Below are 57,453 nucleotides of genomic sequence, written 5' to 3' on the forward strand. Positions count from 1 at the left end.
ACCTCGTCATCCGCGCGAATCCCGTTGCAGCACAAGCGAATTCGGCTTCCCTGGCGGTCGAGCTGGACGCCCTCCTGGCGCGGGTGTCCGCGCGGCTGGGGGCGGGTCGAGCGTGACCACCCTCAAGCGAGTCACCGCGGCGCCCCTGATCGGGCTGCTCCTGTTCTACCAGCGCTTCATCTCCCCGATGACGCCCCCGACCTGCCGCTACTACCCGTCCTGCTCGTCGTACGCCCTCACCGCGATCCGCCGCTTCGGACCCGTCAAGGGAACCTGGCTGGCGCTGCGGCGGTTGGGTAGGTGCCACCCGTGGGCTGCCGGAGGGGTCGACCACGTCCCCGCCCGCCACCCGCAGGCACCGGACGGGACGACGCAGGCACCACCGGCCGACCAGCCGGCAGCACCACCCGCCCACGCCGCCTAGCGGCCGGGCACCAGACCTGCCGGCCACGCGGCCTACCCACTGCGTGACCGGAACCACCGGTGGACCGGCACCTAGACGGGACACCACCAGATTGAGGACGACATGAGCTTCAGTGACCTGATCTACCCGTTCGAGTGGATCGTGGCGTGGATCCTGTACGGCTGGCACACCCTCTTCACGACCCTCGGCATCCCGTCGGCCTCCGGAGTGGCGTGGACCCTGTCCATCGTCGGGCTCGTGGTCGTCATGCGCGCCGCGATGATCCCGCTCTTCGTCAGGCAGATCCACGCCTCGCGCCGGATGCAGCTGATCCAGCCCGAGATGCAGAAGATCCAGGCCAAGTACAAGGACAAGAAGGATCCCGACTCCCGTCAGGCGATGACGCAGGAGACGATGGACCTCTACAAGCGGACCGGGACCAACCCGTTCAGCTCGTGCCTGCCGATCCTGCTCCAGTCGCCGTTCTTCTTCGGCCTGTTCCGGGTGCTCAACGGCCTCAAGAAGATCTCGGACGGCACGACCGACCCGATCGGGCCGATCACCCGCAAGCTCGCCGGTGAGGCGGAGGCGTCGACGTTCTTCGGCGCCCAGCTGTCCGACCGGTTCATCGGCGCCAACAGCCTCACCGTCCAGATCGTCACGGTCGTCCTCATCATCCTCATGTCGGCCAGCACGTTCACCACCCAGCGCCAGCTGATGATGAAGAACATGCCGGCCTCGGCACTGGACAACCCGTTCGCGAAGCAGCAGAAGATGCTGCTCTACCTGATGCCGATCTTCTTCGCCATCTCCGGCGTGAACTTCCCCATCGGCGTGCTGCTCTACTGGCTCACGACGAACGTCTGGTCGATGTGCCAGCAGTTCTACGTGATCCGCAAGATGCCTGCGCCCGGCTCCCTCGCCGAGAAGGCGATGCAGGAGCGGCGGCTCAAGAAGGGCAAGCCGATCGAGGAGTTCACCGTCAAGGGCCTCGACAAGCCCGCGGAGACCGAGGCCCCCAAGCCCAGCGGCCAGCGCGTGCAGCCCACCCGGAACAAGAAGAAGAAGGGTGGCCCGGCCAAGCCGGCAGCCAAGCCCGCGAAGACCCCCGCCTCCACCACCGACTCCACGCCCCAGACCGACAACTGAGAGTGATCACCATGACCGAGCACAACGACACCGTCGTGGACGACACCCCCGCCAGCGACCAGGCTGCCAGGCCGGCCGCCGAGGCGACGAGCGAGACCACCGCCCCGACCGGCGACGAGCAGACCGACGAGGCGACCGTGGACGCCTCGACCGACCCCGACGCTGACGCTGACGCTGACGCCGACGCTGACGCTGACGCCGACGACGAGGGTGCCGAAGAGGGTGCCGAAGAGGGTGCCGACTCGTCCGCGGCCCCGCGCCGCCGCCCGGCCAAGGTGGCCGACCTCGAGCGCGAGGGCGAGGTCGCCGCTGACTTCCTCGAGACGCTGCTCGACATCGCCGACCTCGACGGAGACATCGACGTCGACGTGGATGGCGACCGCGCGGCGGTGTCCATCGTCGACTCCGACGAGGGCCGGGTCCCCCGTAGCCTCGTCGGCCAGGACGGCAAGGTGCTCGAAGCCCTCCAGGAGCTGACCCGGCTCGCCGTCCAGTCGGCGACCGGTGAGCGCAGCCGGCTCATGCTCGACGTGGCCGGCCACCGCGCCGAGCGTCGTTCCACCCTCGTCGAGCTCGCCCAGACGGTGATCGAGCAGGTCAAGGCCTCCGGTGAGAAGGCCGCCCTCGACCCCATGACGGCGTTCGAGCGCAAGGTGGTCCACGACGAGGTGCTGGCCGCCGGGCTGTCCTCCGAGTCAGACGGCGTCGAGCCGCGACGCTTCGTCGTCATCCTCCCGGCCTGACGCGAGCGACGACGACTGTGTTTCACGTGAAACAGCGCGCATGACATCGCACGAGCGCACCGACGACGGGCGCGGGACCGGGGAGACCGGGACCGCGCCCGTCGCGGCATCAGCGACCGACGGCCCTGCGGCTGCTGCCCCGATGACAGTGCCCGTGGCCCCTCCCGCTGCTGCCGTGGTGTTCGGGGACCGGCTGGCCCTGGCTGAGCAGTTCGCGGCGATCCTGGCCGACACCGGCGTCTCGCACGGGCTGATCGGCCCCAGGGAGGTGCCGATCCTCTGGGACCGGCACATCCTCAACTGCGCCGTCGCCCACGAGGCGTTCCCCGAGGGGGTCGCCGTGGTGGACGTCGGGTCGGGGGCCGGCCTCCCCGGGCTGGCCCTCGCGATCGTCCGGCCGGACCTGCACCTCCACCTGGTCGAGCCCATGCTGCGCCGCACGACCTGGCTGTCGACGACGATCGAGGAGCTCGGGCTCCACAACTGCACGGTGCACCGGGGTCGGGCCGAGGAGTTCGCCGGCGTGCTCTCGGCTCCCTATGCCACCGCCCGGGCGGTCGCCCGCATCGACAAGCTGGCACGCTGGACCTTCCCCCTCCTGCAGGACGGCGGGACCCTGGTGGCGCTCAAGGGCGGCTCGGCCGCTGAGGAGCTCGACGCGGAGCGGAAGACGCTGCGCAAGCTCGGCATGACCTCAGCCCGGATCGAGACCCATGGCGCCGAGCTGCTTCCGGTGCCGACCACCACGCTCCAGGTGACGATCGGCTCCCGACCGGCGCCGAAGGGTCGCTCCAAGGGTGCGGCGCGCCGGGCGGCCAAGGGCAAGGGCGCGACCCGACCCTCGCGCTGACGCACCCGACCCGCGTCTGGTCGACGGATCGGGTGGTGTGCGCTGTGCCGGTTTCACTCGGTCGGCGTAGGCGCCGCCTCCCGCGTTGTGACTCGGCCACGACGTAGGGTTGGATGATGTCCATGGCCAACGAGGAGACTGTGTGAGCACAGCAACGGTGCAACTGACCCAGGGACTCGGATGGCCTCAGCGGCTCGGCCGCGCCAGCACGGCGCTCGGCTGGCCAGCGCGCGACCAGCGCGCCGACGGCGCCGCTGTTTCACGTGAAACCGCCGTCGAAGCGGGCCTCCCACGGACCGTCGACCTCCACGACTCGGCCGACGTTTCACGTGGAACGGAGCCGTCGGACGCGCCGGTCGACCCCGACGGGGTAGCAGCCGGCGAGCCCATCGGCACGCCAGTCAGCGAGCCGCCCACGGAGTCGGAGCCGGAGCCGGATGTGGAGCTGGTAGCTGCCTCTGAGGCCGCGCCGCACACCGGCGACTCGGTCGCTGCCACGGAAGCCCTCGAGGCGCTGGCCGCCGTGGTTTCACGTGAAACGGACGACCGCGAGGAGCTGGCCTCCTCCCTGCCGCAGGGGGACCACGACACCCCCCTGGCCCGGGCGGTGGCCGCCGACGCCCGCAAGCGGATCGCCCTGACCGGCCGGGTCTTCCCGAAGCCGCCGACCACCCGCGTGCTGACCGTCGCCAACCAGAAGGGTGGGGTGGGCAAGACCACCACCACCGTCAACGTCGCCGCGGGTCTCGCGCAGGCCGGACTGACCGTGCTCGTCATCGACATCGACCCCCAGGGCAATGCCAGCACCGCGCTGGGGATCGACCACCACGCAGAGGTGCCGAGCATCTACGACGTCCTGGTCGAGGGGACGCCGCTCGCGGACGTGGTGCAGGAGTGCCCTGACATCGCGGGCCTGTGGTGCGCCCCGGCCACGATCGACCTCGCCGGGGCCGAGATCGAGCTGGTCTCGCTCGTCGCGCGGGAGACCCGGTTGCAGAAGGCGATCGCCGCCTACCTCGAGCAGGGGTCGACCGCCGGGCGCCCGTCGCCCGACTACGTGCTGATCGACTGCCCGCCGAGCCTGGGCCTGCTGACGGTGAACGCCTTCGTCGCCGCGCAGGAGGTCTTCATCCCGATCCAGTGCGAGTACTACGCCCTCGAAGGCCTCTCGCAGCTGCTCAAGAACATCGAGCTGATCCGCAACCACCTCAACCCGACGTTGCACGTGTCGACCATCCTGCTCACCATGTACGACGGTCGCACCCGCCTCTCGGCCCAGGTCGCCGACGAGGTGCGCACCCACTTCCCCGAGCAGGTGCTCCGCAACACGGTGCCCCGCTCGGTGCGGATCTCCGAGGCACCGAGCCACGGCCAGACCGTGATGACCTACGACCCGAACTCGAGCGGGGCGCTGTCCTACCTCGGCGCCGCCGCAGAGCTCGCCGACCGCGGCGCCGCCACCACCGCCGACCACCAGACCGCATCCGCGCAGAACTGAGAGAAGAGACCATGAGCGAGAAGCGCCGCGCCCTCGGCCGGGGCCTGGGAGCCCTCATCCCCAACGCCCCGACCTCCCCGAACGGCCGTCCCGTGGACGTCTTCTTCCCCGACTCGCGCCCCGGCGCGGCCACGGCGTATGCCGGTGGGTCACCGGCCGGCGAGGGCGACCAGGGTGGGGGAGTCGCCGTGGCCGACGTCGACGGCGCCGACACCGCAGCTCCCACCTCGGAGACAGACACCACCCAGGGGGGCGACCAGGACGGCGCCGGGGCCACGGCCACCGACGGCTCGGAGCTCGCGCCGGTGCCCGGGGTGTCCTACGGTGAGATCCCGGTCGAGCAGATCCGGCCCAACCCGCGCCAGCCCCGGTCGGTCTTCGACGAGGACGACATGGCCGAGCTGGTGCACTCGATCCGCGAGATCGGAGTGCTCCAGCCGATCGTGATCCGGCCCATTCCCGCAGGTCAGGGGCCTGACGAGCTCGACAACGCGGCCGACGGCGTGCGCTACGAGCTGATCATGGGCGAGCGCCGCTGGCGGGCGTCGCAGGCAGCCGGCAAGGCCACCGTGCCGGCCATCGTCAAGGAGACCGACGACGACGACCTGCTGCGCGACGCCCTCCTGGAGAACCTCCACCGCAGCCAGCTGAACGCGCTGGAGGAGGCCGCGGCATACCAGCAGCTGCTCGAGGACTTCGGCTGCACGCACGACGAGCTGGCCGCCCGCATCGGTCGCTCGCGACCGCAGATCTCCAACACGCTCCGGCTGCTCAAGCTCCCGCCACTGGTCGCCCGCAGGGTCGCCGCGGGCGTCCTGTCCGCCGGCCACGCACGGGCCCTGCTGGGGCTCTCCGACGGCGCCGCGATGGAGCGGGTCGCGCAGCGGATCGTGGCCGAGGGCCTCAGCGTCCGCAACGTCGAGGAGATCGTGGCCGTGGGTGGGCCCGACGAGGTGGCCAAGCCGCGTCGTCCCCGGGCCGGCAACCGGCACCCGCAGCTCGACGACCTGGCGGCCCGGCTCTCCGACCGCTTCGACACCCGCGTGAACATCGCCCTGGGGCAGCGCAAGGGCAAGCTCACCGTCGAGTTCGCGTCAGTGGACGACCTCAACCGGATCGTCGACATGCTGGGCCTCGACCGCAGCGCCTGAGCTGGGGTAGGGAAGGCTCGGCGGGAAAACCGTTGCGGCAGTAGTGGATTCGTGCTGCGCGGTCAGCTGTGCGAGGCGAGGTAGGCGCGCAGGTCGCCGAGTCGCAGGACACCGGTGGTGGCGGTGTCATCGTCGCCCATGTAGAGCCGCTGGAGACTGACCAGGACGGCCTCGGCGAGGGTATCGCGGAAGAGCGGGTCGGCGAGCCGAGCCGCGTCGGTGGGGTGCGAGAGGTAGCCGGCCTCGATCCGCACCGCCGGCATCCGGGTCTGCTGGAGCAGGGCCCACGAGCGGCCGTGCGAGCGGCAGTTCTCGAGCCCGGTGCGGGCCACCACCTCGCGCAGCACGAGGTCGGCCAGGTGCTCACCAACGGCTGACCACGACGTCTTGCGGTCGCGACCGAAGAAGAAGGTGGCCACGCCGCTGGCCTCGGCCGCGTCGTGGGAGTCGCAGTGCAGCGAGAGCACGAGGTCGGCCCCGGCCTCGTTGGCCAGCGCGGCCCGCTCGTCCTCGGTGGGGCTGGTGTGCTCGGTGCGGGTGTAGACGACGGAGACGCCGATCGCGGTCAGGCGGCCCTCGATCCGTCGTGCCAGGTCCATCACGACCTCGGACTCGACCAGCCCGTGGGCGGCGGCCCCGGTGTTGCTGCCGCCGTGGCCGGGGTCGAGCACGACCGTGCGCCCCGACAGGCTGTGTCCCGAGCGCCGGACCAGCTCACGCTCGCGCAGCACGTTGGCCGAGCCGCCGGACACCGACCGGCGCAGGTCCTCGAAGGCCCGGAGGGTGTGGGGACCGACCGAACCGTCACCGGACAGGCCGTAGGCCCGCTGGAAGCTGCGGACGGCCCGCTCGGTCTCGGGGCCGAAGCGGCCGTCGACCCGGCCCGCGGCGAAGCCCAGGGTGTTGAGCCGCTCCTGGAGGGTCACGACGTCCTCACCGCGCTGCAGGTGACCCGGCGTGTGCAGGAGGATCCGGTCACCGAGGGCCCAGCGGGCGCCGTCGATGGCGGTGAAGGTCTCCACCCCCACCACGCCGTCGACGATCAGGCCCTTGTGCTGCTGGAAGGCGCGCACGGCCCGCTCCATCGAGGCGTCGAACACGCTGGGGTCGTCGGCCTGCAGGTCGGGCCGGTCGGGCAGCTGGTCGGGGGGCAGCGCGGCCAGCCGGGCTCGCACGTCCGCGACCTCGGGCCCGTGGCTCCCGAGGCCGAGCAGGCCGTACTTGCTGTCTGACACGCGGCCTCCTCGGCATGGCGGGCGACGCCCGGTGAACGGATCATCGCAGATGGATGTTTGTGCAGGTCAGCGGTGGTGCGCCGGCCCCGTGGGCACGCTCGCGGCACACCGTGTCCGACTCCCGAGCCTAAGTCAGAACAGCCTCGCGGACCAACCGGACCGGCCCGGGAACGACGATGCCGGTCGCGCCCACCATCGGGCGCGACCGGCAGGCGGTCACGGGGTCACTCAGCCGAGGTAGTCGGCGAGCTCACGCACCAGCTTGGGCTTGGGCATGGCACCCACGAGGGTCTTCACGACCTCGCCCCCGACGTAGACGTTGAGGGTCGGGATGCCGGTGATGCCGTAACGGCTGCTGACGGCGAGGTTCTCGTCGGTGTTGAGCTTGACGATCTCGATCTTGTCGGCGTGGGCGACGGCCAGCTCCTCGAGGATCGGGGCGACGGCGCGGCACGGGCCGCACCAGGGTGCCCAGAAGTCCACCAGGACCGGCTTGTCTTTCTGGAGGACGTCGGCCTCGAAGGTGGCGTCCGTGGTGTCCTTGATGGCTCCCACTCGGGGGCTCCTTTCGGTGGTGCTGCGGTTGATGGCTCTGCGGTCTAGCTGGTGGAGCGGTGTGGCTGCGTCTGCCTCTCATGATCCCCGCGGGGTCTGACAGGCGGACCGGTGGGTCAGTGCGTCAGTGCCGGCTCGCCGGTGAGGGCGGCGTCGGCCGCGGGGGCGCCGGCATGCTCGCGGTCGGCGAGGTAGCGCTCGGCGTCGAGGGCCGCGGCACAGCCGGACCCCGCCGCCGTGATGGCCTGCCGGTAGGTGTGGTCGACCAGGTCACCCGAGGCGAACACGCCCGGGAGGTTGGTCAGCGTGGTGCGGCCCTGGACGAGGACGTAGCCCTCGTCGTCGAGGTCGACGACACCCTTGACCAGCTCGTTGCGCGGGTCGTGGCCGATCGCGACGAACAGGCCGGTGACGGGCAGCTCGCGGGTCACACCGGTCTCGGTGTCGCGCAGCGTGATGCCGGTCAGCTTCGCGTCGCCGTGGATCGCCTCGACGGCGGAGTTCCAGGCGAACCTGATCTTGTCGTTGGACAGCGCGCGCTCGGCCATGATCTTGGAGGCCCGCAGCTCGCCGCGACGGTGGACGATCGTCACCGAGCGGGCGAACTTGGTGAGGAAGGTCGCCTCCTCGACGGCGGAGTCGCCGCCACCGACGACGGCGATGTCCTGGTCACGGAAGAAGAACCCGTCGCAGGTCGCACACCACGAGACGCCGTGGCCGGACAGCCGCTTCTCGTCGGGCAGACCCAGCTCGCGGTAGGCAGACCCCATGGCGAGGATGACGGCGTGGGCGCGGTAGGTGTTGCCCTCCGCGTCGACCACGGTCTTGACCGCACCCTCGAGGTCGACGGACTCGACGTCGTCGGTGATGATCTCGGCCCCGAACCGCTCGGCCTGGGCCCGCATGTTCTCCATCAGGTCGGGACCCATGATCCCGTCGCGGAACCCCGGGAAGTTCTCCACCTCGGTGGTGTTCATCAGCGCCCCACCTGCGGTGACGGCGCCTTCGAAGAGCAGCGGCTGGAGGTTGGCCCGGGCCGCGTAGACAGCGGCGGTGTAGCCCGCCGGGCCCGAGCCGATGATGATCAGACTGCGGATGTCGGCGGGTGCGGTGGTGGTCACGCGGTTACAGCCCCTTGTGGTCGAGAAGGCGGTGCACCGCAACATACGGTGCCGGACTCTTCAACTGATCGTAGGGCCTCGATGTTCCCTACCGCCGCCTGACCGGCCCGACGCGCGGGCGAGCGCAGAAGGCGGAGTGGTCGAGGCGCCCTCAGGGGAGGGTGAGCGGCCCGGCGAGCAGCCTGGGGTGCTGCGCGTCGCAGTCGGGAGCCACGGCATACACCGACTCGGTGCCGCCCCGGTCGACCAGCGCGATCACCGCCGGGACGCCGTCGAGGGTCGCGACGTCGCCGCGCACCGGGAGCCCGTCCTTGACCCCCAGGGCGGTGAGGCAGCCACGCAGCCCGGCCTCGCCGTAGGGCACGGCGTAGTCCTTGGCTGCCGAGGAGGCCTCGAACGTGGAGCCCAGCGTCGCCGCCTGGGTGGCGAGCCCGGCGGTCGTGTATGCCGTGCCGGTCGCCGCGAGGGCCACGTCGCCGACCGGGCCACGCACCCTCTGGTCGCCGAGGGTGGACGGTTGGGGGGACGACGTCGAGCCCGGAGCGGCGGGGGCGCCACCGGAGTCGGCGAGGGCGCCGCTGTTGCCCTCTGCGCTGCTGGCGCTGTCGGCCGAGGAGGTGCCCTTCAGCGAGGCCATCACGTCGCCGGGACCGGTGCCGGTGAGCAGGGCGGGGAGGCCCACGGCGAGGATCACGGCGGCAGCGGCGGCTGCGCCCAGGTGCTGCCAGCCCCAGCTGCGCCGGCGCAGCGGCACGACGGTGCCACCCTGGCGGGCGGACTGCTCCTGCGCGATCGAGGCGGTGATGCGGGCGACGAGGTCGGCCGGCATGGGACCGGGGTCGGGCAGGGCCGACAGCAGCGCCCGGATGCCGGTGGGGTCGTGCTCTGTGTCGTCGTGCCTGCCGGCGCTCGCGCCGCGCGGGTCCGGCGGGGTGCTGCCGTGCGGGGGGACGCCATGGTCCGCCGGGGGCACGCGGGGTGTGCTCACCACGACTTCCTCCAGACGATGGGTGTCGGTCTCGTGGTCGCGCGGCTGCCGGTGCGGGCACGGCGGTGGCGACATGTGTACGACGTCACGGCTGCCCCGATGGTTCCCGCAGGAGCTCGGCCATGGCGTCGCGGCCCCGGCTGCACCGCGACTTCACGGTGCCCTCCGCGACCTCGAGCACGGCGGCCGCCTCGGCGACCGACATCCCGTGCATGTCGACGAGGATCAGCGCCATCCGCTGGCCCTCGGGGAGGCGCTCCAGGGCCTCCCGGACGTCGAGCCGCGTGTCGACCGACGACTCCGCGTCGTGGCGGTCGGCCAGCTCGTGCTCGGGCAGCTCGCTGGTGGGTTTGTCGCGCCGCAACCGGTCGAGGCAGGCGTTGACCACGATGCGGTGCAGCCAGGTGGTGACCGCCGCGTCACCCCGGTAGGACCCGGCCCGCCGAAAGGCGGAGATGAACGCGTCCTGCACGCAGTCGGAGGCGAGCTCACGGTTGCGGGTGGTGCGCAGGGCCACCGCCCACATGCGGTCGCGGTGGCGGAGGAACAGCTCACCGAACGCCTCCGGGTCGCCCTCGACGTGCGCGCGCAGCAACGCGCGGTCGTCCTGCTCGTGCAACGGGAGGCTGCTCATCGATGTCCGGTCGGCTGCCGCGCCGGCTCAGCCGACCGTGACCTCGGCGACGGTGGCGCGGAACCGGCCGTCGGACACCTGGGTCACCGCGGTGAACCAGACGAAGACGTACTGGCCCTTCACGACCGACGGGGCCTTGAGGGTCACGGCTCCGGACTTGCCCTTCGAGGAGCCGATCGCGGTGGCGCTGCCCAGGGAGTCACGGTCCTCGCCGACGTACACGGTCACGTCGGCCGCGTTGGGCAGCACGAGCCCGACCGTCGAGACGCTGCGGTTCTGCCCGAGGTCGAGTCGCAGGCCGACGCCCTTCTTGAGGCCACCGAGGTTGGGGCTGGCGTAGCCCTCGGAGCTCCAGTAGGTGTTGGTCTTGCCGTCGAAGACGCGCGGGGCCTCGCCGTTGCGCTCCGCGCCGTCGCCCTCGGGGTCGAAGCCGGTGGCGCTGAGGATGGCGAACGAGTCGCCGCCGCCGCCTGCGTCCGGGGCGGTGGGCGTCACGGTGACGGCGGGGGCAGTCACCTTGACGGTGGTCTTGGGGGCGGGGGCGCCACCCAGCCCGAGGTCGCTGTTGGAGCCGATCCTCGAGGCACCCCAGAAACCCAGGAGGGTGGCGACGACCAGGAACGCCGCCATGATCGCCAGGACCACCTTGGTCTGGTCACGGGTCGGTGCCGTGCCGGTCTCGGCGGAGAGCATCGGCAGGGGTGGCCCGAGCGGCTCCTGCCCCTCGACCAGGGCCTGGTTGAGCGAGATCCGGCGCTCCTCGGCCCGTTCCTCGGTCGCCTGGCGCTGCGCGCGACGCTCGGCCGCCTTGTCGGCCGCAGCGCGGGCGAAGCTGCCGACCCGGTGGGCCGCGGCACCCGCGGCCTGTCCGGCGGCGTGACCCGCGGTGCCGAGGGCCGTGCCCACCGCGCTCGCGGCGGCCGCGGCCTGGGCGGCCGCGGCGGCGCCGGTGCCCGCCTGCTCAGGACCCTGGTCGTCGTCGGTGTCGTCGTCAGCGGCGCCCTCGGTGGTGGGACCGCCGGTGCTCGCCGGTATGCCGTGGGCGCCGGTGACAGGCGTGAGCGGCTGGGTGGGGGTCGGCTCGGCCGGGGTGGCGGCGCCGGACACCGCGCCCGCGGGAGTGGGCCACGGTGCCTCGTGCTGGCCGTGCACGGCTGCGTCTTCAGGACCCTGCTCGTCGGGGTGGACCGGCGGCGGGGGGACGGACGGAGCGGGCACTGGCGGCGCGGACTCGGCGGCCAGGGCGGCGTCGAGCTCGTCGCGCGGCATCGCGATCGTGCGGGTGCTGCCGTCGTCGACCGGCCGCGTCCCGCCGAGGCCCTGCACCTGCGACATCGCCCAGGGGGCGATCTGGGTCGCGAAGTCGCCGGGCGTGAGCGGGCCCTGGTCCTCGTTGAGGGTGAGGCGGCACAACGCGTCGAGGTCACCGGGGACGCCGGCTGCGATCTCGGACGGCGCCGGCACGCCGCCGACGACGTGCGGGGCCGACTCGAGCCCGGCGACGTGGCCGGGCAGCGGCCACCGGCTGGTCAACGCGGCATACGTGATGGCGACGACGCCCACGGCGTCGGTGCGGGCCGCGCGGGTGGCGTCGACGTCGTCGTCGGTGGCCATCGCCGCGGTGGTGGCCACGCCACGCACCTTGATCGTGCCGTCGTGGGCGCGCAGGACCGAGTGGGGGGTCAGCCGCAGGTGGTGCAGCCCGCGACCGCGGGCCGCCTCGAGTCCGGTCGCGGCCTCGCCGGCGATGCGCCGCACCTCCTCGGCGGGCAGGCCGCCCTGCTCCAGGAGGTGGGTGAGGGTGTGGGAGTCGCTGATCGCCTCCTCGACGAAGAACGCGATGCCCTCGGACCGCCCGACGTCGAGCACGCGCACGAGCCGGTGGTTGTCGAGGCCCGCGACCCGGCGGGCAGCGTCGAGGGTGGTGTCGGCGTGGGCCTCGTGCTCGGAGAAGCAGACGATGACCACATCGCGCTCGAGGGTCGTGTCGTGGGCCGACCACCGTTCGGCCTTCGGCAGCTGCTCGAGCCGGCGTTGGACGGCGTAGCGACCGCCCAGCACCGTCGAAGGGCCTACCCCGTGCACGCTGCCTCCTACGGTCTCGTCCACCACGTCCACCACGTCCGAATGTGCCACCCCGGCTGCACCAGCCAGCCGCGGCCTCATCCTAGGGCGTGCCGATCAGGAGCGGCCTCGTCGCAGGCGGCGCAGCAGGGGGTCGAGCAGCAAGGCGACCTCGTGGACCCGCATCACGTGGGCGAGCCCGAGCGCGATGAGGACGAAGACCCCTCCACCGGCCACGACCTCGACCAACGCGCCGGTCCACGACGTGCTGTCGAGGCCGGCGGCCTCCAGCGCACGCACGCCCAGCCAGGTGAGGATCCCGGCGACCGCGGAGGCCAGCCCCAGTCGCACGTAGCCGCGGATGCTCGGCTGCAGGTGCAGCGACCCGAGCCGGCGGCGCAGGAGGACGAACCCGAGCAGCGCGGCGGCGAGGTTGCTCAGCGTCTGGCCGAGACCCACGACGATCCCGGTGTGCGTGGGGTCGACCGTGGCGGCGACGAGGTTCGCGGCCGTCGCCACCACGGTCACGACGACCTGCAGGCGGAACGGCGTCCTGGCGTCCTCGTAGGCGTAGAACACGCGCTGGATCAGGTAGAGCCACCCGAACGGCACCAGGCCCAGCATCATCGCCACCATCACGCGCCCGATCGCGGCGGACTCCTGCGGGGTGTTGTCGAAGAAGGCCACCCGGGCGACCTGGGTCCCCAGGACGACCATGGCGATGGTGCCCGGCACGAGCAGCACGGCCGGCATCCGCAGCCCGCTGCCGAGGTCGGCCACCACCGCCCCGCTGTCGCCGCGATGGGCAGCCTGGGAGAGCCGCGTGAACAGCGCGGTCACGAGCGAGACCGTGATCAGCGAGTGGGGGAGCATGAAGAGCAGGAAGGCGTAGCCGTAGGCCGCGAGACCGGCTCCTTCCCCGGCCTGACCGCGGACGTCGAGCAGGTGGGTGGCACGGGTCATCACCTGCGAGGTCACGATGTAGCCGGCCTGGCTCAGCGCGACGGCCGCGAAGGTCCACCCCGCGACCTTCGAGGCGCTGCCGAGCCCGACGCCGCGAAAGCCCCACACCGGCCGGTAGCGGAAGCCACTGGCCCGCAGGGGCAGCCACAGCGCCGCCGCCTGCACCGCGACGCCCAGCGTGGCCGTGCCCGCGAGGATCCAGACCATGCCCGGGGTCCACTCGCCGACCTTGCCCGGGTGGGGATAGGCGACCTTGAACCAGACCAGGCCGCCGATGGCGACGAGGTTCGCCAGCCCCGGTGCCCACATGTACGCCGCGAACTGGCCGCGAGCGTTGAGCACCTGGCCGAAGAGCGTGTAGAGGCCGTAGAAGAACACCTGCGGGAGGCAGATGAACGCGAACGCCACGGCGAGGCCGACGGCGTCGGAGTCCCACTCGTGGGTCGCGAAGACCCGGACGAGCAGGGGCGCCGCGAGGGTGACGAGGACGGTGGCGCCGACGAGCAGGGCCAGCGAGAGCGTCAGCAGGCGGTTGACGAAGGCGTGCCCGCCGTCGTCGTGGCTCGCCGCCTTGGTGATCTGGGGGACGAGGACGGCGTTGAGGACGCCCCCGGCGAGCAGGAGGTAGAACTGGTTGGGCAGCGTGTTGGCCACCTGGAACGTGTCGGCGGCGAGGCCGATGCCGACGGCGCCGCTGAGCAGCGCCGCACGCCCGAAGCCGAGGACCCGCGAGACGACGGTGCCCGCGGCCATGAGGGCGCTGGACCGGGCGAGGCTGCGCTCGCCGGACGGTGCGTCAGTCATCGATGCAGGGTCATGCGGTGGTGGCCTCTCGGGGCAGCGGGTCGGGAGCGGTCGGCGGCGGGGGCCCGGTGGAGCCCGGTCCGGATCCGGGCCGACGTCGGAAGGTCCGCACGATACCCAGCAGGAGGATCGCGCCGGCCACGCCACCCAGGCCCCAGTAGATCCAGTGGCCGGTGGGGGTCACCCGCACCTGCACGTCGGCGCCCTGCCCGATGACCGTGCCGTCGGGGGTGGTGAGCGTGGTGCGCAGGGGGACCGGTCCGGCGGCGAGCGCGGTCACGCGCACCGTCACGGTCGCGCGACTGCGTGGCCCGATCCGCAGCACCCCGGGTTGGCTGTCGATCCGCAGCCGTGGGTTCGACGCCTCGACGGTGAGCTTCACGTCGTCGACCGGGACGGCCAGGTCGTTGGTCACGGTGATCTGGAGGCGGCCGGAGTCGGCGAGGAAGTTGATCGTGCTGGCCGAGACCTTGACCGCCGTCGTGGTCTGCCGGGCGGCCTCGGAGACCCGCCCACTGAGGGTGTTCCAGGCCGTGGGGGCGGCCCGCYAGCGGGTGGAGGCGAGCTGCTCGGCGGCACGGGTCCAGGTGCGCAGGAACGCGTCACCGTCGTCACGGATCTGGGCCACGCCGCGGACCGTGCGGACGGTCTGCTCGAGCTGCCCGACCTTGGCGGTGGTCAGCACGGCTCGTCCGCCGGTCGCCGGCAGGATGGGACGGGTCACCGGAGCCGAGCTCGTCGGGACCGCCCGCCGAGCCTGCGCCAGCAGCGCGTCCGTGGTGGTCGGCGCCAGCCACGGGATCGTGGCAGTGGCGGCGAAGAAGCTCCGGGCGGTCGCCGGGTCAGGGTTGAACGAGCGGGGGGCGGCCACGAGGACGCTGCGCCCCTCCGTGCCCGGGAGCTCGTTGAGCAGGGCCACCGAGTCGGCGACGAACTGCTGGGTGCTGAGCACCCCGTCCGACGGGGACGTGGTGCGGGTGAGCAGCCCGCTGAGGGAGTCGTCGTAGGCGAGCAGCGGCAGCCCGGTCGTGCTGCGCTGGGCGGCGCTGGGCGTGGTGGCCGACCCGGCGGGTGCGAGCGCCGAGGCGGACGTCACCTGTCCGGCCAGGGCCGGCACGCGGAAGACCCGGCGCAGGGCGCTCTCCCGCGTCGCGGTGTAGCCGCCGTCGACGGGCCAGGCCACGTCGGCGCGTCCGTCGAGCTTCCTGGCCACCCCGTCGGCGCGGTCGACGAAGCTGCGCATCAGCGGTTCACCGGCCCGGATGCCCGCGACGGCGGCCAGGTCGGCGTCGGTGTCGGGCAGCACCCAGGGGCTGTGCCGTGGTGCGAGGTCGGTGATCCGCTCCTCGGTGGCGACCCGGATGGCGCGCTCCTGCCGGCCCTGGGCGGAGCCGGCCTCGATGTCGACGTCGTCGGGGAGCAGGGTGGGCGTCAGGGTCGGGTCGATCGCCCAGGTGACCGGCGCGTCCTCGGTGGCCAGGATGACCCGCGAGACCCGGGAACCGTCGCCCAGCGCCTCGCTCCAGGCGGTCTCGCGGGCCGCGCCGCTGCCGCCGAAGAGGTTCGGGTCGGGGTCGAGGGTGAGTGGGGCGGCCCAGCTGATCGACATCGGCTGGTACTGCTTGGTCTGCTGGTAGCCCGCGAAGGTCCGGATGCTCGCCGGGCCCGACTGGATGCTGAGCGGGATGGCGCMGTAGGCGGCCGGGCCCAGCGCGGCCAGCTTCGGGACCTTCACCGAGAACGCCTGGCTGCCCCCCGCGGGCACCGAACCGGTGAGCCGGACCTGCCCCACGACCTTCCCGCCGGCCGGACCGGTCTGCGCGGCCCAGTCGCGGACCGCCTTGCGCGTCGGCTCCATCGACCCCATGACCACCGAGACGGTCGGGCGCGACAGCGCTGCACCGGAGCCGTTGTGCAGCGTGCCGGTCACGACCAGGTCGTCACCGGCCCTGGCCACCGCCGGGGTCACCGAGCTGAGGTCGAGGGTGAGGTCGGCCGCGGAGGCCGGGGTGGCGACGGCGAACCACGCGGGCACGGCCAGCGCCGCCGCGGCGAGCACGCGGCATACGGAAGCGCGGGGCATCACCCGTCTCCGGCCAGTCGCTGCCAGGCCTGCCTCGCGATGCGGCGCTCGTTGGGGAAGGTGAGGTGCTCGTGTGCCTCCCGCAGCGGCAGCCAGGCGACGTCGATCGCCTCGTGGTCGGGGTCGTTCTCGATGGTGAGGTGACCGCCGGTGGCCTCGAGGAGGTAGTGGTGCACGAACTTGTGGATGCGGCGCTCGCCGGTGGCGAACCAGTAGTCGATGGTGCCGAGCTCGGTGAGGACGCGGCCCTCGATGCCGGTCTCCTCCTCGACCTCGCGGGCCGCGGCCTGCTGCAGCGTCTCGCCCTGCTCCATGTGGCCCTTGGGCAGGCACCACTCGATCCGGCCGGCCCGGTTGCGCCGCGCGATGACCGCGATCCGGGCGACGCCGTCGTGCACGTCGACGACGATCCCCCCGGCCGAACGCTCCTCGACCGAGGGAAGCCGAGGCCGGCTGGGCGCCAGTCTCTCGGGGTCGCGAGCGGGGGAGGTCACCGTGCCACTCTAACGAGCGCCTACCCTTGACCTCCGTGTCCACCGCCGATCCCCGCGAGCCGCTGTCCGAGCTCATGCGCCGGGCCACCGCCCACCTCGCGCCGGTCGTGCCGCTGCTCACCGAGCTCGGTGAGCTGTTCGCCGCAAAGGGCCACGAGCTCGCCCTGGTGGGCGGCCCGGTGCGCGACGCGTTCCTCGGGCGCGTGTCGCCCGACCTCGACTTCACGACCAGCGCCTCGACGGACGAGACCTTGGCCATCCTGCGCCCGTGGGGAGACGCGCACTGGGACATCGGCCGCGAGTTCGGCACCATCGGCGCCCGTCGCGGCGACCACGTGGTCGAGGTCACCAGCTACCGCGCCGACGCCTACGACGGCCAGACCCGCAAGCCGGTCGTCGCCTTCGGCGACAACCTCGAGGACGACCTGGTCCGGCGTGACTTCACGGTCAACGCGATGGCCCTGCGCCTGCCGTCGATGGAGTTCGTCGACCCGTATGCCGGGTTGGCCGACCTCGCCGCGCGTCGCCTGCGCACCCCCGGACCGCCGGAGGTGTCGTTCGGCGACGACCCGCTGCGGATGATGCGGGCCTGCCGCTTCGTGTCCCAGCTCGAGGTCGACGTGGCCCCCGAGGTGCGCGAGGCCATGACGGCGATGGCCGCCTCGATCGAGATCGTGTCGGCCGAGCGGGTCCGCGACGAGCTGACCAAGCTGGTGCTCGCGGCGTCGCCGCACGCGGGGCTGCGCCTGCTGGTGGAGACCGGACTGGCCGACCACGTGCTGCCCGAGCTGCCGGCCCTCAAGCTGGAGATCGACGAGCACCACCGGCACAAGGACGTCTATGAGCACTCGTTGCGGGTGCTCGACCAGGCGATCGCGCTCGAGGGCCCGCCCGACGGCCCCGAGTCGTCGGTGCCCGGCCCCGACCTCGTGCTGCGCCTCGCGGCGCTGCTCCACGACATCGGCAAGCCGGCGACCCGCCGGTTCGAGGAGGGCGGCGGGGTCTCCTTCCACCACCACGAGGTGGTCGGCGCCAAGCTCACCGCCAAGCGGCTCAAGGCGCTGCGCTACGACAAGGACACCGTCAAGGCGGTGACCCGGTTGGTCGAGCTGCACCTGCGGTTCCACGGGTACGGCGACGGGGCGTGGACCGACTCGGCCGTGCGCCGCTACGTCACCGACGCGGGCCCGCTGCTCCAGCGCCTGCACCGGCTCACCCGGTCGGACTCGACCACCCGCAACGCCCGCAAGGCGGCCCGGCTGTCCCAGACCTACGACGCGCTCGAGACGCGGATCGAGGCGCTGATGGAGGCCGAGGAGCTGGCCAAGGTCCGACCCGAGCTCAACGGCAACGAGATCGCCGAGGTGCTCGGCATCCCACCCGGCCCCGTGCTCGGGCGCGCCTACTCGTTCCTGCTCGAGCTGCGCCTCGACCAGGGCATGGTCGGCCGTGACGCGGCCGTCACTGCCCTGCAGGAGTGGTGGGCCCAGCAGCCGGAGAGCCAGCCTCACTAGAGTCAGCAAGAGTTTGCAGACCGGTCATCGGCCTGGCCTTCGTCGGTCCACCCCCGGTTTTCGCGAGGTTCCCCGAAAGGTTGCGATGCCCACCCTGAAGCATCCGAGCGAGCAGTTCCCCGGACTGACCGTCCGGGCCGGTGCGGCCACGGACGTCGGACGGGTGCGACAGCACAACGAGGACAGCGTGCTGGCCGACCGCACGATTTTCGTGGTGGCGGACGGCATGGGCGGCCACGCCGCCGGCGAGGTGGCCAGTGGCATCGTGACCGCGACCCTGGGGGAGCTCGCCTCGGCGCCGAAGCGCAGCCGTGAGGACCTCGTCGAAGCCCTTGCCCTGGCCAACCGCCGCATCCTCGAGTCGGTCGCCATGAACCCCGAGCAGACCGGCATGGGCACCACCGCAGCAGGCCTCGCCGTGGTGAAGGCGGGTGGCTCCGACCACTGGGCCGTGTTCAACGTCGGCGACTCCCGCGTCTACCGCTTCGTTGACGGCCAGCTCCGGCTCCTCACCGTGGACCACTCCGAGGTGCGCGAGATGATCGACGCCGGGCTGATCACCGAAGAGGAGTCGGCGCGGCACCCGCTGCGCAACGTCATTACTCGCTCGTTGGGGTCCGAGGCGCCGCCGACGCCCGACATCTGGCTCTTGCCCCCGCAGGCGGGCGAGCGCTTCGTCATCTGCTCCGACGGCCTGTCCAACGAGCTGAGCCACGACCGCCTCTGCGAGATCCTTGCCGCGCACGACGATCCGCAGGCCTGCGCCGAGGCCCTCGTCGCCGCGGGCGTCGACTCCGGTGGCCGCGACAACGTGTCGGTGGTCGTGGTTGCGGTCGACTCCGGTGACGGTGGCTTCGACGAGTGACAAGTCCTGGGACAGGCGGGCGCTCGCGGACGCAGGCGGCGGGCGGCGGGCGGCGAGATGGCCACGCGGCATACCGGCCGGGATCCATCCTCCCGAGAGCTCCACTCTCGGGTCGTGGCGCCGCAGTGAGGCCCGAGAGCTGGGATCTCGGGCGGGCAAGGCGGCATGACGAAAGGGGCACCTTCCGCGTGGTGCGGAAGGTGCCCCTCTCGTGTGCCGTCTGGCTGAGTCGCTGGGTCAGCGCTCTTCGGTGCCGGCGATGAAGGCCTCGAGCTTGGTGCGTCCCTCGGTGTCCTCGCGCTGCACCGGCGGGGACTTCATGAGGTAGGACGAGGCGCTGATGAGCGCGCCACCGATGCCGCGGTCCTTGGCGATCTTCGCCGCACGGATCGCGTCGATGATGATGCCGGCCGAGTTGGGGGAGTCCCAGACCTCGAGCTTGTACTCGAGGTTCAGCGGCACGTCACCGAACGCGCGACCCTCGAGGCGCACGTAGGCCCACTTGCGGTCGTCGAGCCACGCGACGTAGTCGGACGGGCCGATGTGGACGTTGCGGCTGTCGGTCAGACCCGCGAGGGCGCCGGTCAGGTTGGACGTGACGGCCTGGGTCTTGGAGACCTTCTTGGACTCGAGGCGCTCGCGCTCGAGCATGTTCTTGAAGTCCATGTTGCCGCCGACGTTCAGCTGGTAGGTGCGGTCCAGCGTGACACCGCGGTCCTCGAACAGCTTGGCCATCACGCGGTGCGTGATGGTCGCGCCGACCTGCGACTTGATGTCGTCACCGATGACCGGCACGCCGGCCGCCTCGAACTTCGCGGCCCACTCGGGGTCGGAGGCGATGAAGACGGGGAGGGCGTTGACGAAGGCCACGCCGGCGTCGATCGCGCACTGGGCGTAGAACTTGTCGGCCACCTCGGAGCCCACCGGGAGGTAGGAGACGAGCACGTCGGCCTTGGTGTCCTTGAGGACCTGGACGATGTCCACGGGCTCGGCGTCGGACTGCTCGATGGTCTGGGCGTAGTACTTGCCGATGCCGTCGTAGGTGTGGCCGCGCTGGACGGTGACCCCGGTCGGGGGCACGTCGGCGATCTTGATGGTGTTGTTCTCCGAGTTGCCGATCGCCTCGGCCAGGTCGAAGCCGACCTTCTTGGCGTCCACGTCGAAGGCGGCGACGAACTCGACGTCCTTGACGTGGTACTCACCGAACTGCACGTGCATGAGCCCGGGGACGTTGCCGGCCGGGTCGGCGTCCTTGTAGTACTCGACACCCTGGACCAGCGAGCTGGCGCAGTTGCCGACGCCAACGATGGCGACGCGAACGGATCCCATGGGAAGACTCCTCAGTTGTTGGGGGTAATGGGGGTGGAGGTGGTGCTGGAGGCGGTGCTGGAGGTGGTGCTCGAGGTGGTGCTCGGGGCTGCCGAGAAGGGGATGTTCCGCTCGGCGGTGATCAGCTCGTTGAGCCAGCGGACCTCGCGCTCGGCGGAGTCCAGGCCGTGCCGCTCGAGGGCGGCGGTGTAGGTGTCGAAGCGCTCGCGGTTCTTGGCCGAGCTGGTGCGGATGGTGTCCAGCCGCTCCTCGAGCCGGCTGCGGCGTCCCTCGAGGATGCGCAGTCGGACCTCGGCCTCGGTGCGGGCGAAGAAGGCGAAGTGGACGTCGAAGGTGTCGTCCTCCCACGCCGTCGGACCGGCTTCCTTGAGCAGCTCCTGGAAGTGCTCCTTGCCGTCCGCGGTGAGCTCGTAGACGATCCGGGCGCGCTTGGAGCCCGCCGTCGCCGCAGCGTGCTGGGTGCCGCTCGCCTCGGCGATGAGGCCCTGGTCGAGCAGGCCGCGCAGGCAGGGGTAGAGCGTGCCGTAGGACAGCGCACGGAAGGCGCCGAGCGCGGCGTTGAGCCGCTTGCGCAGCTCGTAGCCGTGCATGGGGCTCTCGTGCAGCAGTCCGAGGACCGCGAACTCGAGCAGATCCGAGCGACGACTCATGACTGGCTGCACCTCCCTCACGCGCTGGATACGGATCGCCACGGACCGCGTCCGTGCAGGCCCGCCGGACGTCCGACGACAGGGGAAGCGTACACCAGATATATCGAGCCGATATATCTTGGGATTCGTGACCTTTCATCCCGGGGGTTCGTTGACGCGGGGTCGGGCGAATGCACGATTCTCAAGGTCGCCAGTCATACTGAGCGTCAGTTGACGGTGCGGAACCGTGGCCGAAAGGCCTGGACCGTGCCTGTTTGTATGCCGATCGGGAAGGTCCCATGAGCACCTCACGTCCGAAGACGCGCGCCCAGGCGAAGGCGGCGCAGCGCGCCGCCAAGGGCGGTGCCGGCAACGGCTCCGGCGCCCGGCGCGGCTCGACCAGCGGCGCAGGCCGGGGTGGCGGCCGGGGTGGCGGCACGGGTGGCGGCGCCACGACGAGCCGGAAGAAGCGCTGGGCCAAGGGGCTCGGCATCACGGCGCTGGCGGGCTTCCTGCTGGCGGTCATCGCGTTCTTCGTCGCCTACTCCCTCGTCGACACCCCGAAGCCGAACGACCTGGCCAACGCGCAGGCGTCGATCATCTACTACGCGGACGGCAAGACCGAGATGGACCGGATCAGCGAGGTCAACCGCGAGTCGGTGAAGCTGGCGCAGATCCCCAAGCCGGTGCAGGAGGCGCACCTCGCCGCCGAGGACCGCAACTTCTACCAGAACTCCGGGATCAGCCCGACCGGCATCGCGCGCGCCGTGTGGGTGGGTCTCAAGGGCGGTGCGACCCAGGGTGGGTCGACGATCACCCAGCAGTACGTGAAGAACTACTTCCTCACCCAGGACCAGACGCTGACGCGCAAGGGTCGGGAGATCATCATCTCGATCAAGATCGCCAAGCAGGAGTCCAAGGACCAGATCCTCGAGAACTACCTCAACACGATCTACTACGGCCGCGGCGCCTACGGCATCCAGACCGCCTCCAAGGCGTACTTCAACAAGGACGTCTCCAGGCTCACGCCATCCGAGGGCGCGTTCCTCGCCTCGGTGATCCGTGGCCCGTCGTTCTACGACCCGGCCCTGGGGGCGGAGCAGAAGGCCAACGCGGAGTCACGGTGGACCTATGTCATGGACGGCATGGTGACCGAGGGCTGGCTGACGCCGCAGCAGCGCGCCGCCGCAAAGTTCCCGACCCTGCAGAAGCCCCGCAAGACCACCGGGGCCTCGGGCCCGACCGGCTACCTGGTCGACCTGGTCAAGAAGGAGCTCAAGAGCAAGCTCAAGATGACCGACGCGGACATCGACAAGGGCGGCTACAAGGTGGTCACCACGATCGACCGGAATGCCCAGGCCGCGGCCGTCAGGGCCGTCAAGGACCGGATGCCCACCGGCAAGGGCACCGACTCGCTGCACGTCGGCCTGACGAGCATCAAGCCCGGCGACGGTGCGATCGTCGCGCTCTACGGCGGCGAGGACTACCTCAAGGAGCAGTTCAACACCGCGACGGACGCCAAGATGCAGGCCGGCTCGACGTTCAAGGTGTTCGCGCTGCTGGCCGGGCTGTCGCAGGACAAGCCGATCAGCACCAAGACGATGTTCAACGGCGCGACCCCGCAGTACTTCAAGGAGTTCGAGGACAGCGCGGGCGACGAGAACGCCCGACGGGGCCGCGTCACGAACTTCAGCGGCGAGAACTTCGGTCGGATCGACCTGCGCACCGCGACGGCCCACTCGGTCAACACGGTGTACGCCCAGCTCAACATCAAGGTCGGCCCCAAGAACACCAAGGCGGCCGCGGTCGCGGCAGGGCTGCCCGAGAAGGGTCTCGGCACCAACTACGCCAACGTGCTCGGTACGGACAGCGTGACCGTCCGTGACATGGCCAACGCCTACGCGACCATCGCCTCGAACGGCGTGCGTGTGACGCCCTACCTGATCAAGACGGTCAAGGGCGGTCCCGGCGACCTCGACTACAAGGTCAAGGTGACCAGGAAGGCGGCGTTCGACAAGGCGGTCACCGCCGACACCATCGACGCCATGCAGCAGGTCGTCAAGCAGGGCACCGGGCAGTACGCCCAGGCGCTGGGGCGGCCGGTGGCCGGCAAGACCGGCACGACGACCAACAACAAGGCCGCTTGGTTCAACGGCTTCACCCCGCAGCTGGCCACGACCGTCGGGATGTACCGCACCGGCAAGGGCGGCACCGAGCTGTCGATGACCGACATCGGCGGCTACTCCGAGATCACCGGTGGCACGGTGCCGGTCCGCATCTGGACCGACTACATGCAGTCCGCCCTGAAGGGTGCCAAGGTGCTGGACTTCCCGAAGCGCGATGGCCTTGGCGACGACCAGGTCTACACGCCGCCGCCCACGACGACGAGCACGACCACGACGACGACCACCACGACCACGACCACGACGACGCCCCCCACGACGACGCCGACCACCACCAAGACGAAGCCGACCAAGACCCCCGGCCCGCCGCCTCCGACGACGATCACGTTGGGTGGGGCGCCACCGACGACCGCCACACCACAGTGACCCGTCGAGGGGACCTGCTGCCGGGGGGCTCGCTGGCTGTCGCCGGCGGGCCGCTCGGCCGTCACGTCTCGGCCCGGGCGGTGTCCTGGGCCGCGACCGTCGTGCCGTTGCTGGTCGCCACGGCGGCCACGATGGCGCTGTCGGTCGCAGAGCGGACGCACTGCATCCAGAAGGGCTGGGTCGGCTCCGACCAGTTCTGGCACGCCTGCTTCTCCGACCTCCCTGCGCTCTACCAGCTCGGCAACCTCGACCACGGCCTGGCCGCCTACGTCGGCGGCGAGGGCGCCCGCGCCGACCACCCGGTGCTCACCGGTGCGGTGATGGCCTGGGTCGGTGGGCTGGTGCCGAACGGCGCGTTCCTCGACCAGACCCGCTGGTACTTCGCCCTCTGGGCCCTACTCGGTACCGCGCTCGCGATCGCCGTCGTCTACCTCACCGCGGCGTCGCGTCCGCTGCACGTCACCGACGCCGCCCAGGTGGCGTTCAGCCCGGTGCTCCTCCTCACCGCGATGCTGTCGCCCGATCTCTTCGGGGTGGCCCTGGCCAGCGCCGGCATCTGGGCCTGGAGCCGTCGTCGGCCGGTCGCGGCCGGGGTGCTACTGGGTCTCGGCGTCACGGCGCGCACCTACCCGCTCCTGATCCTGCTCGCGCTGGTGCTGCTCGGGCTGCGCAGCGGCCGGCTCGAGGCGGTGCGCCGCACGCTCGGCGCCGCAGCAGGTGCGGTCGCCGTCGTGCTGCTGCCGTTCCTCGTCGGATCCAATCCGACGGCGATCCTGCGCTCCACCCAGGTCTGGTGGGACAGCGCCGCGGGCCTGGGCTCGCCGTGGATGATCCCGCAGCTGGTGAGCCACCCGCTCCCGACCGGGGCGACCACCCTGCTCGCGGTCGTCGGCCTGCTGGTCGCCTGCGCGGTCGGCGCGGTGTTCGCGCTCAGCACCCCGCGACGGCCCAGCGTGGCCGAGGTCGCCTTCGTGCTGGTGGCGTTGGCGCTGCTGACCGGCAAGGCGTTCCCGGTGCAGGCCTCGCTGTGGCTGCTCCCCCTCCTCGCGTTGTGCGGGGTGCGGTGGCGCGACCACCTGCTCTGGGCTGCCGCCGAGTCGCTGCACTTCGTCACCGTGTGGCTCTACGTGGGCGGGCTCTCCAAGCCCGACCGTGGCCTCCCGCCCGGCTGGTATGCCGTGTTCCTCGTGATCCGCGTCGCCGCCGTCGGCTACCTCGTGTGGCGGGTGTGGCACACCGCCGCAGCCCGCGAGCCCCTCCCCGACCCCGTTTCTTCGGAAGATGAGCCGGACCAGGACCCGGCGGATCTTCCGAACTACGCAGACTCGGACGGCGACCCGGACGAGCTGGCCGGCGACTTCACCGACGCCGAGGATCGGCTGCTGGTCCGCCTCGCATAGGGCCATCCCCGACGCGACGCCAGGCTCTGTCGATAGAACATGTGCGAGCTCCCTTGATTTCTGGTCACTAGCCCCCTATGTTCAAACAAACATGGGGTATATGGGGAGAACTAAGGCTTTGTTTCTAGCCATACTGCCATTCCATCCAGAGTTGGGAGTAGAAATATGCGCACGAACGGCCTCACCAAGGTGTCGATCGCCACGGTAGTTGCCGCAGCAGTCGTCTGCGGGGGTGCCTCGGCGGCATCCGCGAACAGCGATAGTGAGTCGACCCGCTTCGACAACGGCCAGACCCTGACCGCGAACATCTGGATCCAGTCCTTCACCTGGACGAGCTGTGGGTCCTTCCAGTCCTCAGCTGTCATGACTGCGTCACCGAACTGGATCAAGAACCACACCGCCTTCTACCAGATCGGTCTCGGGTCGATGTCGATCAAGGGGGCCAGCCTCGATTCCGACCGCTCCTCGTCTTCGGTGACGTGGACGAACAGCAACGGGTCGAGGGGTTCGTACATCAGCGGGAAGGTCTGTGGCGGGTGGGGTGCCCTCTACGTCGGTGCCGACACCACAGCGCAAGCCTTCTATTACGGCAACCTGCGGAGCACCACGGCACACGTCTAGTGCTGCCCTCGTGCCAACGGTTCATCGCCGCCGCTGTGCTGTTCGCGGCGGCGGTCACCGGTTGCTCCGCAAACCACGCCTCCTTGAAGTCCTCGGGTGTGCCTGACGCCCTGGTCGCTGATGCCCGCGCGTTCCTCATGCCGGACGGCTTGTTCCGGCTGCCCGAAGCACCCACCAGCGAGGGGTCGGCCTTCGCCACGGCTCAGCTTGCTGCGTTCCTCCCGAGGCGGTTCGACTGGACTCGGGCGGCTCGCAGTGCCGAGCCGAGCGAGGGGGATCTCGCGGGGCTCTGGGCGTACGTCACCATCTTGGGACGCTCGGGAACTCGGCCCGATCGCGCCGCACTCACGAGGTTGTGGACCGCTGTCACCTTGCCTCCACGGGCCGATGTGGGCGCTGAGGTGGGCGTGGTCGCGACGTATGCCGCCACGTACGCGTCGCTGCGCGCTTGGGGCATCGGGCCCCCTCCCGCTGCTTCCGCGCTGGAGCGTCTCGACCGGCTCACGCGGGCGGACCTTACGCGCACGCCCTACCTCGCCTGGCGGCTGCAACAGGCGCGCGAGCGCCTGGGTCTCGCCGACGGGGAGGACTCGCGCGACCTCCGCGACCAGTTCCGGGATGTCGCGCTTGGAGTGCCGCACGACGACCGCAGCTGGCTGGACACCGAAGCCGTGGTGTCCCTCGACGCAGCGCGCGGCACCCGGCATCGGCGGGCCGAGGTGCTCGAGGCCGCACTGCGGGTCGCCGTGTCGCAGGGCGTGGACGCCGCGGTCCGCGGCAGCGCGTTGACCACGGCGAAAGCTCTCGGTGGAACCATTCCCCGGGCCGTCACCGACGCCTTGACCGGCCAGGCGGACCCTCGCAGCGGGCTGCTGCTCGAGCGGGTCCCGGCGCACGGTCAGGTGAACGCAACGTACCTGTTCGCGAAGCTGCTCGACTCGCGATTCGCCGAGGTGGCCGGCGACAGGACCAAGAACGCCCTGTATGCCGTCGCCACGGACGTCCGTGCGCCGGTGTCCACGAGACTCACCGCTGCCGTCGCTCTTCGGAAATCTGGAGACGTCCGGTGGCGAGAGCTCATCCCCCTGGCGCGCTCCACTGCGACGCAGCAACCCCGGGAGGTTGGCCGCGAGCAGCTCGCCGACTATCTCGCAGTCATGACGCCAGCGGTGGACATTGAGGCGGGTGTCACCAAGGCCGGCTTCCGCCGGTTCGCGGTGCCGGAGGGGGACGAACTCGCCGAGCGGGATGCCCTGGCGGCCATCAACAGCGACTATCTCTTCATCGACCCGAGCGCCCCGGCGAGATCGTTCAATGACATCGTCGCGCAGCTCCCGACGTGGGCCAGTAGGCACGACCTCCCACCGATGCAGCGTGTCGCGTCCGCAGCGGCGCTGTCCCACGTGGGTGTCGACGTCCCGCCGGGACTGCTCGACGGGGTTGGTGCCGAACTCCGGTCAGAACGCGGTTGTCGGGATGCGCGCACGCTCCTGTCCACCGACCTGTCCGGGAGTGGCTCCTGCAGCCTGGCGCTCACCCTTCAGGCGATCGCCATCCCAGGATTCCTACCGTGACGGCGCCCATCCGCCTCAGCCAACCCGTCCAGGTATCACTTGCCCTCGTGGGCGTGACCAAGTCGTACCTGTCGCGTGGGCGCCGCACGAAGGTGCTGGACGCGGTGAGCCTTGAGGTCGCTCCCGGTGAGGTCGTCTGGCTGCGGGGTCCGTCCGGCTCCGGCAAGTCCTCGCTGCTGCGCATCGCGGGTCTGTTGTCGTCGCCCGACTCCGGCATGGTCGTTGTCGGCGGTCTGCCGACCACGACCATGCAGGGGGCGAGCGCTCGCCGCGACGGGGTCGGGATGGTGTTCCAGAACGGCAACCTCCTGCCCGACCTGTCCGTCCGCGACAACGTCGCGATCGCGGCGCGGCGACCCGTCTGGGAGGCGGTGGATCGGCTGTTGGCCGACTTCGGGCTGGCCGAGGTCGCTGCCCGACTCGCGAAGGAGGTGTCCGGCGGTCAGGCCCAGCGAGCGGCGCTGTGCCGAGCCATGCTGAACGACCCGCGGCTGGTGTTGGCGGACGAGCCCACCGCAGGTCTGGACCCCGCCAATCGCACGATGGTCCTCGACGAGCTCAGCCGGGCCCGGCGGGCGGACCGCGCGATCGTCATCGCCAGCCACGACGACGAGGTGGCCCGGGTCGCCGACCGTGTCCTCACCATCGACGGAGGCCGTCTTGTCTGACGTCGCCCTGCTCGCGCGTGCGACGCTGCGACCCGGGCTCCGGTCCCATCGACAGCTGCTGGTCACGATCGCCGTGTGCGTTGCGGCGATGCTGACCCTGAACGGAGTGGTGGGCGCCGGGGTGTCCCGGTACGCCAGGTCCGTCCAGTACCGGTCGGCCCTCAACCTCATCGAGTTGTCGTCGCAGGGCCCGGGCGCTACCCGGGAACTCGACGGCGCGGCGCTGCGACGGTTGGCCGGATTGAGCGGGGTGACGGGGGCCTACCCTTGGTTCCAGGTCGACCTAGCGCTGAGCCACGACGCCGACTGGCCGGACCCCGACGTCAATCCCGGTGCGCTGTGGGGCACGCCGCTCATCCCCGGACTAAGTCCCCAGCTCCTCGCCGGGACCCTCCCGGCCGCGGGCTTGGCGGCCGACGAGGTCGTGCTGCCGTCGTCGGTCCCGGGTGGCCGGCTCGACCGTCTACTCGGGAAGTCCGTCACGTTGGAGTTCACCAAGGTCGTCCGACCCGGGGTGGGCGAGCCCGCGAAGCGGGTCTTCCGAGTGGTCGGGATCGCCGACAACACCATTCCGGGACAGGCCGGGCCGACTCCGTCCTACCTGTCCGAGCAGGCTCTCGAGGACCTCTATGCCAGCTCCGGGGCGGCGACTGGTGCGCCGATGTTTACGACGGCCTACGTTCGAGTGGCGGACCCCGAGCGGGTGCCGCGGGTCCAGCGCGAGCTGTCCGAGCAAGGGTTCGCCGTCCGCAGCGTCGCGGAACAGCTCCGCTCACTCGGGGGGCTGTTCGCCGCGCTGCGGTGGGCGTCCCTCGCCCTCGTGGTGGTCCTGGTGGTGTTCAGCCTGCTCGTGGGTGGCTCCGTGGGTGCCTCGTGGGTCCAGCAGCGACGACGCGAAATCGGCCTGCTCAGCGCCATCGGCTGGTCGCGGCGCAGGATCGCGGCCGCGGTCTTCGCCCAAGTGGCCGTCCTCGGTGCCGGGACGGCCGTGGTCGGGGTGCTGGCCGGGCTGGCCGGCTCGACGCTCGTCACCACCCTGATTGCCGGCCGTCGCCTGACCTTGCTCCCAGTCGACCCATGGGGGCTCCCGAGCCCGGCCGCGGTCCTTGTGGGGGCCTTCCTGACCCCGCTGTGCATCGTGCTCGGAGCGGTGCGGGCGGGCTGGCGCGCGAGCCGGATCGATCCGGACGACGCCCTGCGGGACCTCATCTGAGCCAAGCGCACCCAGGCTGGGCCCGGGTGCGAAAGAGTCGGGGACGGCGCAACCTGGGCGCCCCAGGGAGTGCTCAGGCTGCGCGGAAGGATTGTGGATGACGATTCGGCGAAGTCCTCACGGGCCGGTACTCTTTGTCAGGTTCTCCCGCAGCACGCCTCGACGGTGTGTCCAGGGGGATCGCACTGCAACCCTCCTGTCACGGAGAGACCGTGACCGCCATAGACCAAAGGAGGCGGGTTATCAGCATGCGTCAGTACGAACTCATGGTCATCCTCGACCCCGAGCTCGACGACCGGACCGTCGCGCCCTCGCTCGACAAGTTCCTCACCGTCGTCACCAAGGACAAGGGCACCGTCGACAACATCGACATCTGGGGCCGCCGTCGCTTGGCGTTCGAGATCAAGAAGAAGGCCGAGGGCATCTACGCCGTCGTCAACTTCACCGCAGAGCCGGCCACGGCCAAGGAGCTGGACCGCCAGCTCGGCCTGAACGAGTCGGTCATGCGCACCAAGCTCCTGCGCCCCGGCGCCTGAGCTGCACCTGATCTGACCTGATCTGCACCACCGGCACCACCACCTGACCCAAACGAACAGGGGACACGCTTCATGGCTGGCGACACCGTCATCACCGTCATCGGCAACATCACCGGCGACCCCGAGCTGCGCTTCACCCCCTCGGGTGCTGCCGTCGCGAACTTCACCGTGGCCTCCACGCCGCGCCAGTTCGACCGGCAGTCCAACGAGTGGAAGGACGGGGAGACCCTGTTCATGCGCTGCTCGGTGTGGCGGGACGCGGCGGAGAACGTCGCCGAGTCGCTCCAGCGGGGCACTCGCGTCATCGTCTCGGGCCGGCTGAAGTCTCGCTCGTACGACACCAAAGAGGGCGAGAAGCGCACCGTCATGGAGATGGAGGTCGACGAGGTCGGCCCCTCGCTCCGCTACGCCACCGCGAAGGTCAACAAGACCCAGCGGGGTACCGGCGGCGGCGGAGGCTTCTCCGGTGGCGGCGGTCAGCAGGGCGGCGGTCAGGGTGGCCAGCAGGAGGACCCCTGGGCCACCGGCCCGTCGTCCGCTCCTGCCGCGGCTCCCCAGTCCGGCGGCCAGCAGGCTGGCGGGTGGGGCGGCGGCGCGCCGTCCTACGACGAGCCCCCGTTCTGACCGAGCCGGGTCAAGGGTCCAGATCACTCGGTATGCCGCATGGCTGGCTTCCCCGGGAAGCCAGCCACCCGGCATACATCCACTGAAGAACACCATCCCTGGGAGACCAGGGCTCATCCGCTGAGCAGCTCAGCAGAAGGAGAGCACCACGATGGCCAAGCCCGTTGTGCGCAAGCCCAAGAAGAAGGCCAACCCGCTGAAGGCGGCGAAGGTCGAGAACATCGACTACAAGGACACTGCGCTGCTGCGCAAGTTCATCTCCGACCGCGGCAAGATCCGCGCGCGTCGGGTGACCGGTGTGTCCGTCCAGGAGCAGCGACTCATCGCCACCGCGGTCAAGAACGCCCGCGAGATGGCGCTGCTGCCCTACTCGAGCTCGTCTCGCTGAGTCAGGAAGGACTGAGAAGATGAAGGTCATTCTGACCCACGAGGTCTCCACCCTCGGCACCGCCGGTGACGTCGTCGACGTCAAGGACGGCTACGCCCGCAACTTCCTGTTCCGCCGTGGCCTGGCCACCGCGTGGACCAAGGGCGGGCAGAAGCAGGTCGACTCGATCAACAAGGGCCGTGAGGTCCGCGCGATCAACTCCCTCGAGGAGGCCAAGTCGATCAAGGGCAACCTCGAGAACAAAGCCGTCAAGGTCGCGGCCCACGCAGGCGCCTCCGGCCGCCTGTTCGGTGCCGTCTCCACCGCCGACATCGCTGCCGCGGTGAAGGCGGCCGGTGGCCCTGAGCTCGACAAGCGCAAGATCGAGATCACCACCCCGATCAAGTCGGTCGGCAGCCACGAGGCGCTCATCCGCCTGCACCCCGAGGTGCAGGCCAAGGTGACGCTCGACGTCGTCGCCGGCTGAGACGTTGGTCTGAGACCGACGTAACAATTCGGTCCGGATTGGCCCGGTTCGCCCCTCGGGGTGGACCGGGCCTGTTCTATTCTGCGGCGCAGCCGCCGAGGGACCGCTGGCGGCGACAGTCCGCACTGGGGGATCCACGACATGAGCAGCAACCCGTTCGAGCACGTACCGAAGCCGGGCCAGCCGGCTGACCCGTTCCAGCAGACCGACCCGTTCGGGCAGACCAGCCAGTTCGGCCAGACCAACCCGTTCGATGCGGGCGAGGCCACCTACCCGCCCGGCGCCGAGCCGGTGGCGGCGGGCAAGCCGGGCCGTGGCCGCACCGTCGCCCTCGTCGGCGGGATCCTTGCCATCGTCGCGGTGGGTGCCGGGGGCGCGCTCGCGTTCCAGCAGGTCGGCGGCGGAGGAGCCCAGCCCGAGTCGGCGCTGCCCGCGACCACGATCGCCTTCGCGAAGATCGACCTCGACCCCTCGGCGGACCAGAAGCTCGACGGCATCCGCTTCATCCGCAAGTTCCCCGCCACCCGTGACGAGGTGAAGGAGGACTCCGACCTGCGCAAGGTCGTCATCACCCGCCTCCAGGCCGAGGGCCAGCTGAAGGGCGTCGACTACGCCAAGGACGTCGAGCCATGGCTGGGCCAGCGGATCGGGGTCGGGCTCGTGCCGGGCGCCACTGCTGACGCCGAGCCGACCGTCGTGGTGGCGCTGGCGGTGACCGACGCCGACCGGGCGAAGGCGAGCCTGCCGAGGATCGCCAAGGCCAACGAGGCCGAGTGCCAGCTGGTCGAGGAGTTCGCCCTCTGCACCGACGGCACCGGCAAGGCCGCCGGGGTCGCCGCCGCCGCGGCCAAGGGCACCCTCGCCGACTCCGCCAACTTCAGCAAGGACATGGCCGACCTCGGCGAGGACGGCGTCGTGGCCGCATGGTTCGACGCCGAGCAGGTGGGCCAGGCCACGAAGTCACTGAGCGTCGGCGGCAGGATCCCCGGGTTCACCGGTGGCCCGGCCACCTCGCAGACCGGTCGGGTCGCGCTGGCCCTGCGGTTCGACGGACCGCACCTCGAGCTCGCGGGTCACACCAACGGCGCCAGCGTGAAGTTCGCCGGGTCGAGGGAGGGCACCGGTCTCGGGGACCTGCCCGACACCACCCTCGCGGCGGTCAGCGTCGCCAACGCCGGTGACCAGCTGAAGGCCGGCTGGCCGGCGCTGGAGAAGGCCATCACCGACACCATGGGCAAGCAGGAGTTCGCCGACGGTGTCGACGAGCTCGAGAGCGAGCTGGGCATCTCCGTGCCCGACGACCTGTATGCCGCGTTGGGCAGCCAGTTCTCGCTGGTGTTCGGTGGCATGGGTGAGGGCCAGAGCGACGTGCGCATCGCGGCCCTCACCGACGGCGACCCGTCTGTGCTCCAGAAGATCTCCGACGCGGGCCAGGGCATGGGCTCCGATGCCCTCACGCTCAGGACCACGGGTGGCACCACCGTGGTGTCACTGTCCGAGGGCTACGCCGACGAGCTCGGCACGGAGCACGGCCTGGGTGACACCGACCGATTCAAGGACGCGGTCAAGGGAGCCGACTCGGCCCGGGTCGCCGGCTTCGTCGACATCGCCGGCCTGCTGACCGAGTTCAAGGACGAGCTGGGCGCCGACGAGGCCAAGAACCTCACCGGGCTCTCCGCGCTGGGCTTCACGATCACCGGCGAGGGCAACAGCGCCGACTTCAGCCTGCGCCTCACGACTCAGTAGCCTGCGCCTCACGCCTCAGTTGCGTGCGCCTGACCACTCAGTAGCCCGTTCGCTCGGTCAGCGCTCGTCGACCATGACCTCGATCGTGTAGGTCGACGCGCGGTAGCAGTGGTCGCCGTACTCGACCGGGTGTCCCACCTCGTCGAAGGCGCTGCGGGTCATCGTGAGCACGGGCTCGTTGCCTCGCATCCGCAGGTGGCGGCGCTCGCTCGGGCTGGGTGGCCTGGCCCCGATCCGCTGCCGCGCCACGACCGGACGCACGCCGCGGCGGCGCAGCACGGCATACAGGCCCTCGGCCTCGAGCTCCTCCTTGGTGACGTCGAGGTGGGCCGGTGGCAACCAGTTGCGCAGCACCGCCAGCGGTTCGGTGTCGGACAGCCGCAGCCGCACGATGGCGAGCAGTTCGCTGTCGGGGGCGAGGTCGAGGGCGCCCGCGACCCGCTCGTCCTGGACGATGTCGAGCGAGAGCACCGTGGTCGTGGGGTGGGCGCCAGCGCGGGTGAGGTCGTCGTAGAGGCTGGTGAGCTCGGCCCGGCGGTGCACGGTGCGGTTGGCGACGGTCGTGCCCACGCCACGGCGGCGGACCAGGAGCCCGCGTGCGGCGACCTCGGCGATGGCCCGGCGCACCGTGGGGCGGGACAGGCCGAGGCGCAGCCCCATGGCGACCTCGTTCTCGAACGCGTCGCCCGGGTGCAGGGCCCCGTCGTCGATGGCGGCGGCGAGCTGTTCGGCGAGCTGGTGGTAGAGCGGCACGGGGGAGGACCGGTCGATCCGGATGTCGAGCTGGGTGGCCACGGAGGCACTCTAGCCGGTCACCAGTGCGGAGGTGAGAATCTCATGACGTCAGAATGTCCTTACAAATGGTTGACACGACTCACACCCCGACGGCACGCTTGGCGTCGGGCCTGACGCCCTCCTTCCCGCTGGTGTCGCCGCCCTGCGTCCGACTCCCGCCCCTCACCCGTGAACGGAACCTGCACATGCGCATCGGACTCGCCGGCGTCGGCCGGATCGGCGCCTTCCATGCCGACACCCTTCGCGGCCTCGACGCCGTCGACCAGCTCGTCGTGGCCGACGTCGACGCGGCGCGCGCCCAGCAGGTCGCCGCCGAGCGTGGGCTGGAGTGGACGGCCACGACCGAGGAGCTGCTCGACTCCGGCCTCGACGCGCTGGTCATCGCCACCGCGACGCCCGGACACGCCCCGCTGCTGCGGGCCGGGGTCGCCAGGGGCATCGCGACGTTCTGCGAGAAGCCGGTCGCCTCGACGCTCGACGAGACGATCGAGCTGACCCGACTGGTGGCCGAGGCCGACGTGCCCGTCCACGTCGGGTTCCAGCGGCGCTTCGACGAGGGCTACCGCCGGGCGCGTGCCGTGGTGGCCTCGGGCGAGCTCGGGTTCGTGCACACCGTCGTGGCCAACACCCGCGACAGCGCGCCACCCCATGCCGCGTACGTGCCGACCAGTGGCGGGATCTTCCGCGACTGCAACGTGCACGACTTCGACATCCTCCGGTTCGTCACCGGCCGGGAGGTCGTCTCGGTCTACGCGACCGGCTCCAACCAGGGGGCGAGCTTCTTCTCCGACGCGGGCGACGTCGACACCGGCGCGGCCCTGCTCACCCTCGACAACGGCACCCTGGCCCAGGTCTCCTCCACCCGCTACAACGGGGCCGGCCACGACGTCCGGATGGAGGTCCTGGGGGAGCACGGGGCGGTCGCCGTCGGTCTGGACGACTCGCTGGCCCTGCGCTCGCTGGAGGACGGGGTCGACTTCCCGCGCGGGCCCGTCAAGATGTCCTTCATGGAGCGCTTCCTGCCCGCCTACCGTGCCGAGCTGACCGCCTTCTTCGACGTCGCCGCGCGCCGCATCCCCAGCCCTTGCACGCTCGAGGACGCGCTCCAGGCGTTCCGGGTCGCGGAGGCCTGCGAGATCTCGCGCGCGGAGCGCCGCGTCGTCGACCTCACCGAGATCAAGGGAGCCTGACCATGGCCGGCGTTCCGTCCGAGGCCCTGGCCGACCGCATCGCCGGGGCGCCGATCTCCTGGGGGGTCTGCGAGGTGCCCGGGTGGGGTCACCAGCTGTCCCCGGAGGTGGTGCTCGCCCAGATGTCAGACCTGGGCCTGGCCGCCACCGAGTTCGGTCCCGACGGCTTCCTGCCCGACTCGGCGCAGGACAAGGTCGCGACGCTGCGCGAGCACGGGCTCGCCGCCGTGGGCCAGTTCGTGCCGCTCGTCCTGCACGACCCCGGCCACGACCCGCTGCCCGAGCTCGAGACCGCCATGGTCGACCTCGTGGCAGCCGCTGCGTCCACGGTGGTCATCGCCGCCGCGACGGGCGCGGAGGGCTATGACGACCGCCCGCAGCTCGACGACCAGGGCTGGTCGACCTTGCTGGCGAACCTCGACCGGTTGGCGGCTGCAGCGGCCGCCCGGGGTCTCACCGCCACCCTGCACCCCCACGTCGGCACGATGGTGGAGACCGGCGAGGAGACCGACCGCGTGCTCGCCGGCAGCCGGATCGGGCTCTGCCTCGACACCGGTCACCTGCTCATCGGCGGCGGCGACCCCGTGCGCGTCGCCCGCGAGCACCCCGACCGGATCGCGCACACCCACCTCAAGGACGTTCGGCTCGACCTCGCCCGCCAGGTGCAGGCCGGCGAGACGACCTACACCGCCGCCGTCGCCGCCGGCATGTACGTGCCCCTCGGCCAGGGTGACGTGGACATCGCCGCCATCGTGCTGGCCCTGGAGGACAGCGGGTATGCCGGGTGGTACGTCCTCGAGCAGGACACCATCCTCCCGGGCGTTCCCGAGGGCGACGGACCCGCGGCCGACGTCGAGGCGAGCTACTACTACCTGCTGGGCCTCGCGGCCCAGCACTCCGGTGTGGGGATCTGACGTGACCGACCCGATCACCGACGAGGCGCACGACGGCGGCTACGACCTGGTCGCCATGGGGCGCACCGGGGTCGACATCTACCCGCTCCAGTTCGGCGTCGGGCTCGAGGAGGTCGAGACCTTCCAGAAGTTCCTCGGCGGCACCGCGACCAACGTCTCCGTGGCCGCGGCCCGCCACGGTCGGGACGTCGCCCTGGTCACCCGCACCGGCGCCGACGCCTTCGGTCGCTACATCCACCTGGCCCTGCGCGGGTTCGGGGTCGACGACCGGTTCGTCGCCCCGGTCGACGGGCCGCCCACGCCGGTCACGTTCTGCGAGGTCTTCCCGCCGGACGACTTCCCGCTCTACTTCTACCGCTACCCCACGGCCCCCGACCTGCTGATCGAGCCGCAGGACCTGCCGCTCGAGGCGATCCGGGACGCCCGGGTCTACTGGTCCACGGTCACCGGCCTCTCGCAGGAGCCGAGCCGCTCGGCCCACTTCGCCGCCTGGGAGGCCCGCGCCCGGCGGCAGCACACCGTGCTCGACCTCGACTACCGGCCGATGTTCTGGCCGGACCCCGCCGAGGCCAGTGCCCAGGTGGACCGCGCCCTCGGGCACGTCACGGTGGCGGTGGGCAACCGCGAGGAGTGCGAGGTGGCGGTGGGCGAGACCGACCCGCAGCGCGCGGCTGACGCCCTCCTCGAGCGAGGGGTCGAGCTGGCTGTCGTGAAGCAGGGCCCCAAGGGCGTGCTCGCAGCCACCCGCGAGGAGCGGGTCGAGGTGGCGCCGTTCCCGGTGGCGGTCGTCAACGGCCTCGGGGCCGGCGACGCGTTCGGCGGCGCGCTCGTGCACGGGCTGCTCGAGGGCTGGGACCTGCGTCGCACCATCGAGTTCGCCAACGTGGCGGGTGCGATCGTCGCCTCCCACCTCGAGTGCTCCAGCGCGATGCCGACGACCGCCGAGGTGCTGGCCCGGCTCGCCGGAGCCGGGCGACAGGACGCGCTCCGATGACCGGGCAGGTGACCGGCCCGGAGACCGGGTCGGTAACCGGCTCCGCGACGGGTGCGGTCGACGTGGCCCAGCTGACCGAGCTGCGGGCCACCGACCCGGAGGGCATCGCCCGGGCCTGGGCCGGCCGGACCCGCCGCGACCTGCTGCGCGCTGACGGCCGGCTGCTCCTCGTGGCCGCCGACCACCCGGCGCGGGGTGCCCTGGGGGTGCGCGCCGACCCGTGGGCGATGGCCAGCCGTCACGACCTGCTCGAACGCCTGGTCACGGCCGTCTCGCGACCCGGGGTCGACGGTGTCCTGGGCACCCCCGACATCCTCGACGACCTGCTCCTGCTCGGGGCCCTCGAGGACAAGGTGGTCATCGGCTCGATGAACCGCGGCGGCCTGCAGGGCGCGAGCTTCGAGCTCGACGACCGGTTCACCGCCTACCGGGCGGAGGACATCGCCGCCTGCGGCCTCGACGGGGGCAAGACGCTGACCCGCATCTGCTACGACGACCCGGGCACCGTCGCCACGCTGGAGGCCACGGCGCACGCCGTCAACGAGCTCGCCGCGCGCGGGCTGATGGCGATGGTCGAGCCGTTCCTCTGCGAGCGCCGTGACGGACGGGTGGTCAACCTGCTCGACCCCGACTCGACGATCCGCTCGATCCACATCGCCTCGGGCCTGGGTGGCTCGAGCGCGCACACCTGGCTCAAGCTGCCGGTCGTCGACGAGCTCGAGCGGGTCATGGACGCCACCACCCTCCCGACACTCCTCCTGGGCGGCGACCCGCAGGGCGACCCCGAGGACACCTACGCCTCCTGGGGTCACGCCCTCACCCTGCCGCCGGTCCGCGGCCTGGTGGTTGGCCGGGCTCTGCTCTATCCGCCGGACGGTGACGTCGCGGCCGCCGTCGACATCGCCGGGGAGCTCGTCCACGGCGCGCGCCGGTGAAGGAGACGCAGAGCGGCGTCGACAACGCCCGCTGGGTGCTGCCCCTGGGGTCCGCGTCAGCCGACGGCTGGCAGGTCGCCGTGGACGACACCGTCGAGGGGTGGCAGCACACCAGCCTGGCCGTCACCTCGCTCGGCGCCGGCGAGGAACGCCGCCTCACGGCCGACGAGTGGGAGCACGTGGTGGTCCCGTTGAACGGGTCGGTCCGGGTGCGCCCCGACGGGCACGACGACATCGTCCTCGCCGGGCGGGCGCACGTCTTCGCCGGCCCCACCGACATCGTCCACCTGTCCCGCGACGTCGCCTTCACGGTGGTCGCCGAGGGTGGCCCGGCGCGGGTGGCGGTGTGCGGCGCGAAGGCGCGCACGCGGCATACCCCGGCCGTCACGGTGGTGCCTGCTGCGCAGGTGCCGGTCGAGCTGAGGGGTGCCGGGGCGGCGAGCCGCGAGGTGCGCAACTTCGGCGTGCCCGGGGTGCTCGACGCCGACTCCATCATCGCGTGCGAGGTGGTGACCCCCGCCGGCAACTGGAGCTCCTACCCGCCCCACAAGCACGACGAACGACGAGCGGGAGTCGAGACCGAGCTCGAGGAGATCTACTACTTCGAGGTGCGGCCCGTCGGCGGCGCGCCGGAGGTCGCGGATCCCGTTGGCTACCAACGGGTCTACGGCACGGACGAGCGGCCGATCGACGTCCTGGCCGAGGTGCGCACCGGCGACGTGGTCCTCGTGCCGCACGGCTGGCACGGTCCGTCGATGGCTCCGCCGGCGGCGCACCTCTACTACCTCAACGTCATGGCTGGCCCCGGGCCGGAGCGGGCGTGGATGATCTGTGACGACCCGGCCCACACCTGGGTGCGCGACACCTGGGCGACCCAGGCCGTGGACCCTCGCTTGCCGTTCGGAGACAACAGACGTTCGGAGACGACACATGAGTGACACGGTGCGGCTGACCGTCGGCCAGGCGGTGGTGCGGTTCCTCGGGCAGCAGTGGAGCGAGCGCGACGGCGAACGGCAGCGGCTGTTCGCCGGGTGCCTCGGCATCTTCGGCCACGGCAACGTCGCCGGGGTGGGGCAGGCCCTGCTGCAGGAGGAGCTCGCGTACGAGGGGCGTGAGCGCGACAACCCGCTGCCCTACGTGCTGGCCCGCAACGAGCAGGCCATGGTGCACACCGCGGTCGGCTACGCGCGCCAGCGCGACCGGCTGCAGACCTGGGTCTGCACGGCCTCGGTCGGCCCCGGCTCGACGAACATGCTCACCGGTGCCGCGCTGGCGACGATCAACCGGATCCCGGTGCTGCTGTTGCCCTCGGGCACCTTCGCGACCCGCGTCTCCGCACCGGTGCTCCAGGAGCTCGAGCAGCCGTATGCGGCGGACGTCACCGTCAACGACGCGTTCCGACCGCTCTCGAAGTTCTTCGACCGGGTGAACCGACCCGAGCAGCTGCCGTCCGCCCTGTTCGGCGCGATGCGCACGCTCACCGACCCGGTGGAGACCGGCGCCGTGACCATCGCGCTGCCCCAGGACGTGCAGGCGGAGGCCTTCGACTGGCCGGTCGAGCTGTTCGCCGAGCGCACCTGGCACATCGCCCGCCCCCCGGCGGAGGCGTCGCGGATCGCCGCTGCCGCCGACGTGGTCCGGACGGCCCGCCGCCCGTTGCTCGTCGCCGGTGGCGGTGTCCACTACTCCGGCGCCGAGGAGGCGCTCGCGGCGCTGTGTGCCGCCACGGGGATCCCGGTGGCCGAGACGCAGGCGGGCAAGGGTTCGCTGCTGCACGGCCACCCCCAGCTCGTGGGAGCCATCGGCTCGACCGGCACGACCGCTGCCAACGCCCTGGCCGCCGAGGCGGACGTCGTCATCGGGGTGGGCACCCGGTGGTCGGACTTCACCACGGCATCGCGGAGCGCTTTCCGGGACAACGGAGTTCGCTTCATCAACCTCAACGCCGCGCCCGTCGACGCCGTCAAGCAGGGCGGGCTCTCGGTGGTCGCGGACGCCCGCGAGGGCCTGACGGCGCTCGCTGCGGCCCTGGTCGGGTACACCGTCGACGAGGCGCACCGCACCCGTCAGGCGGAGCTGTGGTCGGCCTGGGACGAGCAGGTCGAGGCGACCTACCACCCTGCTCCCGCCGTCACGGACGCGCTCGCCGACGGCCTGCTGACCCAGGGCGAGGTGCTCGGGGTGGTCAACGAGCTCGCCGATCCCCGAGACGTCGTCCTGTGCGCTGCCGGCTCGATGCCCGGCGACCTGCACAAGCTGTGGCGGGTCCGGGACCGCAAGGGCTACCACGTCGAGTACGGCTACTCCTGCATGGGCTACGAGATCCCGGCGGCGATCGGCGCCCGGCTCGCCGACCAGAGCCGGGACGTCTTCGCGATGGTGGGCGACGGCGGCTACCTGATGATGCCGACCGAGCTCGTCACCGCCGTGCAGGAGCGGGTCAAGGTGATCGTGGTGCTGGTGCAGAACCACGGGTTCCACTCGATCGGGTCGCTCTCGGAGAGCCTCGGCTCCCAGCGGTTCGGCACCCGGTACCGGTACCGCGACGACTCCTCCGGCCGCTTGGACGGCGACCCGTTGCCGGTCGACCTGGCCGCCAACGCGCGCAGCCTCGGAGCCCACGTCATCGAGGTGCGCTCCCGAGCCGAGCTCGAGGACGCGGTGCGGCAGGCGAAGGCGTCGAGCCACCCCGGGCCGGTCGTCATCCACGTGCAGACCGACCCGACGGTGCACTCGCCGGACAGCGGCTCGTGGTGGGACGTGCCCGTCGCCGAGGTGAGCGAGCTCGACAGCACGCAGGCGGCCCACGAGGCCTACCTGGCGCACAAGGCCGACCAGCGTGCCCTCGTGACGCCGACCGAGGCACCGCCCGCCAGCTAGACGCGCAGCGGCAGCCGTGGCACCGGCAGGGGCCATGGGACAGAATCGAGCGCATGGACAGACGCGTGTCGATCGCGGCCACCGGTCCCGCGTCTGCGGACGCCGGCCTGGCCGCCGCGGCTGCCGGGGGCAACGCCGTCGACGTCGCCATCGCGGCGATGGTCTCGGCGATGACCACCGAGCCCGGCATCGTCTCGGCCGCCGGTGGCGCGTTCGTCAGCATCTGGCCGGCTGGCGGGGACCCCGAGCTGGTCGACGGCAACGTCGAGATGCCCGGGCGCGGCCAGGACCCCGCCCGCTTCGGGGCCGGGTTGCACGAGGTGCGCACCTCCTACGGCGGTGGCCTCACCCTGTATGCCGGGCACGGCTCGGTCGCGACGCCGGGCGCCTTCGCGGCCCTGGGGGTCGCCCACGACCGGCACGGATCTGCGCCGTGGCGCGAGGTGCTGGCCCCGAGCATCGACGCCGCGCGCACCGGGTACGCCATCGGCGGCGCGGCCGCCACCTACCTGGCGATCACCGGTGACCTGGTCTTCGGCTGGGACGAGAACACCCGACCCCTGGTCAGGGGCGCCGACGGGGCCATCGTGACCGCAGGGCAGCTGGCGACCAACCCCGACCTCGCCGACACCCTCGAGCAGATCGCGGTCGAGGGGGCCCGGTCGCTCTACACCGGTGACCTCGCGGCCCGGATCGCGGCGGACAGCGACGCCCGCGGTGGGCTGGTCACGGCAGCCGACCTCGCGGCATACCGGGCAGTGGTCCGCACACCACTGCGGCTGGGACTCGGCGAGTGGGACCTCGCGCTCAACCCGCCACCCTCGGTCGGTGGCCCGATGCTCGCGGTGATGCTCCGCGAGCTGGCGGCGGTGGGCTGGGACTGGTCACGGATCATCGACATCCAGGGCCGGGTGCTGTCGTTCCGCCACCAGGTGCACGACCTGTCGACGGACCTGGAGGAGGACGGCTACGCCCTCCTCGAGTCGATCGACCGCAACGGGCTGGCCGGACTGCCCACCTCGTCCTCGACCGCGCACGTCTCGGCGGTCGACAGCGACGGCACCATCTGCGCGATCACCGCTTCGAGCGGATATGGTTCCGGCGCAACGGTGCCCGGCACGGGGTTGATGCTCAACAACTGCCTCGGCGAGCCCGAGCTCAACCGGTTGGGGCTGCACGCGCTGGCGCCCGGCACGCGGCTGGCCTCCAACATGGCCCCCTCGGTGGCGCGGTCCTCGTCGGGGTCGGCGCTCGCGATCGGGAGCCCCGGGGCCGACCGCATCACCACGGCCCTCATGCAGGTGCTGGGTCGGCACTGCCTCACCGGCACCCCGATGCAGGAGGCGATCGAGGCGCCCCGGGTGCACGTGCGGATCCTCGACGATGGCACGCCGCGGGTCGACCACGAGGACGACCCCGAGATCTCGACCGCGATCGAACGCCTTGGGCTGCAGTCGTTCTCGCACGGGGCGACGTCGATGTTCTTCGGCGGGGTGGGCGCCGCCCGACGACTGGCCGACGGGTCGCTCGACGCCGCAGGGGACCCCCGCCGGGAGGCGGCCACCCGGGTCTCCTGAGGCCAGCCGGCTCGACCCTCGCTTCACCGGCGACAGGCAGCGGGGACGGGCAGCAGCGCGCACTCCGCGTGCTATGCCGTGCCCCCCAGGGTGGGGCACGGCATAGCGACCGAAAGCACCGCGGTGCCCTCGGCGGGCCCGAAGCCGAAGGTCGCTAGCGGGCCGCGCCGGTGACCGCCCAGTCGTCGCCACGGATGCGCCACCAGAAGAACGTCGCCCGGATCGCCATGAACGCCGTGAACACGAGCCACAGCACGGTCACCGCCCGAGGGGCGCCAGCAGCCACGAGGTCGTCGCCGCTCGCGTGCACCCAGAGGGCCAGGGGGGCGTAGAGCAGCAGGGTCGCGGCCATCGCCTTGGCCAGCCAGCGGCCGTCGCCGGCGCCGATCAGCACACCGTCGACGACGAAGACGTAGCCGGCGAGCGGCTGGCCCAGCGCCACCACCACCAACGCCGCCGAGAGCGCGGCCCGCACGGCGGGGTCGGTCGTGAAGAGTGCGGGCAGGAGCGAGTGGACGACAAGGACGAGCAGCCCGAGGACGGCTCCGCCCCAGACCCCCCAGCGGAGCATCGTGGTCGTGGCGGCGCGAGCCGCGGCGACGTCACCGGCCCCGAGCGCGCGGCCGGTGAGCGCTTGCGCGGCGATGGCCAGGGCATCGAGGGCGAACGCCAGGAAGGTCCACACCGTCGCCGCCACCTGGTGCGAGGCCAGCGGCACGTCGCCGAGTCCTGCGGCGACCCAGGTGGTGAGCAGGATGATGGCGCGCAGCGCGAGCGTGCGCACGAGCAGCGGTATGCCGGTGAGGCCAGCCCGCAGCACGCGTCCCGGGTGTGCGTGCAGGCCGGCGCCCGCCTGGCGCGCGTGCCTGATCATGACCGTCACGAGTCCGGCGGCCATCCCGGTCTGGGCGATGACCGTGCCCCACGCCGAGCCCGCGATGCCCCAGCCGAACCCGTAGACGAAGACCAGGTTGAGGACCACGTTGGCGGAGAACCCGGCGACGGAGGCGACCAGCGGGGTCCTGGTGTCCTGCAACCCGCGCAGCACGCCGGTGGCGGCGAGCGCCACGAGCATGGCCGGGATGCCGAGGGCCGAGATGCGCAGGTACGTCGCGGCATACCCGATCGCGTCCGGAGAGGCGCCGAAGACGCGACACAGCGGCTCGGCCGCTACGGCGACACCGACGGACGTCAGCGCGCCCAGCCCGACGGCGAGCCAGGTGCCGTCGATGCCGGCCTCGAGCGCTCCCCGCTCGCTGCCCGCACCGATCTGCCGGGCCACGATCGAGGTGGTGCCGTAGGCGAGGAACACGAAGATGTTGGCCGCGGTGATGAGGGTCGCGCTGGCGACACCGAGCCCGGCCAGCTGGGCGGTCCCCAGGTGGCCGATGATCGCGGAGTCGGCCAGCAGGAAGAGCGGCTCGGCGACGAGGGCGAGGAAGGCGGGGACGGCCAGCCGGAGGATCTCGCGGCGCTGGGTCATCTCACTGCTCTGCGGGGTTGCCGGGGCCGGTGCTCACCGCGCCACGGTAGCCGCGACCCGTGACGAGGTCGTCAGGGCGTCCAGCGGGTGCGCACGCCGTCGACGAACGAGGCGAAGTCGCCGGCCATGTCGACCTCGTCGGGCCGCATCAACCACTGCACCTGCAGACCGTCCATGAGGGCGACCGCCTGACGGGCCAGGCTCTCCGCCGGGACGGCCGGGTCGGCCGAGCCGTCCGCCACGGCGTCGTGCAAGGCACGGGTCAGGGCCTGGACGGCGCTGCGGTGGTGCTCGCGGAGCCACCCGTGCCCCGGGTGGTCGGGGTCGACGGCCTCGCCCGCGAGGCTGGTGAAGAGCCGGACGATGGCCTCGCGGTCGCTGTTCAGCCGGACCAGCCGGGTCATGTCGTCCCACACCTCCCAGCCGCGGGGGGCGCGGTCGCGACCGGTCGCGAGGGTCGCCAGGTCGCGCACGTCGCGCGCTCGCAGCACCTCGGCGAGCAGCCCCTCCTTGCTGGGGAAGTGGTGGAGCAGCCCGCTCTGCGACAGCCCCGAGGCCTCGGCGACCGCGGTCATCGGGGTCGCGTGGAACCCGCGTTCGGCGAACAGCTCAGCAGCCGCCGAGACGATCCGCTCCCGGGTGGCGGCGGTCGCCTCGCCGCCCGGACCACGGGGTCGACCGCGACCCCGCCGAGCGGGCTCTCCGGTATGCCGCGTGGTCACGCGAGCGGCAGGCGGAAGCGGATGTCGCCGAGCCCACGGGCGACGAGCAGCTCGCCGCCGTCGGCCAGGCTCGCCCACGCGCCGGCCGCGGTGTCCCAGCGACGCCACAGCCTGGCGTCGGTGGTGACCTCGACCGTGGCCGACTCCCCGGCCGCCACGTCGACGGTGGACCAGCCGACCAGTCGCACGGGCTGGTCGGTCTCACTGGGCTGGAGGTAGACCTGCACGAGCTCGCGCGAGTCGCGACCGGCCGTGTTGCGCACCGTCACCGACACGGTGGGGGACGGCTCGGTCCCGGCCAGCGCCGCCGCCGGGTAGTCCCAGGCGCCGTAGCCCTCGCCCTCGCCCAGCCAGTGGGCGGGAGCAGCGGCGCGGCCGGCGTGGAACCCGCGGTAGCCGACGAAGGACCCGTCCGTGTAGTCGAGCTGCAGGTCGGTCGGCTCGACGGTCCACGCGGGCGCGGCCCCGTCGGCGGCCGGCCAGGTCGTGACCAAGCGGCCCGCGGGCTCGCGGACGCCGAGCAGGGCATCGGCGACGGCGTGGCCGCCCTCCTGTCCGGGCAGGCCCACGACGAGGATGGCGTCGACCTCGTCGGCCCACGGCATCAGCACCGGGGTCGCGGCGTTCACCACGACGACCGTCCGGGTGGCGGCCGCCGCGACGGCGCGGACCATGGCGTCCTGTTGACCGGGCAGCGAGAGCGTGGTCTTGTCGCTGCCCTCCGTCTCCTGCTCGGGCGTGAGGCCGACGACCACGACGGCGACGTCGGCGCCGTGCGCCGCCGCGGCGGCCGCTGCGAGCGTCTCGTCGACCGGGGCCGGCACCGGTGCGACGACGAGGGTCTTGGTGCCCATGCCCGAGGCGAGGATGTGCGACAGGGTGCTCATTGTGCCGTCGGGGCCGGGCTGGGGCTCCGAACGGATCACGGTGAGCTCGGCCTCGATGAGCGCACCGGCGCCCGCCTCGAGGTCGGCGGTCCAGACCGGCGGCTTGAACATCGCCTCGCCCGGGTCCGCCCCGGTCGACACCAGGTCGGCCCGGCCGATCTCGGTGCCATTGACGCTGACCCGCCACGAACCGGCGCCCTTGGCTCCCACCCGCACCCGCCCGCCCGTGGCGAGGCGGGCACTGAGCCGCACCTGCTCGGTCTGGCGGGGCAGGGTGTCGTCCCATCCAGTGGTGACCTCGGCCCCGTCGACGTGCTCCTCGAGCATCACGACCCCCTCGGCGTCCACGTGCTCGACCCGCATCCCCGGCTCCCCCGTCGAGGGGTCGCGGATGGCGTCGAGCGCGGCCGGCAGCGGGCTCTCGCGCACGTCCACGCCGTCGACGACGACGAGCCGGTCACCGAGCTGGGCGCGGAGCCCCTCGGCGAGGGAGACCTGGTGGGGAGGGTTGACCTGGGCCGAGCCGCCACCCATGCAGACGGTCTCGATGCCGTGCCGACCGATCAGGGCGACCGACCCGCCGGTCGGGCCCGCCGCCAGCGGCAGGACGCCGTCGGTGTTGCGCAGCACGACCATGCCGTCCGTCGCCAGTCGCCGCAGCTGGGCCCGACGCTCCGGCGCGTCAGCCGCGAGCGAGTCGGTCGGCCAGCTGCGGTGGGCGTCCGTGGAGCCGGGGACGTCGAGGGCACCGACGCGCTGCGCGAGCAGGAGCAGGCGGCACACGTGCTCGTCGATGACCGACTCGTCGACCGCACCCGAGCGGACGTCGGCCACCAGGGCCTCGCCCCACGGGCCGTCCGGACCGGGCATGACCAGGTCGAGACCGCCGAGTGCGGCCGGGGCCGACGTCTTGGTCGCGAACCAGTCGCTCATGAGCAGGCCGTCCCAGCCCCACTCGTCCTTCACGATCTCGGTGTTGACGTGGACCTGCTCGGTGGCCGGCACCCCGTTGACATCGTTGTAGGCCGCCATGATCGACCACGGCTGCGACTCCTCCACCGCGATCTCGAACGGCAGCAGGTAGACCTCGCGCAGCACGTCCTCCGTCACGACCGAGTTCATGTAGTTGCGCAGTGTCTCGGACTCGTTCGCCACCAAGTGCTTCAGGCAGGCGCCGATTCCCTTGCCCTGCAAGCCCTGCACGTATGCCGCGGCGAGCCGGCCGGTGAGCAGCGGGTCCTCGGAGTACGCCTCGAAGAGCCGGCCACCGAGGGGTGAGCGGTGCAGGTTGATGGTGGGGCCGAGCACGACGTGGATCTGCTGGCGCTCGGCCTCCTCGGCCAGCATCTCGCCGACCTCGTGGGCGGTCTCCTCGCTCCAGGCACTGGCGAGCAGGGTCGCGTTCGGGAAGAGCGCCACGTGGTCGCCCCCGACGAACTTCAGCCCACGGACGCCCGTGGGGCCGTCGGAGAAGGCCATCGGCGCGAGGCCGATCTCGTCCTCCCCGTGGAGGGTGAACGAGGTGGCGCCGGTCAGCAGCCGCACCTTGGTCTCGAGGTCGAGCCGGGCAACGAGGGCAGGGAAGTCGGTGGTGGTCACCGATTCAGTGTCGGGACCCGGGCCAGTGGCGTAAATAGGTAGAGGTAACTATTTCGCAGGGTGAGACAGCCGAGGACCGGGCGTCGGGGGGCGTTGGCATGATGGCGTCGTGTCCACGATCGTCTTCCTCCACGCCCACCCCGACGACGAGGCCTCGCAGACGGCGGGCGCGATGGCTCGCGCCGTCGCCGAGGGCCACCGCGTCGTCACCGTGTTCGCCACGAACGGCGACCACGGTGAGCTCCCCGCAGCCGGGCTGCCCGACGGTGAGACGCTCGTCCACTGGCGGCGCCGCGAGGCCCAGGCCAGTGCCGACGCCCTCGGGGTGCAGCGGATCGAGTGGCTGGGCTACGCCGACTCCGGCATGACCGGGTGGGAGCAGAACACCCACGCGAACGCGTTCCACGGCGCCGACGTCGACGAGGCGGCCCGGCGGCTCGTCGCGATCCTCGACGAGGAGGACGCCGACGTCCTCGTGGGCTACGACTGGCACGGCGGCTACGGCCACCCCGACCACGTGAAGGTCCACCCCGTCGTGCACCGCGCGGCCGAGCTGGCCGCCCGTCGACCGCGGCTGCTCGAGTCGACGATGAACCGCGACATCGTCCGAGGGGTGTTCCAGGCAGCGGTGGCCGCCGGCGCCGGCGACCAGGCCTTCGACCCGGACAGCCCGATGGACGACGGCAACCCGCTCGGCACTCCCGAGGCCGAGATCACCTGGCAGGTCGACACCAGCGACTACCTGGTCCAGCGACGGGCCTCGCTGGAGGCGCACCGCAGCCAGGCCACCGACATCGAGGGCATGCTCTCGATGCCTGACGACTTCTTCGCGATGTTCTTCGGCCGTGAGCACTACCTCGAGCCCGGCATCGACGGGGAGGAGCACCCCACCATGCAGGTCGGCTGGCCGTTCGGTGGCTGAGCCCGCACCGTCTGCGGAGTCCCTCGGCCCCGGTGCCCTGCTGCGACGTCCCCAGGTCGCGCGCCTGCTCTTCTCGGCGCTGGCGGGACGACTGCCCAACGGCATGGTGCCGCTGGCCCTGGTCCTGTTCGCCCGCGACACCGGCAGCGGCTACGGGCGCGCGGGGCTGCTCACCGCGGCATACTCGCTCGGCTGCTGCCTGGGCGGGCCGGCGCTGTCGCGGGTGATGGACCTGCGCGGGCAGCGCCCGGCCCTCGTGCTCGGCGGGGTGGTGTCGTCCCTGGCGCTCGCGGTGCTGCCGTGGGTGCCGTCCGGTGGCGCGCTCGTCGTGGCCCTCGTGGCCGGGCTGTCGACTCCGCCGCTCGAGCCGGCGCTGCGGACCCTCTGGCCGTCGGTGCTGTCCCCGCGCCAGGTGCCCTCGGCCTTTGCGCTCGACGCGGCGGCTCAAGAGCTGATCTTCGTCCTCGGGCCGCTTGCAGTGCTGCTCGCCCAGGTCGGCGGTGACGGCGGCGGCCTCGTGGCCGCGGGCGTGGTCGGGCTGATCGGCACCGTCTCGTTCGTGGCGTCGCGGGCATCCGGCGCGTGGGTCCCCCCGGTGCACGAGGACCGCCACTGGCTGGGTCCGCTGCGCTCGCCCCGGCTGTGTGTCCTCTACTCGGCAATCGCGTTGGTAGGACTCACGATCGGCGTGCCGGCCGTGGCCCTCGTCGCCTACGCCGAGTCGATCGGCGACCGGGGGCTCGCACCCTGGCTGGTGGCTGCGAACGCCCTGGGTGCCCTGATCGGTGGCGTCGCCTACAGCCCGCTCGCCCCACACCGCGATCCGCGGCGTGACCTCCTGCTCGGGCTCGGTGTCCTCGTCGTCACGTATGCCGCGCTGGCCGTGGTCCCCTCGAACCCCTGGGTGATGGGGGTGCTCACCGTCGGCAGCGGCGTGGGCCTGCCCGCGGTGCTGACCTGTGTCTTCCAGCTGGTCGACCGGCTCGCCCCGTCCGGGACGACGACGGAGGCCTTCGCGTGGCTGATCTCCGCGTTCCTCGTCGGCTCGTCGGTCGGCGCTGCCGCGGCAGGTTCGCTGTCGGACGCCGGGCGGATCGGTGGCGCCTTCCTCGTGGCGGCGGTTGCCTCGCTGGCTGCGCTCGCGATCGCGCGCAGCGTCGTGCGGGGCGGCGTCGAGGACGCTGCCCTCACAGGTGCTTGAGCGCCTCGCGTCGGCTCAGCCCGCTCAGCCGGCCGTCGTACTCCGCGACCGTCGAACGCACCCAGTCCGGGTCGGTGCGGGCGTACTGACGCAGCGCCCATCCGATCGCCTTGCGGATCCAGAAGCTGGGGTCCTCGAGGTTGGGCTCGATGGCGGCTCGCAGCAGGCCGACGTCGGTGCGCTCCTTGAGGGTGAGCTGGCAGATGATCGACGTCCGCCGCAGCCACAGGTCCTCGTCCTCGATCCACTGCTCGACCGGCGGGGTGACCTCTGCCTTGTGGGACAACAGGATCGGTCCGATCCGGTTGCTCGCCACCTCGTCGACGTGGTCCCACCACGCGCCGGTGACGACCAGGTGTCGGTACAGCGGGAGGGTGTCCGGGTCCTGCCACGCGCGGTAGGCGCGCTGCCCGGTGAGGGCCGTCGCGGCATACCTCTCCTCGCGGTGGGTGGCGCCGTCCCAGAGGTCGCGCACCGCCCGCTCCCACTCCCCGCGCTCGGCGATCCGATGCGCCGGGTCGGCCAGGATCGGCCGCAGCAGCGCCTTCAGCTCGGGTGAGGTGATGCCGCAGTAGGGCATCTGCGACTTCATGTACGCCTGCTGGGTAGCGGCGCGATCCGGGTCGCCGGCCGCGGCGAGCGCTGTCCGGATCGCGGGGACGACGGGGTGTGTCACGGAGCCAGCATGCCCGTTCGCGCGTCACACTGTCGCCGTCGCACCGTCGTCGCACTTCTCAGGGGGAGTCCATGTCGCAGCCGATCCAGCAACCCGTCCAGCCGCCGCCCAAGCCGCCGGTCGTGCAGCTGCCCACGTGGGTCAACGTGGTCCTGGTGCTGATCCTGTTGGCGTCCTGCGGAGCTGCCAACGACGACGACCCCTACGTCGACACCGGGAGCATCTCCAACCAGGTGGTCAACCAGCTCCAGTCGCAGAACGGCTGGGGGACCCCCGACGGACCGGCCAGCGCTGCCGAGGTCGAGGACCTCTGCCGTCTCCTCGGTGCGGTGGCGGCCAAGGAGCAGGTGCCGCTCACGGTGATGGACCCGGACCAGCAGACGCGCTGCCGCGAAGTCGCCGGGGAGGCGGCGACGACGCCAACGTCCACGACGACGCCGACGACGACACCGACGACGCCCTGACCGCAGGCGGCCAGGGCGTCACAGGGTCTGTGCAGCGCGAGGTCAGTGCTGCGCGGGCGCCCCGGCGGTGGACGGCGTGCGGACCGCGAACGAGACGGCCACGACACCGAGGGCCAACACTGCTCCGACCGCGAAGCCCCAGCGGACCCCAGTGCTCAACGCGTCGAGGGGAGCGGCGCCGCCGACGGTGGCCGAGGCGGCCCGACCGGCCATCACGCTGACCACGATGGCGGTGCCGGCCGCGGCGGACACCTGCTGCAGCGACCCGAGGACGGCGCTGCCGTGGGCGTAGAGGTGCGGGGGCAGGACCGACAGGCCCGAGGTGAAGACCGGGGTGAAGACCAGCCCCAGGGAGGCCATCAGCGCGACGTAGTTGACCAGGAGCAGCCATGGCGAGGTGTCCGTGCCGACGAAGGTGAACAGGGCGAGCGTCGCTGCCATGACGATCGCGCCGGGCACCACCAGGCGCGGGGCGCCGAACCGGTCGTACGCGCGACCGACGACCGGTCCGAGCAGACCCATGACGAGCCCACCCGGCATCAGCAGGAGCCCGGTCATCAGGGTGCTGAGGTGCAGGACCTCCTGCAGGTAGAGGGGGAGCAGGATCATCGCGCCCATCATCGCCATGAAGGCCAGGCACATCACGCCGAGCGAGACGGCGAACGGGCGGAAGGTGAGGGTGCGCAGGTCGAGCAGGGCGCCGGCGCCACGCTGCAGGACGATCTGACGCCGCACGAACGCGGCAAGGGCGAGGACGCCGGCCGCGGTCACCACGGCCGGAGGAACGGTGTGCGTCGCGCGGCCGCCCTCACCCAGGCCGCTGAGGCCGTAGACGAGCGCCCCGAAGCCGATCGCCGACAGGACCACGCTGGGCAGGTCGATCCTGGTGCTGGTGGGCTCGCCGATGTTGACCAGCTCGCGCAGCCCCAGGCTGCCGACGACGCCCGCGATCGGCAGGACGATGGCGAAGATGAGCCGCCACGAGCCGAGCTCCAGCAGCAGGCCGGACACGGCCGGCCCGAGCGCCGGTGCGACCGACATGACGAGGGTGACGTTGCCCATCACCTTGCCCCGCTCCTGCGCGGGGACCAGCGTCATCATCGTCGTCATCAGGAGGGGCATCATCACCGCGGTGCCACTGGCCTGCACCCCGCGGGCAAGCAGCAGGACGCTGAAGGTCGGCGCCAGGGTGGCGAGGGCGGTGCCGGTGAGGAAGAGCCCCATGGCCAGGGCGTAGGCCGTGCGGGTCGTCACCCGCTGGAGGAACCAGCCGGTCGCCGGGATGACGACCGCCATCGTCAGCATGAACGCGGTCGGCAGCCACTGCGCGCTCGTCGCGGGGACGGCGAAGTCGCGCATCAGCCGTGGGATCGCGTTGACCATGATCGTCTCGTTGAGGATCACCACGAACGTCGACAGGGTCAGGATCCGCATCACCAGGGCGACGTTGACGTCGCTCACCGGTGGGGCATTGACGGCGTCGACATCGGCGGGCCTCGCCTCGGTGGTGCAGCTGGTGTCGCTCATGGGATGTCCTCGGTGGTGTGGGTGCTTCTGGCTGGGGTCTGCTGAGAACTGCTTCACCGGTACTGACCGAGGCCGGCACCAGAACTCATCGCGACCAGCTGGCCACCACCGCGTCGCGTCGGGTGACGAGGAGTGCGCGGGTCTGCGCGAGGAGGACCTCGGGCCGCCCCGTCGGGCGCAGCCGTGGCGCCCCCGGGGGAGCGACCAGCAGGTCGGCGCCCGGAGCCAGTCGCTCGAGCAGGGCCGACCCGCGACCCGCTGCTGAGGCCGGCACCCCGAGCCGTGGCCACAGGTCGCGGGCGAGCAGCCGCCCCTCTGGTCCGAGCAGCCCGTTGGCCTGGGCGCCCGCCCACACCAGCGCCCCCACGGCCGTGTCGTCGCGGGTACTCCGAGCGAGCATCCCCGGGTCGGCGACGAGAACCGCCTCCCACAGGCGACGCAGGGCTGCCCCCAGCTCCTGGTCGCCGAAGACGTCGACCGCGAGCCGGTCGCACTCCGCGCCGATCGCCCGGGCCCGGTCGCTGAGCGCGGGACCCAGGTCGGGCACGACGAGCGCCCGCTGCTCGAGCTGGCGGTCGTCGAGGGCGAGCAGGGCGGCACGCCCGCCGACCAGCGCCTCCAGCCACCGGAGCTCGGCGTCGCGCTGCTCGCCCTCCGTGGTCAGGGCAGCGGCCCTCCCGGCCCGGCCACTCGCGGCGCGCGGACGGACGGGACGCGCGATGTCGGCGCTCTCCTCCACCCAGTGGTCGGCCGGGAGTCCGTCGACCAGGACGAGGTGCGTGATGCGGGGACGGCGGCGGTCGGTCGCGGGGCTAGGTGAGTCGGTGCTGGCTGAAGGCATGGCCCCACGATGGCAGCGCGCCAGTCACACCTCGCCGGGATATCCACAGGCCTCGCCGCGGTGCGGCACGCGTGGGTCGCAGCCCCACGGCATACCACGAGTGGTATGCCGCGTGACTCAGGTGAGGTGCCGGCGGATCAGGCCGCGCCGTAACGCACCTGGGCGCGGGCGCGGGCCTTCGCGGCCTCGGTCTCGCGGTCCTTGGGGGGCGCGGTCGTGGTGAGGTGTTCGAGCAGGTGCTGGGTCGCGTGGGCGACCTCGGCCACCGCCTCGTCGAAGGCCGCTTGGTTCGCAGCACTCGGCTTGGTGCTGCCGCTGACCTTGCGGACGTACTGGAGCGCGGCGGCGCGGACCTCGTCGGAAGTGGCGGCCGGCTCGAAGTTGTGCAGTTGGCGAATGTTGCGGCACATGCCCTCAGGCTACGTCGCGGGCGCCGAGTGTGTCCTGCGTCATGTGGAAGACCCCGGGCGTGGACACGCCCGAAACTTTCTTGGGTCCACACCCCGTGGATCATGAAACCGCAGGTCAGCACCCCTGCGTCGGACGGACCGTCGCGAAATCCACAGGGTTATCCCCTGACTGTGCACAAGGGACCCGGGCGTTGCGCACACCTTGTCCCCAGCCTTTCCACAGGGCTGGTTTGAGCTGCGGGTCGGGCGGCCATACGTTGTGCCGATCACGGGTCCCGGTGGTGTCGGCGGAGGTTTGTCGGTGCCGACTGGTGTACTCGAATCACACAGGTGGAGTTCGTCGCCGGTGGCCGTCGAACGGCACCCGGTGGCGTCGAGGATTGTGACAGGGAGTTGCCCGAGTGTCCCTTGCGGAGCTGAGCACGAGTGCGTTCGGGAGCGGCGGCGATGGCCCCCCACCGAGCGACGAGCGTGTTCCGCCCCAGGACCTCCACGCCGAGCAGTCCGTCCTCGGCGGCATGCTCCTCTCCAAGGACGCGATCGCCGACTGCGTCGAAGGCCTGCGCGGCACCGACTTCTACCGGCCGGCCCACGAGCTGATCTACGACGCGATCCTCGACCTCTACGGCCGGGGTGAGCCCGCCGACGCGATCACCGTCTCCGACGAGCTGTCCAAGCGGGGCGACCTGCAGCGGGTCGGTGGCCAGGCCTACCTGCACACCCTGATCCAGGCCGTCCCGACCGCCGCCAACGCCGGCTACTACGCCGAGATCGTCAGCGAGCGGGCCGTCCTGAGACGGCTGGTCGAGGCAGGCACGCGCATCGTGCAGCTCGGCTACCAGCAGGGCAACGGCGACGTCGAGGACATCGTCAACGCCGCCCAGGCAGAGGTCTATGCGGTCGCCGACAAGCGGGGCGGCGAGGACTACCACGCGCTCGGCGACATCCTCGAGGAGACGCTGAACGAGATCGAGGTCGCCGCCGGGCGCACCGACGAGATGATCGGGGTGCCCACCGGGTTCATCGAGCTCGATGAGCTGACCCACGGCCTGCACCCCGGCCAGATGATCGTCCTCGCGGCACGACCCGCGGTCGGCAAGTCCACGATGGGGCTCGACATCGCGCGGGCCGCAGCGATCAAGCACAAGATGGCGACCGCCGTCTTCTCGCTCGAGATGAGCCGCTCCGAGATCACCATGCGGGTGCTCTCGGCCGAGGCCCAGATCCAGCTCCAGGACCTGCGCAAGGGCACCATCGGCGACGCGGGGTGGAAGAAGCTCGCGCGGATCATGGGCCAGATCACCGACTCCCCCCTCTTCATCGACGACTCGCCCAACATGTCGCTGATGGAGATCCGGGCCAAGTGCCGGCGGCTCAAGCAGCAGCACAACCTCAAGCTCGTCGTCATCGACTACCTCCAGCTGATGAGCTCCGGCAAGAAGGTCGAGTCGCGCCAGCAGGAGGTCTCGGAGTTCTCCCGTGCCCTCAAGCTGCTCGCCAAGGAGCTCGAGGTCCCGGTCATCGCCATCAGCCAGCTGAACCGTGGTCCCGAGCAGCGCACCGACAAGCGGCCGCAGATGTCGGACCTGCGCGAGTCGGGGTCCATCGAGCAGGACGCCGACATGGTCATCCTGCTCCACCGCGACAAGTCCGACCCCGGCCGTGAGGGCGAGGCCGACGTGATCGTGGCCAAGCACCGTAACGGTCCGACCAAGGACATCGTGCTGGCCTTCCAGGGCCACTACTCCCGCTTCGCCAACATGGCCCGCGACGGCTTCTGACCGTCCTCCTCGGGGTCGGGGGCGGCCACTAGGGCGTGGCGGTCACCACGAGGTCAGCGCGGGCTCGCGTTACTGCGACGAGGTCGGCATTCGCCTGGTCGACCCGCTCCACCCAGAGCGCAGCTGCGTCGGCCTCCTTGCCGAACTCCACATGCCGTGCCACCAGGCGTTCGACCCGCGTCGGCTCGTCGAGGTCGCAGTACCAGACCTCGTCCATCGCCTCTCGCACCCGGCGCCACACCGGCTCGTCGAGCAGCAGGTAGTTGCCCTCGGAGATGACGATCCGCGTCGTCGGAGTCACGGCGAGGGCGGCCGCGATCGGCTGTTCCAGGTCGCGCTCGAACCCCGGCGCGTAGATGGTCTGGGCGGTCTCGGTACGCACCCGCTCCAGCAGCGCGGCATACCCGGCGGCGTCGAAGGTCTCGGGTGACCCCTTGCGCTGACGCAGCCCCAGGCGCTCCAGCTGGGCGTCCGCGAGGTGAAACCCGTCCATCGGCACGTGCGCGACCCAGTCCGCGTCCACGCCCTCCAGTGGGTGGTCCGCGAGCTCGGCGAGAAGGTGACGCACGAGGGTGGTCTTGCCGGCCCCGGGCGCGCCGGTGACGCCGAGGACGGCGCGACCACGTCCTGAGGCAGCTGCCCTCGCAGCCAGACCACGCGCCCGCTCTGCGAGCACTGCGAGGTCACCCTCTTTGGCGTCGCCACCAGCGTTCCGCTCGCCACCTGTGCCCGCTCGAGAGGTCATGTCCCCTATGCCATCACACCGGGGTCGCGACGCCCGGGTGTCATCTCCAGGGCCCAGTCGAGTCTATGAGGGTGTCGAGACGACCGAGCGATGGGAAGAGACGTGAAGACTTGGCGTGACGAGTCGTCGAACGGATGGCTGGGGGATCGGATCGGGGAGTTCCTGACGGAGATTGCCACCGCGGAGATGGACCTGCCCCACATCGTGGTCTGCCGGGACTCGAGTGGATGCAACATGTCGTTTTCCGGCCCATATGGGAGCGCACTGGAGGCCATTGCCGCGGCTGAGTTCGAGCGGCGGATCGAGATCGAGGCCGCCGCAGGCGACACCCTCAAGTTCGAGGTCGCCGCGCTCTATCCGGCGCTTCCGAGGAAATGGAGCAGCCCGTAACGGGCCCGGCCGTCTGCCGCTGTGGTGTGCCCTGCGCCGGGCCTCCGCTAGGCCAATGTGACCTAGATCACATTCCGGCCGCGACACATTTTGGAGATTCAGCACTCCCTAAGGCGAGAACCGCGCGACGCGGCCGCCCCCTGTTCGAATGCTGATTGGACCCCTGCATGCCTGTCATGACCTTGACCCGCTCTGGCGGTCCGAGGGCTCGGGGCCGTTGGCCTCGGGTCGCGGCGATCGTGGCGCTTCTGCTGGTGTCTTCTGGCTTGTTCAACCCGGCGGCGCAGGCCTACCAGGTGGCGACCACGCCGGCGACCGTGGTGGGTGGCGTCGGTACCACGACCATGCCAGGGTCTGCCTTGACCACGTCGATCTCGGCGACGGGTCTGACGTCGGTGACCAGCGCGACCACCCTGGGTGGGCGAGGGTACGTCGCGAGCGACTACACCCCCGGGCTGGCGTCGACCACTCCTGCGGTCAACGTGCTGACTGACGCCATCAACAACTGTCCTGCCGTGGGCACCTGCTCCGGGCTGGGCACGATCACGATCAACTTCAGCCAGCCCGTGACCAATCCGATCCTCAGCCTCGCCGGCCTCGGTGGCGAGGTGCACTTCTTGGGGCCGGGGAACGTCGTGACCGGGATCTCTCAGCTGCACGACATCCTGACCTTGACCACGCCCGGGGTCACCCTGACTGACCTGAGCGGTGGCAACCTCGCCGTCTCAGGCAACCAGATCACCACGAACAACGACAACGCGTCCTATCGGTGCGAGACCACCGCCCAGTCAGATTCGGCGACCGGCACGACGCTCCCCTCGGCCGCGACCACCGCGGCGTGCGGCTCGGTGCGGGTGAGCGGGACGGTCACGTCGGTGACGTTCAGTGTCAGCGCGATCTTCACCCAGACGACGGCCGGCGTCCAGCCGCACACGGACAACAACGCGGCGGACCCGGGGCACAACCAGGACGGGTTCGCGATTGCGGTCACGGCGCCTGAGGACTTCGGCGACGCCCCCTCGTCCTACGACCAGGGCAACGCGGCCCGCGCGGTCCTGTCCGACGTCAAGCTCGGGTCCAGCGTCACCGAGGACAACGCCACCGTCGCCAACGGCACCGTCTCGCCGAATGCCAGCGCGACCGCCGCGCTGGACGGCGCCGACAACGGCGTCACCCTCGCCCCACTGACCACCGCGACGACCAGCTACAGCACCACGGTCGCCCTTTCTGGGGCCAGCAAGGCAGGCACTGTCTGCGGGTGGGTCGACTTCGACAAGGACGGGATCTTCGACAACCCCGCAGAGCGCGCCTGCGCGACCTTCGCCGCCGGCGCCACCTCCGCGACGCTCACCTGGACCGGCATCTCCGGCCTGACCACTGGAGACACGTACGCCCGATTCCGGGTCGGGTACAACGCCACCCAGACGCAGTCACCCATCGGCGCCGCAGACGCGGGCGAGGTCGAGGACTACCGGCTCACCATCGCCGCAACACCGTTCCCGTGCCTGACCCCGACCGTCTTCAATGCCAGCGGCACGCCGCTGACCCAGCTCTTCGCGCAGAACCAGTCCGCCACCGGGTCCACGTTCACCCCGATCGGTAGCCCGTCGACTCTTCAGTACAACGCCATCGGCTTCAACCCCGCCGACAACCTGATCTACGG

53 protein-coding genes (2 of these 53 cut by a window edge) are annotated in these 57,453 nt (G+C 71.6%); 33 read left to right on the forward strand and 20 right to left on the reverse strand.

Annotation, left to right across the window (positions count from 1 at the left end):
* From rnpA to ACXJKD_RS10430, 7 genes are all read left to right on the forward strand, one after another.
* Positions 1–116, forward strand: partial view of a ribonuclease P protein component gene (gene rnpA, locus ACXJKD_RS10400; RefSeq protein ID WP_457254454.1) — the 3' portion only. Its footprint begins 253 nt before the window's first position; 116 of the gene's 369 nt are visible here — the last part of the coding sequence; its start codon lies beyond the left edge, outside the window; it ends in the stop codon at positions 114–116.
* Positions 113–424 (forward strand): membrane protein insertion efficiency factor YidD, encoded by a 312-nt coding sequence (gene yidD / locus ACXJKD_RS10405; RefSeq protein ID WP_457254455.1) that lies wholly within the window; start codon positions 113–115, stop codon positions 422–424. Before rnpA ends, yidD begins: the two co-directional genes overlap by 4 nt.
* A gap of 102 nt (positions 425–526) precedes the next feature.
* The gene (gene yidC / locus ACXJKD_RS10410; protein WP_457254456.1) at positions 527–1,552 is read left to right on the forward strand and encodes a membrane protein insertase YidC; all 1,026 of its coding nucleotides are present in this window, start codon (positions 527–529) and stop codon (positions 1,550–1,552) included.
* Between the two features lie 35 nt (positions 1,553–1,587).
* On the forward strand, positions 1,588–2,295 hold the full coding sequence (locus ACXJKD_RS10415; protein ID WP_457254509.1) for a Jag family protein: 708 nt from the start codon (positions 1,588–1,590) through the stop codon (positions 2,293–2,295).
* 40 nt (positions 2,296–2,335) lie between these two features.
* Positions 2,336–3,145, forward strand: a complete 810-nt coding sequence (rsmG, locus tag ACXJKD_RS10420) for a 16S rRNA (guanine(527)-N(7))-methyltransferase RsmG (protein ID WP_457254458.1) — start codon at positions 2,336–2,338, stop codon at positions 3,143–3,145.
* Positions 3,146–3,287: 142 nt separating this feature from the next.
* On the forward strand, positions 3,288–4,643 hold the full coding sequence (locus ACXJKD_RS10425; RefSeq protein WP_457254459.1) for a ParA family protein: 1,356 nt from the start codon (positions 3,288–3,290) through the stop codon (positions 4,641–4,643).
* Between the two features lie 11 nt (positions 4,644–4,654).
* On the forward strand, positions 4,655–5,794 hold the full coding sequence (locus ACXJKD_RS10430; RefSeq protein WP_457254460.1) for a ParB/RepB/Spo0J family partition protein: 1,140 nt from the start codon (positions 4,655–4,657) through the stop codon (positions 5,792–5,794).
* A 62-nt stretch (positions 5,795–5,856) separates the two neighbouring features.
* On the opposite strand, the gene ACXJKD_RS10435 is transcribed toward ACXJKD_RS10430, so the two are convergent.
* The 9 genes from ACXJKD_RS10435 to ACXJKD_RS10475 all read right to left on the reverse strand — a co-directional run bounded on the left by ACXJKD_RS10435 (position 5,857) and on the right by ACXJKD_RS10475 (position 16,735).
* Positions 5,857–7,029 carry an N-acetylmuramoyl-L-alanine amidase gene (locus ACXJKD_RS10435; protein WP_457254461.1) on the reverse strand — a complete coding sequence of 391 codons (1,173 nt, stop codon included), beginning with the start codon at positions 7,027–7,029 and terminating at the stop codon, positions 5,857–5,859.
* A 228-nt stretch (positions 7,030–7,257) separates the two neighbouring features.
* Positions 7,258–7,584 (reverse strand): thioredoxin, encoded by a 327-nt coding sequence (trxA, locus tag ACXJKD_RS10440; RefSeq protein WP_056921368.1) that lies wholly within the window; start codon positions 7,582–7,584, stop codon positions 7,258–7,260.
* Positions 7,585–7,700: 116 nt separating this feature from the next.
* Complete coding sequence (gene trxB, locus ACXJKD_RS10445; RefSeq protein WP_457254463.1) at positions 7,701–8,750, reverse strand: thioredoxin-disulfide reductase; 1,050 nt, start codon at positions 8,748–8,750, stop codon at positions 7,701–7,703.
* Positions 8,751–8,856: 106 nt separating this feature from the next.
* A complete protein-coding gene (locus ACXJKD_RS10450) occupies positions 8,857–9,693 on the reverse strand; it encodes a hypothetical protein (protein WP_457254464.1) in 837 nt (278 codons plus the stop codon).
* Positions 9,694–9,778: 85 nt separating this feature from the next.
* Entirely contained in the window at positions 9,779–10,327 is a 549-nt protein-coding gene (gene sigM, locus ACXJKD_RS10455; protein ID WP_457254465.1) for an RNA polymerase sigma factor SigM, read from the reverse strand.
* A gap of 27 nt (positions 10,328–10,354) precedes the next feature.
* Positions 10,355–12,412 (reverse strand): hypothetical protein, encoded by a 2,058-nt coding sequence (locus tag ACXJKD_RS10460; RefSeq protein ID WP_457254466.1) that lies wholly within the window; start codon positions 12,410–12,412, stop codon positions 10,355–10,357.
* A gap of 96 nt (positions 12,413–12,508) precedes the next feature.
* Entirely contained in the window at positions 12,509–14,158 is a 1,650-nt protein-coding gene (gene murJ / locus ACXJKD_RS10465; RefSeq protein ID WP_457254467.1) for a murein biosynthesis integral membrane protein MurJ, read from the reverse strand.
* 10 nt (positions 14,159–14,168) lie between these two features.
* Positions 14,169–16,241 (reverse strand): DUF6049 family protein, encoded by a 2,073-nt coding sequence (locus ACXJKD_RS10470; RefSeq protein WP_457254468.1) that lies wholly within the window; start codon positions 16,239–16,241, stop codon positions 14,169–14,171.
* Positions 16,241–16,735, reverse strand: coding sequence for an NUDIX hydrolase (locus ACXJKD_RS10475; protein WP_457254470.1), 495 nt, complete (start codon positions 16,733–16,735; stop codon positions 16,241–16,243). Before ACXJKD_RS10475 ends, ACXJKD_RS10470 begins: the two co-directional genes overlap by 1 nt.
* A gap of 74 nt (positions 16,736–16,809) precedes the next feature.
* On the opposite strand from ACXJKD_RS10475, the gene ACXJKD_RS10480 reads away from it, so the two are divergent.
* Together ACXJKD_RS10480 and ACXJKD_RS10485 are read left to right on the forward strand one after the other, a co-directional pair.
* A complete protein-coding gene (locus ACXJKD_RS10480) occupies positions 16,810–18,249 on the forward strand; it encodes a CCA tRNA nucleotidyltransferase (protein ID WP_457254510.1) in 1,440 nt (479 codons plus the stop codon).
* Positions 18,250–18,334: 85 nt separating this feature from the next.
* Positions 18,335–19,114 (forward strand): PP2C family protein-serine/threonine phosphatase, encoded by a 780-nt coding sequence (locus ACXJKD_RS10485; RefSeq protein WP_457254471.1) that lies wholly within the window; start codon positions 18,335–18,337, stop codon positions 19,112–19,114.
* A gap of 237 nt (positions 19,115–19,351) precedes the next feature.
* Here the strand turns inward: ACXJKD_RS10485 and ACXJKD_RS10490 are convergent, their stop codons facing one another.
* Together ACXJKD_RS10490 and ACXJKD_RS10495 are read right to left on the reverse strand one after the other, a co-directional pair.
* Entirely contained in the window at positions 19,352–20,443 is a 1,092-nt protein-coding gene (locus tag ACXJKD_RS10490) for an inositol-3-phosphate synthase (RefSeq protein WP_344136911.1), read from the reverse strand.
* An 11-nt stretch (positions 20,444–20,454) separates the two neighbouring features.
* Positions 20,455–21,093: a PadR family transcriptional regulator gene (locus tag ACXJKD_RS10495; RefSeq protein ID WP_457254472.1), complete on the reverse strand. Its 639-nt coding sequence runs from the start codon at positions 21,091–21,093 to the stop codon at positions 20,455–20,457.
* A gap of 278 nt (positions 21,094–21,371) precedes the next feature.
* Here ACXJKD_RS10495 and ACXJKD_RS10500 point away from each other — a divergent pair, with 278 nt between their 5' ends.
* The 11 genes from ACXJKD_RS10500 to ACXJKD_RS10550 all read left to right on the forward strand — a co-directional run bounded on the left by ACXJKD_RS10500 (position 21,372) and on the right by ACXJKD_RS10550 (position 32,857).
* Positions 21,372–23,621 carry a transglycosylase domain-containing protein gene (locus tag ACXJKD_RS10500; RefSeq protein ID WP_457254473.1) on the forward strand — a complete coding sequence of 750 codons (2,250 nt, stop codon included), beginning with the start codon at positions 21,372–21,374 and terminating at the stop codon, positions 23,619–23,621.
* On the forward strand, positions 23,618–25,021 hold the full coding sequence (locus tag ACXJKD_RS10505) for a glycosyltransferase 87 family protein (RefSeq protein WP_457254474.1): 1,404 nt from the start codon (positions 23,618–23,620) through the stop codon (positions 25,019–25,021). The genes ACXJKD_RS10500 and ACXJKD_RS10505 overlap by 4 nt, the downstream gene beginning before the upstream one ends.
* Before the next feature lie 165 nt (positions 25,022–25,186).
* Positions 25,187–25,642, forward strand: a complete 456-nt coding sequence (locus tag ACXJKD_RS10510) for a hypothetical protein (protein WP_457254475.1) — start codon at positions 25,187–25,189, stop codon at positions 25,640–25,642.
* A gap of 98 nt (positions 25,643–25,740) precedes the next feature.
* The gene (locus tag ACXJKD_RS10515; protein WP_457254476.1) at positions 25,741–27,216 is read left to right on the forward strand and encodes a hypothetical protein; all 1,476 of its coding nucleotides are present in this window, start codon (positions 25,741–25,743) and stop codon (positions 27,214–27,216) included.
* Positions 27,213–27,884 (forward strand): ABC transporter ATP-binding protein, encoded by a 672-nt coding sequence (locus tag ACXJKD_RS10520; RefSeq protein WP_457254477.1) that lies wholly within the window; start codon positions 27,213–27,215, stop codon positions 27,882–27,884. Before ACXJKD_RS10515 ends, ACXJKD_RS10520 begins: the two co-directional genes overlap by 4 nt.
* Complete coding sequence (locus ACXJKD_RS10525; RefSeq protein ID WP_457254478.1) at positions 27,877–29,097, forward strand: ABC transporter permease; 1,221 nt, start codon at positions 27,877–27,879, stop codon at positions 29,095–29,097. Before ACXJKD_RS10520 ends, ACXJKD_RS10525 begins: the two co-directional genes overlap by 8 nt.
* A gap of 248 nt (positions 29,098–29,345) precedes the next feature.
* Positions 29,346–29,633 (forward strand): 30S ribosomal protein S6, encoded by a 288-nt coding sequence (rpsF, locus tag ACXJKD_RS10530; protein ID WP_056921396.1) that lies wholly within the window; start codon positions 29,346–29,348, stop codon positions 29,631–29,633.
* Between the two features lie 72 nt (positions 29,634–29,705).
* Positions 29,706–30,257, forward strand: coding sequence for a single-stranded DNA-binding protein (locus ACXJKD_RS10535; RefSeq protein ID WP_457254479.1), 552 nt, complete (start codon positions 29,706–29,708; stop codon positions 30,255–30,257).
* Between the two features lie 151 nt (positions 30,258–30,408).
* Complete coding sequence (gene rpsR, locus ACXJKD_RS10540) at positions 30,409–30,645, forward strand: 30S ribosomal protein S18 (protein ID WP_056884210.1); 237 nt, start codon at positions 30,409–30,411, stop codon at positions 30,643–30,645.
* Positions 30,646–30,664: 19 nt separating this feature from the next.
* Complete coding sequence (gene rplI / locus ACXJKD_RS10545) at positions 30,665–31,111, forward strand: 50S ribosomal protein L9 (RefSeq protein ID WP_457254480.1); 447 nt, start codon at positions 30,665–30,667, stop codon at positions 31,109–31,111.
* A gap of 141 nt (positions 31,112–31,252) precedes the next feature.
* A complete protein-coding gene (locus tag ACXJKD_RS10550) occupies positions 31,253–32,857 on the forward strand; it encodes a DUF3352 domain-containing protein (RefSeq protein WP_457254481.1) in 1,605 nt (534 codons plus the stop codon).
* A gap of 57 nt (positions 32,858–32,914) precedes the next feature.
* On the opposite strand, the gene ACXJKD_RS10555 is transcribed toward ACXJKD_RS10550, so the two are convergent.
* The gene (locus ACXJKD_RS10555) at positions 32,915–33,652 is read right to left on the reverse strand and encodes a GntR family transcriptional regulator (RefSeq protein WP_457254482.1); all 738 of its coding nucleotides are present in this window, start codon (positions 33,650–33,652) and stop codon (positions 32,915–32,917) included.
* 185 nt (positions 33,653–33,837) lie between these two features.
* Between ACXJKD_RS10555 and ACXJKD_RS10560 the strand changes: the two genes are divergently transcribed.
* Genes ACXJKD_RS10560 through ACXJKD_RS10590 form a run of 7 tightly spaced genes read left to right on the forward strand, consistent with a single transcriptional unit; the run spans position 33,838 to position 42,142 of the window.
* The gene (locus tag ACXJKD_RS10560) at positions 33,838–34,842 is read left to right on the forward strand and encodes a Gfo/Idh/MocA family protein (protein WP_457254483.1); all 1,005 of its coding nucleotides are present in this window, start codon (positions 33,838–33,840) and stop codon (positions 34,840–34,842) included.
* A gap of 2 nt (positions 34,843–34,844) precedes the next feature.
* Entirely contained in the window at positions 34,845–35,756 is a 912-nt protein-coding gene (locus tag ACXJKD_RS10565) for a sugar phosphate isomerase/epimerase family protein (protein WP_457254484.1), read from the forward strand.
* Positions 35,757–35,811: 55 nt separating this feature from the next.
* Positions 35,812–36,750 carry a 5-dehydro-2-deoxygluconokinase gene (gene iolC, locus ACXJKD_RS10570; RefSeq protein ID WP_457254511.1) on the forward strand — a complete coding sequence of 313 codons (939 nt, stop codon included), beginning with the start codon at positions 35,812–35,814 and terminating at the stop codon, positions 36,748–36,750.
* Positions 36,747–37,685 carry a Cgl0159 family (beta/alpha)8-fold protein gene (locus ACXJKD_RS10575; RefSeq protein ID WP_457254485.1) on the forward strand — a complete coding sequence of 313 codons (939 nt, stop codon included), beginning with the start codon at positions 36,747–36,749 and terminating at the stop codon, positions 37,683–37,685. Before iolC ends, ACXJKD_RS10575 begins: the two co-directional genes overlap by 4 nt.
* On the forward strand, positions 37,682–38,623 hold the full coding sequence (gene iolB, locus ACXJKD_RS10580) for a 5-deoxy-glucuronate isomerase (RefSeq protein WP_457254486.1): 942 nt from the start codon (positions 37,682–37,684) through the stop codon (positions 38,621–38,623). Before ACXJKD_RS10575 ends, iolB begins: the two co-directional genes overlap by 4 nt.
* Positions 38,616–40,565 (forward strand): 3D-(3,5/4)-trihydroxycyclohexane-1,2-dione acylhydrolase (decyclizing), encoded by a 1,950-nt coding sequence (gene iolD, locus ACXJKD_RS10585; RefSeq protein ID WP_457254487.1) that lies wholly within the window; start codon positions 38,616–38,618, stop codon positions 40,563–40,565. The genes iolB and iolD overlap by 8 nt, the downstream gene beginning before the upstream one ends.
* A gap of 53 nt (positions 40,566–40,618) precedes the next feature.
* On the forward strand, positions 40,619–42,142 hold the full coding sequence (locus tag ACXJKD_RS10590) for a gamma-glutamyltransferase (protein ID WP_457254489.1): 1,524 nt from the start codon (positions 40,619–40,621) through the stop codon (positions 42,140–42,142).
* Positions 42,143–42,296: 154 nt separating this feature from the next.
* Here the strand turns inward: ACXJKD_RS10590 and ACXJKD_RS10595 are convergent, their stop codons facing one another.
* The 3 genes from ACXJKD_RS10595 to ACXJKD_RS10605 form a co-directional block, all read right to left on the reverse strand.
* Positions 42,297–43,625 (reverse strand): MATE family efflux transporter, encoded by a 1,329-nt coding sequence (locus tag ACXJKD_RS10595; protein WP_457254490.1) that lies wholly within the window; start codon positions 43,623–43,625, stop codon positions 42,297–42,299.
* Between the two features lie 71 nt (positions 43,626–43,696).
* A complete protein-coding gene (locus tag ACXJKD_RS10600; protein WP_457254491.1) occupies positions 43,697–44,347 on the reverse strand; it encodes a TetR/AcrR family transcriptional regulator in 651 nt (216 codons plus the stop codon).
* Positions 44,344–46,833, reverse strand: coding sequence for a beta-glucosidase (locus tag ACXJKD_RS10605; RefSeq protein ID WP_457254492.1), 2,490 nt, complete (start codon positions 46,831–46,833; stop codon positions 44,344–44,346). The genes ACXJKD_RS10600 and ACXJKD_RS10605 overlap by 4 nt, the downstream gene beginning before the upstream one ends.
* Before the next feature lie 109 nt (positions 46,834–46,942).
* On the opposite strand from ACXJKD_RS10605, the gene ACXJKD_RS10610 reads away from it, so the two are divergent.
* Together ACXJKD_RS10610 and ACXJKD_RS10615 are read left to right on the forward strand one after the other, a co-directional pair.
* Positions 46,943–47,755, forward strand: coding sequence for a PIG-L deacetylase family protein (locus tag ACXJKD_RS10610; protein ID WP_457254494.1), 813 nt, complete (start codon positions 46,943–46,945; stop codon positions 47,753–47,755).
* Positions 47,748–48,956 (forward strand): MFS transporter, encoded by a 1,209-nt coding sequence (locus ACXJKD_RS10615; RefSeq protein ID WP_457254495.1) that lies wholly within the window; start codon positions 47,748–47,750, stop codon positions 48,954–48,956. The genes ACXJKD_RS10610 and ACXJKD_RS10615 overlap by 8 nt, the downstream gene beginning before the upstream one ends.
* Here ACXJKD_RS10615 and ACXJKD_RS10620 read toward each other — a convergent pair.
* Positions 48,943–49,632 carry a DNA alkylation repair protein gene (locus tag ACXJKD_RS10620; RefSeq protein ID WP_457254496.1) on the reverse strand — a complete coding sequence of 230 codons (690 nt, stop codon included), beginning with the start codon at positions 49,630–49,632 and terminating at the stop codon, positions 48,943–48,945. The genes ACXJKD_RS10615 and ACXJKD_RS10620 overlap by 14 nt on opposite strands.
* A gap of 71 nt (positions 49,633–49,703) precedes the next feature.
* Here ACXJKD_RS10620 and ACXJKD_RS10625 point away from each other — a divergent pair, with 71 nt between their 5' ends.
* Positions 49,704–50,096, forward strand: coding sequence for a hypothetical protein (locus ACXJKD_RS10625; protein WP_457254497.1), 393 nt, complete (start codon positions 49,704–49,706; stop codon positions 50,094–50,096).
* Between the two features lie 42 nt (positions 50,097–50,138).
* On the opposite strand, the gene ACXJKD_RS10630 is transcribed toward ACXJKD_RS10625, so the two are convergent.
* The 3 genes from ACXJKD_RS10630 to ACXJKD_RS10640 form a co-directional block, all read right to left on the reverse strand.
* Entirely contained in the window at positions 50,139–51,623 is a 1,485-nt protein-coding gene (locus tag ACXJKD_RS10630; RefSeq protein WP_457254498.1) for a DHA2 family efflux MFS transporter permease subunit, read from the reverse strand.
* Positions 51,624–51,708: 85 nt separating this feature from the next.
* On the reverse strand, positions 51,709–52,464 hold the full coding sequence (locus ACXJKD_RS10635; RefSeq protein ID WP_457254499.1) for a hypothetical protein: 756 nt from the start codon (positions 52,462–52,464) through the stop codon (positions 51,709–51,711).
* A 137-nt stretch (positions 52,465–52,601) separates the two neighbouring features.
* Positions 52,602–52,874, reverse strand: coding sequence for a DUF2277 domain-containing protein (locus tag ACXJKD_RS10640; RefSeq protein ID WP_457254500.1), 273 nt, complete (start codon positions 52,872–52,874; stop codon positions 52,602–52,604).
* A gap of 401 nt (positions 52,875–53,275) precedes the next feature.
* Between ACXJKD_RS10640 and dnaB the strand changes: the two genes are divergently transcribed.
* Complete coding sequence (dnaB, locus tag ACXJKD_RS10645; RefSeq protein ID WP_457254501.1) at positions 53,276–54,655, forward strand: replicative DNA helicase; 1,380 nt, start codon at positions 53,276–53,278, stop codon at positions 54,653–54,655.
* A 28-nt stretch (positions 54,656–54,683) separates the two neighbouring features.
* Here the strand turns inward: dnaB and ACXJKD_RS10650 are convergent, their stop codons facing one another.
* On the reverse strand, positions 54,684–55,400 hold the full coding sequence (locus ACXJKD_RS10650) for a nucleoside/nucleotide kinase family protein (RefSeq protein ID WP_457254502.1): 717 nt from the start codon (positions 55,398–55,400) through the stop codon (positions 54,684–54,686).
* A gap of 90 nt (positions 55,401–55,490) precedes the next feature.
* Between ACXJKD_RS10650 and ACXJKD_RS10655 the strand changes: the two genes are divergently transcribed.
* Complete coding sequence (locus ACXJKD_RS10655; RefSeq protein WP_457254503.1) at positions 55,491–55,790, forward strand: hypothetical protein; 300 nt, start codon at positions 55,491–55,493, stop codon at positions 55,788–55,790.
* 359 nt (positions 55,791–56,149) lie between these two features.
* Positions 56,150–57,453 carry part of the coding region annotated (locus ACXJKD_RS10660) for a DUF6923 family protein (protein WP_457254504.1) on the forward strand (this coding region is incomplete at its 3' end). The annotated region continues 1,113 nt past the right edge of the window, so 1,304 of the 2,417 annotated nt are shown.

It is taken from the genome of Pedococcus sp. P5_B7, from assembly GCF_054049895.1.

Coding starts and splice junctions, on each gene's coding strand:
- ACXJKD_RS10560 (WP_457254483.1), top strand. CDS start 33,838: ATGCGCATCGGACTCGCCGGCGTCGGCCGGATCGGCGCCTTCCATGCC.
- sigM (WP_457254465.1), bottom strand. CDS start 10,327: ATGAGCAGCCTCCCGTTGCACGAGCAGGACGACCGCGCGTTGCTGCGC.
- rplI (WP_457254480.1), top strand. CDS start 30,665: ATGAAGGTCATTCTGACCCACGAGGTCTCCACCCTCGGCACCGCCGGT.
- ACXJKD_RS10485 (WP_457254471.1), top strand. CDS start 18,335: ATGCCCACCCTGAAGCATCCGAGCGAGCAGTTCCCCGGACTGACCGTC.
- ACXJKD_RS10565 (WP_457254484.1), top strand. CDS start 34,845: ATGGCCGGCGTTCCGTCCGAGGCCCTGGCCGACCGCATCGCCGGGGCG.
- rpsR (WP_056884210.1), top strand. CDS start 30,409: ATGGCCAAGCCCGTTGTGCGCAAGCCCAAGAAGAAGGCCAACCCGCTG.
- ACXJKD_RS10550 (WP_457254481.1), top strand. CDS start 31,253: ATGAGCAGCAACCCGTTCGAGCACGTACCGAAGCCGGGCCAGCCGGCT.
- ACXJKD_RS10630 (WP_457254498.1), bottom strand. CDS start 51,623: ATGAGCGACACCAGCTGCACCACCGAGGCGAGGCCCGCCGATGTCGAC.
- ACXJKD_RS10590 (WP_457254489.1), top strand. CDS start 40,619: ATGGACAGACGCGTGTCGATCGCGGCCACCGGTCCCGCGTCTGCGGAC.
- ACXJKD_RS10595 (WP_457254490.1), bottom strand. CDS start 43,625: ATGACCCAGCGCCGCGAGATCCTCCGGCTGGCCGTCCCCGCCTTCCTC.
- murJ (WP_457254467.1), bottom strand. CDS start 14,158: ATGACTGACGCACCGTCCGGCGAGCGCAGCCTCGCCCGGTCCAGCGCC.
- iolD (WP_457254487.1), top strand. CDS start 38,616: ATGAGTGACACGGTGCGGCTGACCGTCGGCCAGGCGGTGGTGCGGTTC.
- rsmG (WP_457254458.1), top strand. CDS start 2,336: ATGACATCGCACGAGCGCACCGACGACGGGCGCGGGACCGGGGAGACC.
- ACXJKD_RS10625 (WP_457254497.1), top strand. CDS start 49,704: ATGTCGCAGCCGATCCAGCAACCCGTCCAGCCGCCGCCCAAGCCGCCG.
- ACXJKD_RS10510 (WP_457254475.1), top strand. CDS start 25,187: ATGCGCACGAACGGCCTCACCAAGGTGTCGATCGCCACGGTAGTTGCC.
- ACXJKD_RS10575 (WP_457254485.1), top strand. CDS start 36,747: ATGACCGGGCAGGTGACCGGCCCGGAGACCGGGTCGGTAACCGGCTCC.
- rpsF (WP_056921396.1), top strand. CDS start 29,346: ATGCGTCAGTACGAACTCATGGTCATCCTCGACCCCGAGCTCGACGAC.
- ACXJKD_RS10480 (WP_457254510.1), top strand. CDS start 16,810: ATGCGCCGGGCCACCGCCCACCTCGCGCCGGTCGTGCCGCTGCTCACC.
- ACXJKD_RS10640 (WP_457254500.1), bottom strand. CDS start 52,874: ATGTGCCGCAACATTCGCCAACTGCACAACTTCGAGCCGGCCGCCACT.
- ACXJKD_RS10635 (WP_457254499.1), bottom strand. CDS start 52,464: ATGCCTTCAGCCAGCACCGACTCACCTAGCCCCGCGACCGACCGCCGC.
- ACXJKD_RS10490 (WP_344136911.1), bottom strand. CDS start 20,443: ATGGGATCCGTTCGCGTCGCCATCGTTGGCGTCGGCAACTGCGCCAGC.
- yidC (WP_457254456.1), top strand. CDS start 527: ATGAGCTTCAGTGACCTGATCTACCCGTTCGAGTGGATCGTGGCGTGG.
- ACXJKD_RS10495 (WP_457254472.1), bottom strand. CDS start 21,093: ATGAGTCGTCGCTCGGATCTGCTCGAGTTCGCGGTCCTCGGACTGCTG.
- trxB (WP_457254463.1), bottom strand. CDS start 8,750: ATGTTGCGGTGCACCGCCTTCTCGACCACAAGGGGCTGTAACCGCGTG.
- ACXJKD_RS10650 (WP_457254502.1), bottom strand. CDS start 55,400: ATGACCTCTCGAGCGGGCACAGGTGGCGAGCGGAACGCTGGTGGCGAC.
- iolC (WP_457254511.1), top strand. CDS start 35,812: ATGGGGCGCACCGGGGTCGACATCTACCCGCTCCAGTTCGGCGTCGGG.
- ACXJKD_RS10430 (WP_457254460.1), top strand. CDS start 4,655: ATGAGCGAGAAGCGCCGCGCCCTCGGCCGGGGCCTGGGAGCCCTCATC.
- ACXJKD_RS10655 (WP_457254503.1), top strand. CDS start 55,491: ATGGGAAGAGACGTGAAGACTTGGCGTGACGAGTCGTCGAACGGATGG.
- ACXJKD_RS10535 (WP_457254479.1), top strand. CDS start 29,706: ATGGCTGGCGACACCGTCATCACCGTCATCGGCAACATCACCGGCGAC.
- ACXJKD_RS10500 (WP_457254473.1), top strand. CDS start 21,372: ATGAGCACCTCACGTCCGAAGACGCGCGCCCAGGCGAAGGCGGCGCAG.